The organism is Mycolicibacterium sp. MU0053, assembly GCF_963378095.1.
Taxonomy (GTDB): domain Bacteria; phylum Actinomycetota; class Actinomycetes; order Mycobacteriales; family Mycobacteriaceae; genus Mycobacterium; species Mycobacterium burgundiense.
On record NZ_OY726397.1, the window covers coordinates 5289942 to 5347612 of the forward strand.

Annotated in this window: 50 protein-coding genes and 5 pseudogenes (2 of these 55 cut by a window edge); 22 read left to right on the forward strand and 33 right to left on the reverse strand. The window is 66.8% G+C overall.

Annotation, left to right across the window (positions count from 1 at the left end):
- On the reverse strand, window positions 1-427 hold the 5' portion of the coding sequence (locus RCP80_RS25145) for a TetR/AcrR family transcriptional regulator (protein ID WP_308480280.1). 119 nt of this gene lie to the left of the window's left edge; 427 of the gene's 546 nt are visible here — the first part of the coding sequence; its start codon is at window positions 425-427; its stop codon lies beyond the left edge, outside the window.
- A gap of 114 nt (window positions 428-541) precedes the next feature.
- On the opposite strand from RCP80_RS25145, the gene RCP80_RS25150 reads away from it, so the two are divergent.
- The gene (locus RCP80_RS25150) at window positions 542-1288 is read left to right on the forward strand and encodes an SDR family oxidoreductase (protein ID WP_308480281.1); all 747 of its coding nucleotides are present in this window, start codon (window positions 542-544) and stop codon (window positions 1286-1288) included.
- Between the two features lie 193 nt (window positions 1289-1481).
- On the opposite strand, the gene RCP80_RS25155 is transcribed toward RCP80_RS25150, so the two are convergent.
- Window positions 1482-3110 (reverse strand): hypothetical protein, encoded by a 1629-nt coding sequence (locus RCP80_RS25155; protein WP_308480282.1) that lies wholly within the window; start codon window positions 3108-3110, stop codon window positions 1482-1484.
- A gap of 440 nt (window positions 3111-3550) precedes the next feature.
- Here RCP80_RS25155 and RCP80_RS25160 point away from each other — a divergent pair, with 440 nt between their 5' ends.
- The 4 genes from RCP80_RS25160 to RCP80_RS25175 all read left to right on the forward strand — a co-directional run bounded on the left by RCP80_RS25160 (window position 3551) and on the right by RCP80_RS25175 (window position 9353).
- On the forward strand, window positions 3551-3685 hold the full coding sequence (locus RCP80_RS25160; protein ID WP_308480283.1) for a hypothetical protein: 135 nt from the start codon (window positions 3551-3553) through the stop codon (window positions 3683-3685).
- A 10-nt stretch (window positions 3686-3695) separates the two neighbouring features.
- Window positions 3696-5042, forward strand: coding sequence for an adenylate/guanylate cyclase domain-containing protein (locus RCP80_RS25165; protein ID WP_308480284.1), 1347 nt, complete (start codon window positions 3696-3698; stop codon window positions 5040-5042).
- A 118-nt stretch (window positions 5043-5160) separates the two neighbouring features.
- Window positions 5161-7194, forward strand: a complete 2034-nt coding sequence (locus tag RCP80_RS25170; protein WP_308480285.1) for a toprim domain-containing protein — start codon at window positions 5161-5163, stop codon at window positions 7192-7194.
- 17 nt (window positions 7195-7211) lie between these two features.
- Window positions 7212-9353 carry a DNA gyrase subunit A gene (locus RCP80_RS25175; protein ID WP_308480286.1) on the forward strand — a complete coding sequence of 714 codons (2142 nt, stop codon included), beginning with the start codon at window positions 7212-7214 and terminating at the stop codon, window positions 9351-9353.
- 87 nt (window positions 9354-9440) lie between these two features.
- Here the strand turns inward: RCP80_RS25175 and RCP80_RS25180 are convergent, their stop codons facing one another.
- The 4 genes from RCP80_RS25180 to RCP80_RS25195 all read right to left on the reverse strand — a co-directional run bounded on the left by RCP80_RS25180 (window position 9441) and on the right by RCP80_RS25195 (window position 12665).
- Window positions 9441-11042, reverse strand: coding sequence for an FMN-binding glutamate synthase family protein (locus RCP80_RS25180; RefSeq protein WP_308480287.1), 1602 nt, complete (start codon window positions 11040-11042; stop codon window positions 9441-9443).
- An 84-nt stretch (window positions 11043-11126) separates the two neighbouring features.
- On the reverse strand, window positions 11127-11312 hold the full coding sequence (locus RCP80_RS25185; RefSeq protein ID WP_308480288.1) for a hypothetical protein: 186 nt from the start codon (window positions 11310-11312) through the stop codon (window positions 11127-11129).
- Window positions 11313-11505: 193 nt separating this feature from the next.
- Window positions 11506-12042, reverse strand: coding sequence for a hypothetical protein (locus RCP80_RS25190; RefSeq protein WP_308480289.1), 537 nt, complete (start codon window positions 12040-12042; stop codon window positions 11506-11508).
- A 215-nt stretch (window positions 12043-12257) separates the two neighbouring features.
- On the reverse strand, window positions 12258-12665 hold the full coding sequence (locus RCP80_RS25195) for a hypothetical protein (protein WP_308480290.1): 408 nt from the start codon (window positions 12663-12665) through the stop codon (window positions 12258-12260).
- A 16-nt stretch (window positions 12666-12681) separates the two neighbouring features.
- On the opposite strand from RCP80_RS25195, the gene RCP80_RS25200 reads away from it, so the two are divergent.
- Both RCP80_RS25200 and RCP80_RS25205 read left to right on the forward strand, forming a co-directional pair.
- Complete coding sequence (locus tag RCP80_RS25200; protein WP_308480291.1) at window positions 12682-12900, forward strand: hypothetical protein; 219 nt, start codon at window positions 12682-12684, stop codon at window positions 12898-12900.
- A gap of 264 nt (window positions 12901-13164) precedes the next feature.
- The gene (locus RCP80_RS25205; protein ID WP_308480292.1) at window positions 13165-14427 is read left to right on the forward strand and encodes an HNH endonuclease signature motif containing protein; all 1263 of its coding nucleotides are present in this window, start codon (window positions 13165-13167) and stop codon (window positions 14425-14427) included.
- Window positions 14428-14465: 38 nt separating this feature from the next.
- On the opposite strand, the gene RCP80_RS25210 is transcribed toward RCP80_RS25205, so the two are convergent.
- Window positions 14466-14903, reverse strand: coding sequence for a hypothetical protein (locus RCP80_RS25210; RefSeq protein ID WP_308480293.1), 438 nt, complete (start codon window positions 14901-14903; stop codon window positions 14466-14468).
- A gap of 146 nt (window positions 14904-15049) precedes the next feature.
- Between RCP80_RS25210 and RCP80_RS25215 the strand changes: the two genes are divergently transcribed.
- Complete coding sequence (locus RCP80_RS25215; protein ID WP_308480294.1) at window positions 15050-15820, forward strand: DUF1906 domain-containing protein; 771 nt, start codon at window positions 15050-15052, stop codon at window positions 15818-15820.
- A 39-nt stretch (window positions 15821-15859) separates the two neighbouring features.
- Here the strand turns inward: RCP80_RS25215 and RCP80_RS25220 are convergent, their stop codons facing one another.
- Together RCP80_RS25220 and RCP80_RS25225 are read right to left on the reverse strand one after the other, a co-directional pair.
- Window positions 15860-17086 (reverse strand): acetyl-CoA acetyltransferase, encoded by a 1227-nt coding sequence (locus tag RCP80_RS25220; RefSeq protein ID WP_308480295.1) that lies wholly within the window; start codon window positions 17084-17086, stop codon window positions 15860-15862.
- A 114-nt stretch (window positions 17087-17200) separates the two neighbouring features.
- Window positions 17201-17473 carry a hypothetical protein gene (locus RCP80_RS25225; RefSeq protein WP_308483051.1) on the reverse strand — a complete coding sequence of 91 codons (273 nt, stop codon included), beginning with the start codon at window positions 17471-17473 and terminating at the stop codon, window positions 17201-17203.
- On the opposite strand from RCP80_RS25225, the pseudogene RCP80_RS25230 reads away from it, so the two are divergent.
- Together RCP80_RS25230 and RCP80_RS25235 are read left to right on the forward strand one after the other, a co-directional pair.
- Window positions 17360-18729: pseudogene (locus tag RCP80_RS25230) on the forward strand (carotenoid oxygenase family protein). The gene RCP80_RS25225 and the pseudogene RCP80_RS25230 sit on opposite strands and share 114 nt — an antisense overlap.
- Window positions 18726-19739 carry a winged helix-turn-helix transcriptional regulator gene (locus RCP80_RS25235; protein WP_373693410.1) on the forward strand — a complete coding sequence of 338 codons (1014 nt, stop codon included), beginning with the start codon at window positions 18726-18728 and terminating at the stop codon, window positions 19737-19739. The pseudogene RCP80_RS25230 and the gene RCP80_RS25235 overlap by 4 nt, the downstream one beginning before the upstream one ends.
- Before the next feature lie 39 nt (window positions 19740-19778).
- Here RCP80_RS25235 and RCP80_RS25240 read toward each other — a convergent pair whose 3' ends face one another.
- Both RCP80_RS25240 and RCP80_RS25245 read right to left on the reverse strand, forming a co-directional pair.
- A complete protein-coding gene (locus RCP80_RS25240; RefSeq protein WP_308480296.1) occupies window positions 19779-21203 on the reverse strand; it encodes an aldehyde dehydrogenase family protein in 1425 nt (474 codons plus the stop codon).
- A 61-nt stretch (window positions 21204-21264) separates the two neighbouring features.
- A complete protein-coding gene (locus tag RCP80_RS25245; protein ID WP_308480297.1) occupies window positions 21265-21873 on the reverse strand; it encodes a TetR/AcrR family transcriptional regulator in 609 nt (202 codons plus the stop codon).
- 131 nt (window positions 21874-22004) lie between these two features.
- On the opposite strand from RCP80_RS25245, the gene RCP80_RS25250 reads away from it, so the two are divergent.
- Entirely contained in the window at window positions 22005-22859 is an 855-nt protein-coding gene (locus RCP80_RS25250) for an SDR family NAD(P)-dependent oxidoreductase (protein WP_308480298.1), read from the forward strand.
- Between the two features lie 25 nt (window positions 22860-22884).
- On the opposite strand, the gene RCP80_RS25255 is transcribed toward RCP80_RS25250, so the two are convergent.
- Together RCP80_RS25255 and RCP80_RS25260 are read right to left on the reverse strand one after the other, a co-directional pair.
- Window positions 22885-24105, reverse strand: a complete 1221-nt coding sequence (locus RCP80_RS25255; RefSeq protein WP_308480299.1) for an oxygenase MpaB family protein — start codon at window positions 24103-24105, stop codon at window positions 22885-22887.
- A 129-nt stretch (window positions 24106-24234) separates the two neighbouring features.
- A complete protein-coding gene (locus RCP80_RS25260) occupies window positions 24235-25326 on the reverse strand; it encodes a VldE C-terminal domain-containing protein (protein ID WP_308483014.1) in 1092 nt (363 codons plus the stop codon).
- Between the two features lie 160 nt (window positions 25327-25486).
- On the opposite strand from RCP80_RS25260, the gene RCP80_RS25265 reads away from it, so the two are divergent.
- Window positions 25487-26908 carry a serine hydrolase domain-containing protein gene (locus RCP80_RS25265; protein WP_308480300.1) on the forward strand — a complete coding sequence of 474 codons (1422 nt, stop codon included), beginning with the start codon at window positions 25487-25489 and terminating at the stop codon, window positions 26906-26908.
- A 243-nt stretch (window positions 26909-27151) separates the two neighbouring features.
- Window positions 27152-27913: a cutinase family protein gene (locus tag RCP80_RS25270; protein ID WP_308480301.1), complete on the forward strand. Its 762-nt coding sequence runs from the start codon at window positions 27152-27154 to the stop codon at window positions 27911-27913.
- Window positions 27914-27972: 59 nt separating this feature from the next.
- Here RCP80_RS25270 and RCP80_RS25275 read toward each other — a convergent pair whose 3' ends face one another.
- Entirely contained in the window at window positions 27973-30501 is a 2529-nt protein-coding gene (locus RCP80_RS25275) for an excinuclease ABC subunit UvrA (protein ID WP_373693411.1), read from the reverse strand.
- Between the two features lie 122 nt (window positions 30502-30623).
- On the opposite strand from RCP80_RS25275, the gene RCP80_RS25280 reads away from it, so the two are divergent.
- A complete protein-coding gene (locus RCP80_RS25280) occupies window positions 30624-31544 on the forward strand; it encodes a serine hydrolase (protein WP_308480302.1) in 921 nt (306 codons plus the stop codon).
- A gap of 21 nt (window positions 31545-31565) precedes the next feature.
- Here the strand turns inward: RCP80_RS25280 and RCP80_RS25285 are convergent, their stop codons facing one another.
- Window positions 31566-32954: an oxygenase MpaB family protein gene (locus RCP80_RS25285; protein ID WP_308480303.1), complete on the reverse strand. Its 1389-nt coding sequence runs from the start codon at window positions 32952-32954 to the stop codon at window positions 31566-31568.
- 224 nt (window positions 32955-33178) lie between these two features.
- On the opposite strand from RCP80_RS25285, the gene RCP80_RS25290 reads away from it, so the two are divergent.
- The gene (locus tag RCP80_RS25290; protein WP_308480304.1) at window positions 33179-34000 is read left to right on the forward strand and encodes a nitroreductase family protein; all 822 of its coding nucleotides are present in this window, start codon (window positions 33179-33181) and stop codon (window positions 33998-34000) included.
- Between the two features lie 52 nt (window positions 34001-34052).
- On the opposite strand, the gene RCP80_RS25295 is transcribed toward RCP80_RS25290, so the two are convergent.
- The 6 genes from RCP80_RS25295 to RCP80_RS25320 are packed head-to-tail and all read right to left on the reverse strand — an operon-like array spanning window position 34053 to window position 39137.
- Window positions 34053-34541: an SRPBCC family protein gene (locus RCP80_RS25295; protein WP_308480305.1), complete on the reverse strand. Its 489-nt coding sequence runs from the start codon at window positions 34539-34541 to the stop codon at window positions 34053-34055.
- Window positions 34542-34543: 2 nt separating this feature from the next.
- Window positions 34544-34870, reverse strand: coding sequence for an ArsR/SmtB family transcription factor (locus tag RCP80_RS25300; protein ID WP_308480306.1), 327 nt, complete (start codon window positions 34868-34870; stop codon window positions 34544-34546).
- A 59-nt stretch (window positions 34871-34929) separates the two neighbouring features.
- Window positions 34930-36489 carry an alpha/beta hydrolase gene (locus RCP80_RS25305; RefSeq protein ID WP_308480307.1) on the reverse strand — a complete coding sequence of 520 codons (1560 nt, stop codon included), beginning with the start codon at window positions 36487-36489 and terminating at the stop codon, window positions 34930-34932.
- Window positions 36490-36528: 39 nt separating this feature from the next.
- A complete protein-coding gene (locus RCP80_RS25310; protein ID WP_308480308.1) occupies window positions 36529-37272 on the reverse strand; it encodes an SDR family NAD(P)-dependent oxidoreductase in 744 nt (247 codons plus the stop codon).
- Window positions 37253-38488 (reverse strand): amino acid ABC transporter substrate-binding protein, encoded by a 1236-nt coding sequence (locus RCP80_RS25315; RefSeq protein WP_308480309.1) that lies wholly within the window; start codon window positions 38486-38488, stop codon window positions 37253-37255. Before RCP80_RS25315 ends, RCP80_RS25310 begins: the two co-directional genes overlap by 20 nt.
- A 1-nt stretch (window position 38489) precedes the next feature.
- The gene (locus RCP80_RS25320) at window positions 38490-39137 is read right to left on the reverse strand and encodes a hydrolase (protein WP_308480310.1); all 648 of its coding nucleotides are present in this window, start codon (window positions 39135-39137) and stop codon (window positions 38490-38492) included.
- Between the two features lie 153 nt (window positions 39138-39290).
- Between RCP80_RS25320 and RCP80_RS25325 the strand changes: the two genes are divergently transcribed.
- Window positions 39291-39869 (forward strand): TetR/AcrR family transcriptional regulator, encoded by a 579-nt coding sequence (locus RCP80_RS25325; protein ID WP_308480311.1) that lies wholly within the window; start codon window positions 39291-39293, stop codon window positions 39867-39869.
- Here RCP80_RS25325 and RCP80_RS25330 read toward each other — a convergent pair.
- The 6 genes and pseudogenes from RCP80_RS25330 to RCP80_RS25355 form a co-directional block, all read right to left on the reverse strand.
- A pseudogene (locus RCP80_RS25330) lies at window positions 39781-39999 on the reverse strand (hypothetical protein); the annotation flags it as partial. The gene RCP80_RS25325 and the pseudogene RCP80_RS25330 overlap by 89 nt on opposite strands.
- Window positions 40000-40016: 17 nt before the next feature.
- A complete protein-coding gene (locus RCP80_RS25335) occupies window positions 40017-40616 on the reverse strand; it encodes a thiamine pyrophosphate-dependent enzyme (protein WP_308480312.1) in 600 nt (199 codons plus the stop codon).
- A gap of 79 nt (window positions 40617-40695) precedes the next feature.
- The gene (locus tag RCP80_RS25340) at window positions 40696-42327 is read right to left on the reverse strand and encodes a glutamate synthase-related protein (protein ID WP_308480313.1); all 1632 of its coding nucleotides are present in this window, start codon (window positions 42325-42327) and stop codon (window positions 40696-40698) included.
- 32 nt (window positions 42328-42359) lie between these two features.
- Window positions 42360-43226: an alpha/beta fold hydrolase gene (locus RCP80_RS25345; RefSeq protein ID WP_308480314.1), complete on the reverse strand. Its 867-nt coding sequence runs from the start codon at window positions 43224-43226 to the stop codon at window positions 42360-42362.
- A gap of 27 nt (window positions 43227-43253) precedes the next feature.
- The gene (locus RCP80_RS25350) at window positions 43254-43877 is read right to left on the reverse strand and encodes a sigma-70 family RNA polymerase sigma factor (protein ID WP_308480315.1); all 624 of its coding nucleotides are present in this window, start codon (window positions 43875-43877) and stop codon (window positions 43254-43256) included.
- 11 nt (window positions 43878-43888) lie between these two features.
- Entirely contained in the window at window positions 43889-44218 is a 330-nt protein-coding gene (locus tag RCP80_RS25355; protein ID WP_308480316.1) for a pirin-like C-terminal cupin domain-containing protein, read from the reverse strand.
- 742 nt (window positions 44219-44960) lie between these two features.
- On the opposite strand from RCP80_RS25355, the pseudogene RCP80_RS25360 reads away from it, so the two are divergent.
- From RCP80_RS25360 to RCP80_RS25370, 3 genes and pseudogenes are all read left to right on the forward strand, one after another.
- Window positions 44961-45550: pseudogene (locus RCP80_RS25360) on the forward strand (SAM-dependent methyltransferase).
- 71 nt (window positions 45551-45621) lie between these two features.
- Window positions 45622-46110 carry a hypothetical protein gene (locus tag RCP80_RS25365; RefSeq protein WP_308480317.1) on the forward strand — a complete coding sequence of 163 codons (489 nt, stop codon included), beginning with the start codon at window positions 45622-45624 and terminating at the stop codon, window positions 46108-46110.
- The gene (locus tag RCP80_RS25370; protein WP_308480318.1) at window positions 46107-46274 is read left to right on the forward strand and encodes an alpha/beta fold hydrolase; all 168 of its coding nucleotides are present in this window, start codon (window positions 46107-46109) and stop codon (window positions 46272-46274) included. Before RCP80_RS25365 ends, RCP80_RS25370 begins: the two co-directional genes overlap by 4 nt.
- Before the next feature lie 51 nt (window positions 46275-46325).
- Here RCP80_RS25370 and RCP80_RS25375 read toward each other — a convergent pair whose 3' ends face one another.
- Window positions 46326-47336, reverse strand: a complete 1011-nt coding sequence (locus RCP80_RS25375) for an oxygenase MpaB family protein (protein ID WP_308480319.1) — start codon at window positions 47334-47336, stop codon at window positions 46326-46328.
- Between the two features lie 249 nt (window positions 47337-47585).
- Here RCP80_RS25375 and poxB point away from each other — a divergent pair, with 249 nt between their 5' ends.
- The 3 genes and pseudogenes from poxB (at window position 47586) to RCP80_RS25395 (ending at window position 51878) form a co-directional block, all read left to right on the forward strand.
- Window positions 47586-49310: a ubiquinone-dependent pyruvate dehydrogenase gene (poxB, locus tag RCP80_RS25380; RefSeq protein ID WP_308480320.1), complete on the forward strand. Its 1725-nt coding sequence runs from the start codon at window positions 47586-47588 to the stop codon at window positions 49308-49310.
- A 238-nt stretch (window positions 49311-49548) separates the two neighbouring features.
- Window positions 49549-50576 (forward strand): annotated as a pseudogene (locus RCP80_RS25385) (IS3 family transposase); the annotation flags it as partial.
- A gap of 223 nt (window positions 50577-50799) precedes the next feature.
- Window positions 50800-51878: pseudogene (locus RCP80_RS25395) on the forward strand (IS110 family RNA-guided transposase).
- 49 nt (window positions 51879-51927) lie between these two features.
- Here the strand turns inward: RCP80_RS25395 and RCP80_RS25400 are convergent.
- From RCP80_RS25400 to RCP80_RS25420, 5 genes are all read right to left on the reverse strand, one after another.
- Window positions 51928-53153, reverse strand: a protein-coding gene (locus RCP80_RS25400; protein ID WP_308483016.1) for an IS3 family transposase whose coding sequence is annotated in 2 segments (ribosomal slippage) — window positions 51928-52922 and window positions 52922-53153 — 1227 coding nt in all. Because the reading frame shifts where the segments join, the coding sequence is not laid out codon by codon here.
- Between the two features lie 257 nt (window positions 53154-53410).
- Window positions 53411-54859, reverse strand: a complete 1449-nt coding sequence (locus RCP80_RS25405; protein WP_308480323.1) for an MCE family protein — start codon at window positions 54857-54859, stop codon at window positions 53411-53413.
- Window positions 54860-55963, reverse strand: coding sequence for an MCE family protein (locus tag RCP80_RS25410; RefSeq protein ID WP_308480324.1), 1104 nt, complete (start codon window positions 55961-55963; stop codon window positions 54860-54862). It abuts the gene before it with no gap.
- 32 nt (window positions 55964-55995) lie between these two features.
- On the reverse strand, window positions 55996-57309 hold the full coding sequence (locus tag RCP80_RS25415) for a virulence factor Mce family protein (RefSeq protein WP_308483017.1): 1314 nt from the start codon (window positions 57307-57309) through the stop codon (window positions 55996-55998).
- A 2-nt stretch (window positions 57310-57311) separates the two neighbouring features.
- On the reverse strand, window positions 57312-57671 hold the 3' end of the coding sequence (locus tag RCP80_RS25420; protein ID WP_308483018.1) for an MCE family protein. The gene runs 954 nt beyond the window's last position; 360 of the gene's 1314 nt are visible here — the last part of the coding sequence; its start codon lies off the right edge, out of view — the gene reads right to left on this strand; it ends in the stop codon at window positions 57312-57314.

The window sequence follows — 57671 nt, forward strand, 5'->3', positions numbered from 1 at the left end:
ACAGGGTGTCCACGCCCGACAACTCGCCGTCGGCCGCCGCAGTGTCGAACCGTTCGGCGAGTCGCTGCACCGTCGTCTCGCGAAGCTCGGCCAGGCCGGGGGCCGCACCGACGGTCAGGCAACCGTGGATGTCGCCGCTGACCGTGTCGGCCGCGCCGTGCACCATCGCCTCCGCGACATCGCGCGCCGTCGGCCGGGTCAGGGCGTCGTCCAGATAGGCACTCGGTCCGGCGAGGTAGCGCCGCAGGGCCCGAGCGAACAGCTTCTCCTTGGACTCGAACTCGGCGTAGATGCTGCGCCGATTCACCCCGGTCGCGGCGGTCACGTCGGAGATCGACACCGCGTCGAAGCCGCGCTCCCAGAACAGCCTCATCGCCGCGTCTTCGACCTGCTCGGGGTCGAACTCCCGGGGCCGACCCACCGCCATCGCGCATCCCTTCCTGTGATCCCGGTCACACTGGGAATGCTCTGCCGCGTGATCGGTCTTGACCAGAGCGTACTAAGTAACACATCGGTTCGTAACTGCGAGGAGACCTTCGACATGAGCACCACACCCCTGCAAGGACGGCGAGCACTGGTCACCGGCGGTTCGCGCGGCATCGGCGCGGAGATCGTCCGTCGACTGAGCGCAGACGGCGCCGCGGTCGCGTTCACCTACTCGGCCTCGGGGACCCACGCCGAGAAACTCGTCGCCGAACTGACCGCCGGCGGCGCCACCGTGGTGGCCATTCAGGCCGACGCCGCGGATCCGGCCCAGAACGCGGCCGCGGTCGAGCAGGCCGTCGTCGACCTCGGTGGCCTGGACATCGTGGTGAACAACGCGGCCGTCGCACACCTCGCGCCGATCGACGACTTCCCGGCCGAGGAGTTCGACCGCCTGGTGGCCATCAACATCGGTGGGCCGTACTGGACCACCCGCACCGCGATCAAGCATCTCGGCGAAGGCGCACGGATCATCAACATCGGCAGCATCAACGCCGACCGCATCCCGGGGCCCGGGCTGGCGGTGTACGGCATGACCAAGGGCGCGGTGTCCTCGTTCACTCGTGGGCTGGCCCGCGATCTCGGCACCCGCGGCATCACCGTCAACAACGTGCAACCCGGGCCCATCGACACCGACGCGAATCCCGACGGCAGCGACTTCGCCGCAAGCCTCAAGCAGGTCACCACGCAAGGCCGCTACGGACAGACCGGCGACGTCGCCGCCCTGGTGAGCTTCCTGGCCGGCCCGGAGTCCGGCTACGTCACCGGCGCGAACCTGAACGTCGACGGCGGCTTCACCGTCTGACGGTCCCGGGTTCGCGTCCCCCGGGTGTCCGCGCGCAGTGCGTCGCGCCGCGCACCACCGGGATGCCATCCATCCACAGGTCGCCGAGGCCCAGAACAGGCCCGACGGCGAATTACACACATGTTATTCACAGCGTCCGCGACGAGTGGAAGACAGCGGATCACTACCGGCTGTGATGGCTCAGGTGACGCGTCTAGGGCCGGAAAAGGATCCCGTCCGCCGAGGCCGCCGCCATCAACTCCGGAATCGTCATATCCCCGTAGCCGGTGTGCACGGGCCCCCGCTTCGTGCCGAGGAACGGCACCACGCCGGGGTCCGACGTGACGTCGAGATGGTAGGCCTGCACACCGGGCAGGTGGTACTGGAAGAAGTTCATCAGATAGTCCACCAGGAAGATCGCGCTGCCCACCGGGCTCCTGCCCCACAGCGCCGCGGCGTTGTACAGCGGCGTCATGGCGGCGGGATCGCCCACCATCACGATGGGGCCGTAGTGCGGTTTGCTGCCGCCGCCGGGCACATACGGCGGCATGAACGGTTGCAGTCCAGGCAGATCGGTGGACATGTACGGCGCGGAACTTCCGTAGGTGCCGATGTTGACGAACATCGACTCGGCGCCGTTGCCGTCGACGACGGTGTTGATGCCGGGCGCCTCGAACCCGATGCCCGAAAGGCCGGTCTGCTGCGCGACGTACTGGGCCTCCCAGCCGCCGAGCGAGTGACCCGTGACGAAGAGGTCGTCCTCGCCGAAGCCCTGCAGCGCCGCCTCGGCCTGCACCTGCTCGGCGAAGTCGAGGGCGTCGTGAAACGCCCACGGCGTGGTCCCGGTGAACACGATCTGCAGGTCGGCGATGACCTGCGGGATCACGATGAGCGGGTTGAACAACAGATGCGTCCCGCCCGTCGTGCCCTGATAGGCGATGATCACCTGCCCCTCGGGGGTCACCCAGGCCTTGCCCACCATGCCCGTGAGGATGTTGGTTCTCGACATCTGGCGGCCGTTCACGACGAACGGCTTCAGGTCCCCGGGAGTCGAGCCGAGCACGTACGCGGCCGTCGACGCGTTGAGGAACTGCGCCACCGTGGGAGTCGGCCTGTCGGTCGGCCCGTCGTAGGTCAGTGTCGGGACCGCGGGTTGCGGAGGCGGGGGCTGCTGGAGGCCCAGCAGGCGCTCCACTTCACGGAAGGCGCCGAAGATCAGGTCGTTGATCGGGGTGAGGCTGACCGGAAGCGTAGGGCTGTTGGCCGAGGAGGTGAAGTCCAGCGCCTCCAGCACCGCGTTGACAATGCGGCCGGGCAGTTCCAGCAGCTTGGCGCCCGGCGACAGCGGTTGTGGCGCAACGGGAGTCGTCGTCTCGACCGTGGTTGGGTCGACGACGGCGGCGAGCGGCGCCGGCAGGTCGATCTGACCTGCCGCCGACGGTTGGACTTGCGCCGGCTTTGGCTGCGCAGCCAGGGCGGCGGGGAGTTCGGGTGGGGCAGTCGGCGTCACCACCGCCGCGCTGAGTTCCGGCGCCGCCGCGTTGCCGAATGTCGTCAGGGTCCGCTTGAGCGTGACCCTGTCACGAACCCGCAGGACATCCGCCGGGGCGGTGGTGCCGACCGGATTGACTTCCACGACAACCGGTTCGGGAACGACGGGCGTTTCCGGGGTCGTGTCCACGGACGGCACCTGCCCGACGGTCTCGACCGCCGGCGGGTCAGCGATCTGAGCCGAGGGAACCGCTGAAATTTGGCGGGGCTTGGTGGTGTCAGCGCCCCGATCCAGCCCGTGGGCCTTCACCCGGGCCAGTGCGTCCTTCACCCGGGCCGGGATGTCGGTCACCCGGGCGTCTTTCGTGGCCTTTCGGTTGGCGAACGGCCTGTCCCCGCCCGATGCCTCGCCGCCTGCCTGGCCGGCGCGGGTCGGCCTACCCGGCGCGGCCCCAGGTCCACGTGTGGAATCGGTGCGCCCCGGTGTCCCCGCGTCGGCCGACCCTGCGCTGGCGGTCGATGACGATCCGGAGTCGTCTGCGTCCGCCCAGGCGATGCCCGGTGCGGGTGCGTAAAGGACCCCGACCGACACGACCGCTGCGATCCCGTAGCGGAACATCCTGCGCTTCGGTCGAACTTCCGCCTTCTCGACATCGTTCACTGCGGACGCTCTCCCTCGGATCGGCGTGGGTCAAAATGTGACAACACACAATGTCACATGTAGGTGGGCCTTGGCCGCTGTTTCGCCGGAACTTTGCCTCCTGACCTGCGCTGCGCTCGTAGGCTGAGGCGATGAGCGCCTCCGCCACGACCGCACTGCCCTGGCTCTGGCTTCGCCACGGCCTGCGGTTCATCGCGGTCGGCCGGCAGGCATCCGCGGCCGAGTGCCCGATGACCGCAACCGGACCATCCCCGGCGCGCAGCTAGGCATCCCTGGATGGTCAACGTTCCCGAGACCAGATACGCGCGAGACGGTGACGTCCACCTCGCGTATCAGGTCGTCGGTGACAGTGGGCCCGACCTGCTGTTCGTGCCCACCGCGACCTTTCCCATCGATCTGCTCTGGGACGACCCCACCGTCGCGGGCCTGCTGCGCAGGCTGGCGTCCTTCGGTCGCCTGATCCTGTCCGACCTGCTGGGGGTCGGCAGTTCCGACGCGGTGCCGATCAACCGGCGCGCGGCGATGCAGTCCTGGACCGACGGGCTGACCGCCGTGTTGGATGACGTCGGCAGCGATTGCGTGGCGATCGTGGCGATGTCCGAATCCGCGCTGCCCGCCATGCTGTTGAGCGCGACGCATCCGCAGCGCGTGCGGGCATTGGTGTTGTGGAGCCCCTATGCCCGCTACGTTCGCGGCCCCGACCGCACGTTCGGGATGCCCGAACCGGTGCTCACCAAGTACCTGCAGGGTTATCGAGACACCGTCGGCAGGGGAGCCGTCGTCGACCACCTCGCACCGAGTTGGACCGGCGACCCCGCCAAACGACGGTGGTGGGCCCGCAATGAGCGGCTGTCCGGCGGACCCGGGTACTTCGAGAAGATCTTGGACGTCTTCCTGCGCACCGATGTCGGCCCCGCGCTCGCGAGCATCCAGGCCCCGACGCTGGTGCTGCACCGCCGCGGGGACCGGCACGTGATCGGCGCGCACGCCCGCGAGGTCGCAGCGCGGATCCCGCGTGCGCGCCTGGTCCAACTGGACGGCGAGGACAACGCGCTGTTCGCCGGCGACGCCGACCGGGCGCTCGACGAGATCGAGTCATTCGTCACCGGCACCCGCCGCAGCGGCCCGACCAGCCGAGTGCTCTCGACCGTGCTGTTCACCGACATCGTCGGGTCGACCGAGCGCGCCGTCGAGTTGGGCGACGAGGCCTGGTCGTCCATCCTCGATGCGCACGACCGGACCGTGGCGCAGCGTGTGAGCGCCGCGCGCGGCGTCGTCGTCAAGTTCACCGGCGACGGTGCCATGGCCACCTTCGATGGTCCGGCGCGCGCCATCGACTGCGCGTGCGCGATCCGCGACGCCGTGGATGACCTCGGGCTGAAGGTCCGCGCCGGCCTGCACACCGGCGAGGTGGAGGTGGTCGACGGCGACGTTCATGGCATCGCGGTGCACATCGCGGCGCGGATCATGGCGCTCGCGGCCCCCGGTGAGGTGCTCGTATCGGGTGGCATCCCGCCCCTGGTGCTCGGGTCGAGGATCACGTTCGAGGGCCGGGGCAGCCATCACCTCAGGGGCGTCCCGCACCGCTGGCCCGTGCACGCGGTCGTCGCGGGCCAAGGCTGAACCTAATCTGACGTTGCGATGACCGCAGCGCCACCGCGCCTGCGGGTTACGTGAGGTCGTCGGTCCCGGCGTCTACGATTCCTGCGGCCCCCTCTCGGCATCGACAAAAGGACCCGCAGTGAGTTACACCGCCGCCGACATCACCGAACTCGATGATGTCCAGCACACACGCCTGCGGCCGGCGGTCAACCTGGGCCTCGACGTGCTCAACACCGCGTTGCGTGAGCTGATCGACAACGCCATCGAGGAAGTGGCCGACCCCACCCACGGCGGCTCCTGCGTGACGATCACCTTGCACGCCGACGGATCGGTCAGCGTCGCCGACGACGGCCGCGGCCTGCCCGTCGACTCCGACCCGGTGAACGGCAAGAACGGCATCGTCAAGACACTGGGGACCGCGCGGGCCGGCGGCAAGTTCTCCGCGCATACCGATGCCGCCAGCACGGGTGCCGGTTTGAACGGAATCGGGGCCGCCGCCGCGGTGTTCATTTCGGCGCGCACCGACGTCACGGTGCGCCGGGCCGGCAAGACCTACGTGCAGAGCTTCGGCCGCGGCTATCCCGGCGTGTTCGAGGGTAAGGATTTCGACCCGGACGCCCCATTCACTCGCGCCGACAACCAGAAGCTGCGCGGCGCCGGCAACCGAAAGCCGGACGCCCACGGCACGACGGTGCGGATCCTGTTCGACCCGGAGGTGGTCCCGGATACCAGCGTCGACGTCGGTGAGGTGCTGCTGCGCGCCCACGCCGCGGCCCGGATGTCGCCCGGCGTGCACCTGGTCGTCGTCGACGAAGGCTGGCCCGGCGAGGAGGTCCCGCCGGCGTTGCTCGAACCCTTCGACGGACCGTGGGGCACGGACACGCTGCTGGACCTGATGTGCACCGCGGCCGACACTCCCGCCCCTGGCATCCGCGCCGTCGTCGAGGGTCGCGGTGAGTACACCACCGGCCGCGGCCCGACCCCGTTCCGCTGGTCGCTCACCGCGGGCCCGGCCGAGCCGGCCACGGTGGCCGCATTCTGCAACACCGTTCGCACCCCCGGCGGGGGATCCCACCTGACGGCCGCCATCAAGGGCTTGTCGGAGGCGCTGGCCGACCGGGCCTCGCGCATCCGCGACCTGGGCCTGGCCAAGGGCGAAGAAGGCCCGGAGCCACAGGATTTCGCGGCGGTCACCGCGCTCGCCGTGGATACCCGCGCGCCTGATGTCGCGTGGGACTCCCAGGCAAAGACCGCGGTGTCGTCGCGGTCGTTGAACGTGGCGATGGCCCCGGATGTCGCGCGCAGCGTCACCATCTGGGCGGCGAACCCCGCCAACGGGGACGCGGTGTCGTTGTGGACCAAGCTGGCGCTGGAGTCCGCCCGGGCCCGGCGCAGCGCGGAAGGGGCGAAGGCGCGGGCCCGCGCGGCGTCCAAAGCCAAGGGGCTGGGCACGAATCTGTCGCTGCCACCCAAGCTGCTGCCCAGCCGGGAGAGCGGGCGCGGGTCGGGTGCCGAGTTGTTCCTGTGCGAAGGCGATTCCGCGCTGGGCACCATCAAGGCCGCGCGGGACGCCACCTTTCAGGCGGCCTTCCCTCTGAAAGGTAAGCCCCCCAACGTCTACGGGTTCACGCTCAACAAGGCGCGGGCCAAGGACGAGTTCGATTCGATCGAACGCATCCTCGGTTGCGGCGTGCGGGAGACCTGTGACCCCGAGCTGTGCCGCTACGACCGGATCCTGTTCGCCTCCGACGCCGACCCCGACGGCGGCAACATCAACTCCAGCCTGATCTCGATGTTCCTCGACTTCTACCGCCCGCTCGTCGAAGCCGGGATGGTGTACGTGACGCTGCCGCCGCTGTTCGTGGTCAAGGACGGCACTCAGCGGATCTATTGCCAGGACGAGTCCGAGCGCGACGCGGCCGTGGCCAAGATGAAGGCCACCTCGAAGCGCAAGGTCGAGGTGCAGCGCAACAAGGGCCTCGGCGAGATGGACGCCGACGACTTCTGGAACACCGTGCTGGATCCGCAGCGCCGCACCGTCATTCGGGTGCATCCCGACGACGATGAGAAGAAGTTGCGGCACACGTTGTTCGGCGGACCGCCCGAGGGCCGGCGCACCTGGATGGCCGATATCGCCTCCCGCGTCGACACCGCTTCCCTCGATCTCGACTAGGAACGTAGGTAATCACTGTGACCGCCACCCTGGATGTTCCCGAGCAGAATCCCGACCTGGTGCTCGAACAGAGCGCCGACGACTACTGGAACCACTATCAGCTGACCTTTGCGCTCTACAGCGTCAGCGACCGCGCCATCCCGTCGGCGTTCGACGGGCTCAAGCCGGGCCAGCGGCGTCTGCTCTACCAGATGCACGACTCGAAACTGCTGCCCGGCAACAAGCCGCAGAAGTCCTCGAAGGTCTGTTCAGCCGTCACCGGCAACCTGCACCCGCACGGCGGCGCGTCGATGTACGGCGCGGCGGCGCTGATGGCCGCCGAGTTCCAGCGCGTCAAAGTCATTGACGGACAGGGCGCTTTCCCGCGCATCCAGGGCGACATACCGGCCGCCGACCGCTACACCGAGATGCGGCTGTCCGCGCCCGGTGCCGCGCTGACCGCCGAACTCGACAGTCACGCGGTACCGATGGTGGCGACCTTCGACGGCGAGTGGATCGAGCCCACGGTGCTGCCGGCCCAGTGGCCGGTGCTGTTGTGCAACGGTGCGATGGGCATCGCCGAGGGGTGGGCCACCAAGGTCCCGGCGCACAATCCGCGCGAGATCATGGCCGCCTGTCGGGCGCTGTTGAAGACCCCGAACATGACCGACGACCGCCTGGTCAAGCTCATTCCCGGGCCGGACTGGGGCTGCGGCGCGACGGTGGTCGGCACCGCCGGGCTGCGCGAATACATCACCACCGGTCGCGGCCAGTTCACGGTGCGCGGCACGGTGACCGTCGACGGAAAGAACTGCATTGTCACCGAGCTGCCGCCCGGTGTCGCGAGTAACACTGTGCAGGAACGGATCCGGGCGCTTGTCGAGTCCGGCGAAATGCCCGGTGTCGCGGACATGTCGGATCTGACCGATCGCCGCAACGGGTTACGGATCGTCGTCACCGCCAAGCGCGGACACAACGCCGAGCAGATCCGTGAACAGCTGCTGGCCCTGACACCGCTGGAGTCGACCTTCGCCGCCAGCCTCGTCGCTCTCGACGAGAACCGGGTGCCGCGCTGGTGGTCGGTGCGGGAGCTGATCGCCGCGTTCCTGTCGCTGCGCGACTCGGTGGTGCTGCACCGCAGCGAGTACCGGTTGGAGAAGGTCGCCGCGCGCCGCCATCTGGTGGCCGGCCTGATGACCATCCACCTCGACATCGACGCCGCGGTGGCGGTGATCCGGGGATCCGACACCGTCGACGAGGCCCGCCAGGGTCTGCAGGACCGGTTCGCGATCGACGCCGTGCAGGCCGACTATGTGCTGGCGTTGCAACTGCGCCGCCTGACCAAACTCGACGTCATCGAACTGCGGGCCGAGGCCGAGAAGCTGGACGCCGAGTTCGCCGAACTCACCGAGTTGGTGGCCAATCCAGATGCCCGCCGAGTGGTGATCGACAAGGAACTGGTGGAGACGGCGAAGCTGTTCAAGGGTTCGGAGTTCGATCGCCGCACCGTGCTGGACTTCGACGCCGCTCCCGTCACCGCGGGAGCCGCGGACGACGGCCCGCGCGAGCGCAAGGTCAACGCGGCCTGGCGACTCGACGATCGAGGGGTGTTCTCCGACAGCCACGGCGAGTTGCTCACCTCCGGCCTGGGATGGGCGGTGTGGACCGACGGTCGGGTGAAGTTCACCACCGGCGGCGGTCTGCCGTACAAGATCCGCGACATCCCGGTCGCCCCCGACATCACCGGGTTGCTGGGTTCGGGGGTGCTGCCCGAGGGTTTCCACCTGGCGCTGGTGACCCGACGCGGAAAGATCTTGCGCCTCGACCCGGCAGCGGTGAATCCGCAGGGCGCGGCCGGCAATGGCGTGGCCGGGGTCAAGCTGACCGGCGACGGCGACGAGGTGATCGCCGCGCTACCGGTGTCCTGCGCCAACGGCGAAGCCATGCTGTCGTTGTCCGAAAAGAGTTGGAAGGTCACCGAAGTCGCCGACATTCCGGTGAAGGGCCGCGGCGGCGCCGGGGTCGGGTTCCATCCGTTCGTCAAGGGCGAGGACGCCCTGCTGGCGGCGACGATCTCGGTGACCGGGTACGTGCGCGGCAAGCGCAAGGTGCGGGCCGAGAATCGGGCGAAGGCGTCGATCAAGGGGTCCGGTGTGGACGTGACGCCGGCCGGCCCCTAAGGCATCAGCAACCTTCGGACGTCGCCGCCGCGGCGGCGCCAGCGGCGTCCGGGTCGTGATCCGGCGGCCACACCGGGCCGAGGCTGTCTATTCCGTCGCCTGGTTTGGCTCGGTTGTCACATCCAGCGGTTTGTGCTCGACGACTTCGTCCGTCCCGGGCCGGTCGTCGTACCGCGACATGTACGCGTCGATCTCGTCGGCGATCTCCGGTCCGGGGATGCCCCACCCCGGCTGATAGCCGTACACATCTGCGAGGGTTCGGTGCCCGCGGTCCCCGTCGAGGATCTCGACGTCGTCGGGGCCCAGCAGAGCGGGGTGACGAACCCCGGCCGCCTCTGAGACCTTCACGAGATCGCGGCGCAACGTCAGGATGTAGTTGGCCAGCCGATGCGACTTCTGCTCCGGATCCAGCCCCCGCGCCAGCCACGCGTTCTGCGTCGCGACACCGGTCGGACAGCGATCGGTGTGGCACTTCTGCGCCTGAATACAGCCGATCGCCAGCATCGCCTCCCGCGCCACCGTGATGACGTCGACGCCCAGGGCAAACGCCACAATCGCGTTGGCGGGCAGTCCGAGTTTGCCCGACCCGATCCAGGTGACCCGGTCGGTCAAGCCCGCCTGCGCGAACAGTCCGTACACCCGCGCGAAGCCGAGCCGGAACGGGAACGACACATGATCGGCGAAGACCAGCGGGGCGGCGCCGGTGCCGCCCTCGCCGCCGTCGATCGTGATGAAATCCACGCCGCGCTGACCGTCGGCCATCCGGTCGGCCAGTTCGTGCCAGAAGCCCAATTCCCCCACCGCCGACTTGATGCCGACGGGCAACCCCGTGGCATCGGCGACCCGCTCGATGACGTCGAGCATCTCGTCGACATTGCGAAACGCGGTGTGCCGGGAGGGGCTCGCGACGTCTTTCCCTTGCTCGACGCCCCGGATCCTGGCGATCTCCGCGTTCACCTTCGCGCCCGGCAGATGACCGCCCAGACCCGGTTTTGCGCCCTGGCTCAGCTTGAATTCGATTGCGCGTACCGGCCCGGACGCGACGACGTCGACGAGCCGATCCAGGTCGAAGTCGCCGCTCTCGTCGCGGCAACCGAAATACCCGGTGCCGATCTGGAACACCAGGTCACCACCCTGGCGATGGTGCTCCGACAGACCGCCCTCGCCGGTGTTGTGCCAACAATCGGCGATCTTGGCACCCTTGTTGATCGCCTGGACCGCTTGCGGGCTGAGCGAACCGAAGGACATTCCCGACACGTTGACCGCAGACGGCGGCCGGAAGGCATGCCGACGTCCGCGGGGGCCGCCGAGCAACTTCGCACCGGGCACCTCGATGTCGCGCCCGTGGATTGGCGAGGCGGGCACGACGTCGGAGAACGTGGCCTGCTTGATGATCGGGTAGGCGGCGTTCTCGGTGTCGTTGTCCGTGCCGAACGCGAAGTAGTTGTTCTCCTTCTTCGCCGAGGTGTACACCCAGCGCCGCTGGTCGCGACTGAACGGCCGCTCGGCATCGTTGCTGGTGATGATGTACTGGCGCAACTCCGGGCCGACCGATTCCAGTAGGTACCTCGCCCGGGCGATGATCGGGAAGTTGCGACGCAGGGTCTGCTCCTTTTGGACCAGGTCCTGCACGGCGATGCCGACGAGGGCGGCGACGGGAGCCAGTGCCGCGAGCGTCCGCTTCTTCATGCCGTTCAGCCTGCCATTCATCAGCGGCACATGCCAGGAAACCCCCGTCGCCGAAACCAGCTGTGATCGGAGGCGCGACCCCAGCTACCGCTCCCCGTCGATGACCGCGTCGACGCTTGCCCCGCCCAGTGCGATCACTGTGGCCGGTCCGACGGGTACGAACGGAACCTCCTCGGCGCCAGGACTTTTGCCCGTCAGCGCCGCCAGGCCGAAGATAGCTTCGTCGGGAACCGCACGGATCTGGCGAGTACGGTGCCCGGCAAGCATCATCAAGCTGATCGCCTGCCATCCCAGTTCAGTTCTGCCCGTACGTTGTCTCCAGGTCGGGGTCCTGGCCTCGGCGCGCGCCCGGCCAGGTAACCGATCGTCATCGCGACCACCAGCGCCGCGACGATCCCTAGCCGACGCCCGTGACCGCTTCCTCTCCGGGGGGACCCGGAGCCTGACTTCACCTACCGCGAACTCACGGTCGACCCCGACGTCGCCGATGCTGCGCTGGAGAAGATCGACGTAGATTCCGTCGAGGACACCACGCTCGCTCCTTCATGTATCCGCCGAGCGTCGCCGCTGTCGACATGTCGACCAATTGATCCAGTTCGGCGTACAGCTGATACACGCGCTTGCCCGACTCGACGTGGACCAGGTAGTGGGGAACCTCGCGGCTGTTCAGCCAATCGAGGTAGGTCCTGTTGAGGCGTGTGGGAATAACGTCGGGGATGGTTTTGCCCATGGCGGGTTTGATGACCCCGGGCGGATGGGATTCCCAGTCCTCGCGCGCATCATGGGTTTCGATGAACGTGAAGTCGCTGAGGGCCGCATCGGAGAGTGCCCAATGACTACCCGCCGCATGCAGTCCTCCCGTGGCTGTGCTTTTGCATAGCTCCACCAACTCATGCAACGAGTTGGGATAGGCCGTGCGCGGCGCCGGGTTGACGTATGGGATTCCCTTCTTGTCGTGGTGGCGGCTCCACGGTTGGTTTGGAACAGTCTCCACTGCCATGAGCGCTCCCCCTCCGACGCGCCGCGCCGCAACAAACAGGCGTGGTCACACTTTAGTTCGCGCTGAGCCTTCGTAGTCTGACTTTGGCAGGTCGGGTCTGCTGCACGAGTAGCGCTGCCGACCAGGACCTCGGCAACTTTGCGATGCAGTGCTCGTCGCACAGTGGGCGGTGCCAACTCGTCGACGACCTCCCGTAGCAGTTCATGCCGGAACCGTCAGACGTCAGGGCCCGCCGGCACCAGCACGCCGGCCTCGTTGAGCCGATCGAGCACATCGTCGACTTGGCTTTCGTCGAGATCGACCATCGCCGTCAGTATCGATTTGTCGACCTCACGACCGATCGCCGCCGCCTCTACCACCGGCAGCATGTTGCTTCCAGCCCGCAATGGAGCGATCAACGGTTCGTACAGCGTGTCAGGGACACGCCGCTGCCCCAGGGTAGCCATGCGCATGTCGGCCACGATCTGCTCAACGTAGAACGGCACACCGTCGCAGCGAACTCGCACATCGTCACGCTCGGCGGACTCCAGCGTCGGGTCCAGCGCGTCGGTAAGCTCGTCTGTCTGCTGCGCAGTCAGCGGTTCGATGGCACAGGCCGTGACCGGCCAGTGGTCGGGCACCACGGTTCGGTCCCGGCTGGTGAGCACCCATCAGCAGTCCGCCATCGCCCGCCGCCATGGTGGCGCCAAGCACCGATTTCGTCGGTTCGTCGAACCACTGCAGATCCTCGGCGACAAGCAATCCCGGGACCTGGAGAGCGTCCCCTACGGCGAGGTGCGCACGCTGGTGTCGACCTTCGGCACCTTCACCCGCGGCACAATCCAATGCCGCCACGGGTTGTTGCTGTCGCCGCGGTAAACGCCCGCACCCCGGTCACGCAGGCTGCTTTCCGGGTCGTCGTAAGCCTGGGCTGTACCGGAAAACCCGATCAGTCCGGCCGACACCATGCCGACAACCAGTCCCGCCGATCCGAACCTTTTCATTCGTCTCGCCCCTTCTCTGTGCGGTTCCCTTGGCAGCTCATCCCAATAGAGGGTGCAACCGGCGCGGCGGCGATTTGATTCCAAAGCGGCGACTTCGTCAGGTACAGAACTTGTCACACCCCCCTGCAAATATCAGGTCATGCCCACCGCCGCAGCCACTTTCGCCGAGGAGGTGACACCTGTGCAGCGGTTGGAGGTGTTGTTCGACGAATTGGCGGAGCTGACCGGTCAGCGCAACGCGATCGACGGTCGCATCGTGGACATCGTGGCCGAGTTGGACCGTGACGACCTGTGTGGGATGACCGGCGCGCGTTCGATCGCGGCATTGATGGCCTGGAAAGCCGGGGTCACACCCCGCAACGCGGAGACCATGGTCGCGGTCGCACGTCGGATCGACAAGTTCCCTTGCTGCGCAGAGGGATTGCGCGAGGGCCGGCTGTCACTCGACAGGGTCGGGGTCATCGCCGAACGCGCCGCCGACGGATCCGACGCGCACTACGCGGAGTTGGCTGCCGTGGCCACGGTCAACCAACTGCGTACCGCGGTCAAACTCGAACCGCGGCCCGACCCCGAACCCCGGCCGCCATCGCAGCGCTCGATCGACAAGCTTGTCGAGGACGAGCACACCACCTGGCGGATCCGGTTGCCGCGGGTGGAGGCGGCCAAATTCGAGGCGGCCCTGCAGTCTCATCGTGACGCGCAGATCGGCGAGTGGAAACGCGACCACGAACCCCGCGGCGGGCAGGTGCTCGATCAAGCGCCTCCGTTTCCCGATGGCGTCGACGCTTTCATGAGCCTCATCGAGGCCGGCTGGGACGCCGAAGCGGCGCGCCGTCCGCACGGCCAACACACCGCCGTCGTCGTGCACGTCGATGTCGAGCAACGCGTGGGCGCCCTGCATCTGGGCCCGCTACTCACCGACGATGAACGTTGCTACCTGCTATGCGACGCCACCTGCGAGGTCTGGTTCGAGCGGAACGGCCAGCCGATCGGGGCAGGCAGGGGCACCCGCCAGATCAGCCGTCGGCTACGCCGCGCACTCCAAAGGCGAGACCGCTGCTGTGTGGTGCCCGGCTGCGGGGGCACCCGTGGCCTGCACGCCCATCACATCGTGCACTGGGAGGACGGCGGACTCACCGATCTGAGCAACCTCGTGCTGGTCTGCCCCTACCACCATCGGGCGCACCACCGCGGTGTCATCACCATCACCGGTCCCGCCGATCAACTCGTCGTCACCGACGCTGCCGGGCGCCCCCTGACAAACAGCGCACTCGCACGACCACCAACCCGACCCCTACCCGATGTACCACCGTGTCCCGGCCCGACCGGCGAACGCGCCGACTGGTGGTGGTACACCCCCTTCGAACCACAGCCGCCTCCACCGAACTATCCCTCGGCGTAGGCAATTCGGGCCGCCGACGCTCGCCAGACGCGGCTACCTCAGGTGGTGACGCGCATTTCAGAGCCCGGGTGGGAACTGAGTGTGACGACCACTGTGCCGGAGCCAGTTTCGAAGACGGTGTTGGCGTACCCGATGAATCCGTAGTGCCCGTCGATGGTGGACACGGCGGTGAGGGCCCTGCTTCCGGTTGCGCCGGTGTCCAGGTTCGCCCAAGTCACGGTCACGGTGAGCGCGCAGGATCCGTCGTAGACCCCGGCGTCGTAGCGGATTGCCACCCGGACACCGTCTTCGACTCGATCCTCGATCTGTATCGGCGTCACCTGAGCCTCGGCGCTGACGACACCGTCGCACGTCGGGGACGCCACCACCGGGACGGCCTCGAGGTGCGCCACGCGATCGGCGCGCGCCGTGGCCACCGACAACCAGGCCGTAGCCAGCACAACTGCGAGCCCGCCCACAGCACGCACAGCAGTCATGCCCGATCTATCGACAGCCGCGGGAGCGGCGTTAGCCATGGCACCGCGGGCCCAGATGCCGCCCCGCCCGCAACGAATCGAACACGAACCGACACCCCGACCGCCGTCACAGTGTTGACAGCGACCACTTTGGTAACGTTCGCGCCGTGCAGGTTTCCAGGCGTGACGTACTGCGGTACGCCGCCGCGGCGTCGGCGCTGGCCGGGCTTGGAGCGGTATCAGCCGGTAAGCACGCGCCGGTGGCCGAGGCCGCCGCTCCCACCCTCATCGACTTCGCGATGCGTCAGATTCCGGCGCAGGACATCCGGGCCGCCGGCCACGCCGGCGTGATCAACTATGTGTCGACCTCCCGGCCGGGCTCATCGTTCGGCGCCAAGCCGATCACGCTGCCCTACGCCCGGTCCCTGACCGCCGCGGGTTTGGTGATCGTCAGCAACTACCAGTACGGAAAACCCGGCGGGACCGCGCCATCGGACTTCACCCGCGGGTACCCCGGCGGCGTCGCGGACGCCCGCACCGGCTGGCAGCTACACACGGCGGCCGGTGGCGGCCAGAGCGCGCCGATCTACTTCAGCGTCGACGACGACATCGACCGCCATACCTGGGACAACCTCGCACTGCCGTGGTTTCGCGGCATCAACTCGGTGCTCGGGGCGCAGCGCACCGGCATCTACGGAGGCATCAAGGCCTGCCAGTGGGCTGCCGCCGACGGTGTCATCGGTAGGTCGCGGGCACCCGGCAAGGTGTGGGCCTGGCAGACCCGGTCCTGGTCCCAGGGCCAGATTTTCCCCGCCGCGGTCCTGTACCAGCGCATCATCGACACTGCCTCGAATCCGGGACCGCTGGTGGGCGGCTCCCGTGTCGATGTCAACGATGTGCTGGCCCAGGATTGCGGCCAGTGGAATCTGCACCTCTGAGGGGCGACAGCCGGTAGCCCGAATCGGGCGCTGGTGGTTTCAGCGTGCGGGTGGGGCCGCGACGACGAAGCTCAAGGTGCTCGCGGTGCTCCCCCCGATGTTGAGGGTGCCGAATCGGCGGGCGCCGGCGATCTGGTAGTCGCCCGCGGTGCCGCTGACCTGCTTGGCCGCATCCACGAGCATCCGGACACCCGTGGCACCGACGGGGTGGCCGCCGCCGATCAGGCCCCCGCTGGGGTTGATCGGAAGGCGTCCGCCAATGGCGATGTCGCCGCTCTCGATTGCCTGCCAGGACTGCCCGGGTCCGGTGAGGCCCAAGTGGTCGATCGCCAGATACTCGCTCGGGGTGAAGCAGTCATGGACTTCGAAGCCGTCGACGTCGTCGAGTTCCACCTGGGCTCGACCGAATGCCTCCTGGATGGCCTCGCGCACATGGGGCATCACATAAGGGGATTCCGGGTCGCGGTGCAGTTTCTGCTGCAGACCCAGCCCGACGGTGCGCTGTCCCCAGCCCTCGATGCGGGCCAGCGGACGGGTCCGCGGATGGTCGCGCAGGTATTGGTCGTTGACCACCACCAGGCCGGCGCCTCCGTCGGTGAGCTGGCTGCAGTCCGACCGTCGTAGCCGGCCCTCGACGACCGGATTGACCAGGTCGTTGTCGGCGTTGGCGACGAGATCGGGCAGCGCCCAGGATCTGGTCTGGGCGTTGGGGTTTCGCTTGGCGTTGGCCAAGTTCTGGGCGGCGATGGCATGCAGGTGAGCATGGTCGAGACCGTAGCGGCGGTCGTACTCGTCGGCGACCTTCGAGAAGGCCCAGGCCCACATGTTGCCGGTGTCGGTGCCCTCATGTCCGACCCACGCGGCCGCACTCATGTGGGCCGCGCCGACATCGCCGGGCACGGTCTTTTCCAGCTCCAGTCCGACGATCAGCGCCACGTCGTGAAAGTCCGCGCACAGATCGGCGATCGCCCCTCGGGCCGCCACGCTTCCGGAAGCGCAGGCGGCCTCGTGCCGGGACGCCGGGGTCCCCCACAACGCCGGGTTGACGGTCGCCGGCATCGCGCCCAGATGCCCCTGGGCGGCGAACATCTCGCCGAAGGCGTTGCCGACGTGCACGACGTCGACGTCTCGTCCGTCCATGGCGGCCGAAGCGAGGGTGGCATCGACCACTTCCTCGGCGAGCGCGGCAAAGTCGCGGCTCTCCCGGGACAGGTTGCGGCTGAAATCACTCTGGTAGGCCCCGACAATCCACACCCCGTGTCCCATTGCTGCCTCCGTTCGGTGGATCGGTAGCTGTCGGCGCACTCACCCGACACAGTGATGATGCAGTTGACAGAGTTACTCTGTCAAAATTACCTTGAGGTCGCGGCGTGCGGCGGGTCACCGCCCGCACGGTCGAGCCAATCCAGTGGAGGCATCGTGGAATCCGAACTGTTGACGACGTTCATCTCGACACTGCCGGCCGATGACGTCCATCCGTACCGCACCGGCCCGTGGCGCCCGCAGCGCAATGAGTGGCGAGCCGATGACCTCGAGGCCGTGACGGGGCGCGTACCCGAGGACCTCGACGGGGTCTACCTGCGCCTGACCGAGAATCCGCTGCACCCGGCCATCCAGAACTATCACCCCTTCGACGGCGACGGGATGCTCCACAGCGTCGAGTTCACCAACGGCACGGCCAACTACCGCAATCGGTTCGTGCGCACCGATGGTTTCCTGGCCGACAACGAGGCAGGCCAGTCGTTGTGGGCGGGGTTCATCGAGAACCCGTCCGACGCCCTCCGCACCGACGGGTGGGGCGCCCGCGGCCGGATGAAGGACGCGTCGAGCACCGATGTGACCGTGCACCGCGGCAAGGCACTGACCAGCTTCTTCCTGTGCGGCGATCTCTACCAGCTGGACCCCTACACCGCCGAGACACTGGGCAAGGAGACCTGGGGCGGCAACTTCCCCGAGTGGGGCGTCTCGGCCCACCCGAAGGTCGACCCCGTCACCGGTGAACTGCTGTTCTTCAGCTATAGCAAGGAGGCGCCCTACCTGCGCCACGGGACGGTCGACAAAGACGGCAACCTGCTGCACCTGAGCGACCTCGAACTGCCGGGCCCCGGATGCCCCACGACATGGCCTTCACCGAGAACTACGTCATCTTCAACGACTTCCCGTTGTTCTGGGATCCGGAGCTGCTCAAACACGATGTGCACCTGCCGCGGTTCTGCCGCGACCTGCCCTCGCGCTTCGCGGTGGTACCACGGCGCGGCGATCAGTCGAAGGTCCTGTGGTTCGAGACCGATCCCACCTACGTCCTGCACTTCACCAACGCCTACGAAGACGGCGACGGGATCGTGTTGGACGGGTTCTTCCAGGGCAACCCCTCACCGTCGACCAAGGGCGCGCGCTCGCTGGAGGAGGCCGCGTTTCGGTGGCTGGCCCTCGACGGATTCGAGTCCCGGTTGCATCGCTGGCGTTTCAACCTCTCGACCGGCAAGGCCACCGAGGAACAACTCAGTGAAAGCTTCACCGAGTTCGGGATGATCAACCCCACCCGGCAGACCCGCGATTACCGCTACATCTACGCGGCGACGGGCGAACCCGGCAAGTTCTTGTTCAACGGCTTGGTCAAGCACGACCTCCAGACCGGATCGCAGGAGCGAATCACGTTCGGCGACGGCGTATTCGCCAGCGAGACACCGATGGCGCCCCGGGTCGGATCCACCGGTGAGGACGACGGTTACCTCGTCACCTTCACCATGGACCTGAACGACGATGCGTCCTACTGTGTCGTGCTCGACGCCGCACGCCCCGGCGACGGGCCGGTCTGCAAGCTGCGACTGCCCGAACGGATCTGCAGCGGAACTCACTCGACCTGGGTGGACGGCGCGGAACTGCGGCAGTGGCACGGCCCGCGATGAACGGACGCCCGCTCCCGGGCGAGCCCCCCGGCGGCGGACTCGACCCGCCCGCCCCGGCCTTCGAACTGGAAGCCGGGACCACCAATGCCATCGGACGCATGCTCGCGTTGCTCGGCGATGAATGGTCACTGCTGCTGGTACGCGAATCACTGCTGGGTGCAACGAAGTTCAGCGACTTCACCCACCTGCCGATCTCCAATGCGGTCCTCACGGCCCGACTGCAGTCGCTCGTCCGCGATGGGCTGTTGTACCGGCAGATCTACCAGCAGCAGCCACTTCGGGCCGCTTACCTGCCGACCGCCGAATGCCGGCAACTATGGACCGTCCTGATCTCGATCTGGCAGTGGGAACGGACCTGGGTCCACGACCGCTCCGACGAACTGCCCCTGATGCGCCATCGCACCTGCGGTCAGGACTTCGCGCCCATCCTGATCTGTGCGCACTGCCGGGCGCCGACCGAGGCACTCGACATCGACGCGAGGTGGGGTCCCAGCGGCGGTTGGCCGCGGTCGGTACCCCGGGCCACCACCCGCAAGCGCCTACGCGCCACCGACAACGACCAACCCGGGATGTTCCCGCAGACCATGGCGATCTTCGGCAACCGATGGTCGGCGGCAATCATCGGCGCGGCCTTCCTGGGTACCCGGCGGTTCAGCGATTTCCAGACCCGGTTGAAGGCCCCTCCGACGCTCATCGCCGGCCGTCTGAAGGTGTTCTGCGACATCGGGATCCTGCAAGCAGCCGCTCACCCCAAGCGCGCCGACTGGTCCGAATACCACCTGACCCCCAAGGGCCTGGCGTTCTACCCCGTCGTCGCCTTCGCCATCCACTGGGCCCTTACCCACTACCGCGGCGGCGAGGGGCCGGCCCTGCTCCAAACACATCGACCCTGCGACCACAGCTTCGGCCCACTACTGATCTGCGACCAATGCACGCAGCCCTTGGCGGGCAGCAGCATTCAGGTGGAGCCTCGCCGAGGCGAGGTGACCGGGCTGGCGGCCGATACCTGAGCAACGGAGCCGGCCCGGGTGCCCCCACCCGCCCGTGCCCTACTGCGGCGCGTATCCCACCGCGGCTTTGGTCTCCAGGAACTCGTCGAAGGCGAAGGGTCCCCACTCGCGGCCGTTGCCGCTGCGCTTGTACCCGCCGAACGGTGCGCTGATGTCGAAGTTGTGGTTGATCGACACCGAACCCGCGCGGATTCTGCGCACCACCGCGCGGGCGGTCTCCAGATCCGCACCCGACACGTAACCGGCGAGCCCGTACTCGGTGTCGTTGGCGATCTCGACGGCCTGGTCCAGATCGTCGTAGCCGAGGATGCACAGCACCGGCCCGAAGATCTCCTCCTGCGCAATCGTCATGTCGTTGCGGACGTTGGCGAACACGGTGGGTTTGACGTAATAACCGGTCTCGAGTCCGTCGGGCCGACCGACGCCGCCGACGACCACGGTGGCGCCCTCATCGGCACCCTGCTGCAGCAGACCCTGAATCTTGTCGAACTGCACCTTCGAGGCCACCGGTCCGATCGCGGACTTGTCGGAAGGGTCGCCGACCTTGACCGCGGCCGCGGTCTCGCGGGCGATCGCGGCGGCCTCGTCCATGCGGGAGTTCGGCACCAGCATTCGGGACGGCGCGTTGCAGCTCTGCCCGCTGTTCACCATCATCACCGACACCCCGGCGGCCACGCTCTTGGCGAAGTCGGCGTCATCGAGCACGATGTTGGGGCTCTTGCCGCCGAGTTCCTGGGTGACCCGCTTGACCGTCGGGGCCGCGTTCCTGGCCACCTCGATGCCGGCACGGGTGGACCCGGTGAAGGACACCATGTCGATGTCGGGATGACTGGCCAGCGCGGTTCCCACGCCGGGTCCGTCGCCGTACACGAGGTTGTACACGCCGGCAGGGACCCCGGCGGCGTCGATGATCTCGGTGAAGATCTGCGCGGAGTAGGGCGCCACCTCGGAGGGTTTGAGCACCATGGTGTTGCCGGTCGCCAATGCGGGGAACACCTTGCAGGCGATCTGGTTGATCGGCCAGTTCCACGGCGTGATCATGCCGCAGACCCCGATCGGTTCCTTGACCACCAGGGTGCTGCCGTGCTGCTCCTCGAACTCGAACTTCTTCAGCGCCTCGATCGCGGTGGCCAGATGCCCCATGCCCATCTGGACCTGGGGACCGGCCGCCAGGGACGCCGGCGCACCCATCTCCTCATTGACCGCGTCGGCCAGGTCGGCGGAACGGTTCTGGTACTCGGCCAGGATCGCTGCCAGCAGGGCCAGGCGTTCGTCCCGAGTCGTCAGCGACCAGGTGGTGAACGCCTTGCGGGCGGCTTCGACCGCGGCGTCGACGTCCGCCGCGCCGCCGAGAGCGATACGCCCGGAGATTTGTTCGGTGGTGGGGTTGTCGACGTCGAGGCTCTTCGGCTCGATCGGATCTACCCACTGGCCGTCGATGTAGAACTTCAGATATTCGCGCATGGCTCCACTCTTCCAGACACTTCCCGCCTCGGGCCGGCTGTGGACGGATCCGCGCCGGCCCTCAGCCGGTTCGGGTGTCCCGGCCGTGCGGTGCCCGCAAGCCGAGAGTGCGACGCCCGGCCGCGATCAGCGCATCACGCAATGCCGCCTCGTCGACGTCACCGAAGTCGGCTCCAGCGGCCGACGCGATCCCCGCCATCACCAGCCCGGCCTTCACCTGTCCGCCCAGCCCGGGTTCGACCTCGGCGAATAGTGCCATCTGGCGTTCGACGACGGCGCCCCACTCGGCGCGGGTACGCAGCAGCGCGACCACGCCGGGGTCGCCGGTGAGCAGTGGCAGCAACTCACGCTGCGATGCGGCCAGCGCGGCGTATCCGACGAGCATGTGGTCGGCGCGGGCGCGGGCGCCGCGGTGCGACTCGGCGGCGTCGACGAGCGCCGTCACCTCGGCGATCAGCGGTTCCATCACCGCGGTCAGGAGCTCTTCACGGGTGCGGAAGTGGTGGTAGATCGCGGACTTGGTCAGTCCGAGCTCCTCGGAGATCATCTGCAACGAGGTGCCGGCGACGCTGTGCCGTTTGAACAGCTCGATCGCGACGTCGATGAGGCGCTGCCGGGTGGGTCCGTTGGATTCGGTCGAGTGTCCGCTCACACGTTGCCTTTCTGGCATTGCTGACATCACACATTCATGGTGACCGATCGTACAGGAAACTACTGTACGTTTGGTCAGGCACAGCTTTACGTTTGGTCAGCAGTTCGGGCAGTGCACCCCAGACGTCGAACCACTGAAAGAGGACCGCCATGTCGATCGACTTCGACCAGAAGGAACGGACCGCGTTCGACCTGTCCAACAAGGTCGTCGTCGTGGTGGGCGCCGGCCAGAGCCCCGGCCCCGGCCTGGGCAACGGGCGGGCCATCTCGATGCTGGCCGCCCGCCACGGCGCCGAGGTGGTCGCGGTGGACCTGAACCCGACGGCCGTGAAGGAGACGGTCGAGCTGATCATCGCCGAGGGCGGCAGCGCCTACGCCGTGGAGGCGGACGTCGCCGACAAGGACGACTGCCAACGCATCTTCGACACGGCGATGGCGACCAGCGGACGGGTGGACGGCATGGTCTACAGCGTCGCGACGAATCCGCCGTTCGACTTCGAAACGAACTCGATGACCCTGGAGAACTTCAACCGTGGCATCACCGTCAACATGCTGGGCTGCTATCACTGCAATCTCTTTGCCGCGCAATGCATGGAGCAGAACCCCGGTGACACCACCGGGAGCATTGTCAACATCTCCTCGATCGCGAGCATGAAGAACGAGATCGGCATGAACGTCGGCATCATGCCCTACGCGCTGGGCAAGTGCGGGCTGAACCAGATCACCGAGATCGCCGCCGTGCAATACGCCGGAGCGGGCATCCGCGTCAACACGTTGATGCTGGGTCCGATCGACTCCGTGCTGGCCAACCGCGACTCGCAATCATTGTTCGGCGTCGACGCCGACGAAGCGACCGAGCGACACAACGAGGTCGTCAAGCTCAAGATGGGCCGGGGCAGCGTCTGGGAATCCGCTTATGCCGCAATGTATCTGCTCGCCGACGAGTCACGGTTCATGACCGGGCAGCAACTCCGTCTCGATGGCGGCGCCACCCTGGTGCGATGACCCACCACGCGGCCCCCGTCGGAGGTCAGGCGACCTGGCTGACCTGCACGGCGGACTCGCCGATGGTGGCCGCGTCGGTACCGATCATGGTGCGCAACAACTTCCGGTGCTCGCGGCGACCACGGTGGTCGGCACGCTCCATGCCGCCCGGCACGGCGAGGGCGGCCACGCTGCGCGCGAGGTTCAGCGGCAGCCGCAGCAGCGGATACCACGGCAGCGAGTGGGATGGCAGGCCCAGGGACTGCACGGCGCGCCGGCCCAGGAATGCACTGGTGATCGAAAGGTGCTGGGCGCGCGCGAGCCTGCGCCGCAGCCCCGGCAGGGTGTCGTAGTGCCAGGCCAGCGGGTCCTCGACCATAGGGACAGCCAACTGTCGGCTTGATTCGTCGGGCGCGGCCAGCGCCGACAGCGTGTGGGCCAGCACGCGGACGCTATCGCGGAAATCCCTTGGCAGCCATTGGTCTTCGACGCCGATCAACCACCCGACGTAGCGGGTGAGGTGGGCGACCGCACTGTACTCGGAGGGCGACAGGATGACTCCCATTCCGACGGCCCCCACGGCGGGCGCGACGAGCGCACCGACCAGCGTCGCGGCCATGTCGGTCTGGTTGACCGGCAGCCCCCACTCGTCGGCGCGCCAGTCGGGCATGGCCGACACGTGCCGACGGACGAAGGAATGGATCAGCCGCACCCGGAGGGTGGATCGGTAGCCGGCGCCGAGGGGTTCGAGCCCGTCTTCGGAGATGACGTCCATGGCCCACTGCATCGTTTCGGCGAACCGCTTGTTGGAACCCTTCTCCAGCGCGCCGGTGCGAATCAGTGTCTTGTTGAACCCCGAGAACTGATAGCCGCCGAGCAGGGACACATCGCGGGCGACATACATGCCGTCGGCACCGCCGCGCCGCAGCGCGCGCTGTCCCTTGCGCACCATGTCGGCGTCCACCCAGTCCGGCGGCGCCTCATATGTGTGAAAGAAGTCGCGCAAGGGTTGCGGGGCGTCCGGAATGCCGGCGATGCCGTCGTGGAGGGCGCGCTCGAACAACGGCCGCGTCTGCTCCATCCCGGTGGCGGCCATCCACTCGACGAGTCGGTCCATCGGCCCGTCACCGACGGTGAGCCGTTCACCGAGGACCTGCCACTGCTGCTCCGTTGGCTTCCTGATCGCCAGGGCCGTCGCGATGGCACGCACGCCCGCCGGAATGGGCCGCGGACGGTCGGGGTGGCGCGTCGGAATGGGCACGTTCATGGCAGGCGTTCTCCCGATCCCTGTTTGACAACGGGTGTAGTCATAACGCTAGACCGGGCGGCGCGGCACTGTCAACGAAGGAATGCGGCGACCACTGCCGGCCGTGCGGTGACACTCAGTGCCGCGCGGTCAGCGGCGCGGCAGCGTGGTGATGTGCACGTGGTCGAAGTGGCCGTAACCGCTGGCCTGCGGACCGGCCGGCGTGTAGTACGTGCCCCGCCAGATCACATCTTGGAGCCCCAGGCGGCCCGCATTCGCCATCGCGAACTCGAGAATCTGGTCGCCGAGCGCGATGCCCTCGGGGCTGCTGTGGTTGGGAATCATGATGTCGATCGCGAGGCCGCGGGGATGCCACGGCTTGGAGTCCGGCCGGACCCCGTCGATGTGGTTGACCTGGGGAAACCGTGCGCTGACGGCGCGGGCGGCCAGGACGGTGTTGGCCTGCAGGCCGGCCTCGTTCGCGACGCCGACCGGCAGCGCCTCCGGGATGTCGATGCGGGCGGCCGCCAGGGACGGCTCGGGCATCGCGACAATTGCCGGGTCTTCGGGCGCGGGCTCATTCGGCGGCGGTGGCGGTGGCAGCGCGCTGTCGATCACCGCCTGCTGTTCGGGGGTCAGCGCCGCGTACTGCGCCTCCGCGGCGGCGATCTGGCGCAGCAGTTCCTGCCACTTGGCCTGCAGGTCCGCCCGTACCGCGGTGGCCTGTTCGGCGGCGGCGCGGGCCTCGGCGGCCGAGCGCTCCGAGGCCTGGGCGGCGGCGCCCGCCTGCTCGCGTCCCGCCCGGTAGCCCTTCATCTGCTCCGCGGTGGTTCTCTCGATCACGCGCTGCAGCGCCAGCCGGTCGATCAACCGTTGGGGCGAGGATGCGGTCAACACCGCCGCCATCTGGCCGTCGCGGCCACTCATGTAGGTCATCGCCGCCACCCGGTCGACCGCCGCCTGATAGGGCGCCAGCTGGGCGTTCGCGGCCGCAAGGGCCTCGAGGTCGGCGCGGTGGCGGTCCTCGGCCGCGGTCTGGGCGGCCAGTCGGGCGTCGGCATCGTGTTGAGCGGCCGTGACGGCCTCGCGGGTCTGCACGGCTTGACTGGACAGTTCGGTGAGCCTGGACAGCGCATCGTCCGCCGGGTCGGCATGCACGTCGGCCATCAACAGCGCCGCCGCCAGCACCGCGGCCGCGGAAGCGCACACCGCTCGCCGAAGTGAGTGGCGCACCCCGGTCATACGGATAGTCACGATCCTTCGCTGCAAGGACCGCTTCAGGCCCAGCTTGTCTACGTCCCCGGACAGGTTACGAACTGGCCATGACGATGTCCACCCACACCTTGGTTCGGTCGCGGCTGAACTCGGTGCGCCGACGCCGCGCGGGGCTACCCTCGATTCGGTGACGGTGTCACGATTTCGCCTGACCCGGCTCTGGGCCGTCGGCACCGTCGTGTTCGCTATCACCGCCGCCCCGGCTTGCGGGCATTCCGCGGCCCCGCCCCCGGCCACCGGTACGCCGACGACGACTGTCGCGACGACCGCGTCGCCGACCCCCGTCGTCGCCGAGGTGATCCCGAGCGGTGACTTCTCCCCCGTGTCCCGGCTCGTCGAGAAGGCGGTGGCCGCGCAGCGGCTGCCCGGCGCCGTGGTCCAGGTCGGACACGCCGGCAACGTCGTGTTCCGCCAGGCCTTCGGCTCGCGCAAGCTGGCCGGCGAACCAGGGTTGGACGGCGCACCTGCCCCCGCGGAGCCGATGACCGAGGACACCATCTTCGACGTGGCCTCGTTGACCAAGAGCCTGGCGACCGCGACCGCCGTCCTGCAGCTGTACGAGCAAGGCCAGGTCCGGATCGATGAGCCGGTGCAGACGTATCTGCCCGCCTTCAACCCGGCCGACGATCCGCGCCGTGCGCGGGTGACCCTGCGCATGTTGCTCACCCACACCTCGGGCATTGCCGGAGACTTGAGTCTGGACGGTCCGTGGGGACTGGACGAGGCCGACAAGGCCCAGGGGATCCGCCGTGCCCTCGCCGCGTGGGTGGTGTTCGATCCCGGAGAGCTCTTCCACTACTCCGACATCAACTTCATCATCCTCGGTGCGGTGCTCGAGCAGCTCACGGGCGAAACCGAAGATGTCTACGTGCACGAGAACGTGCTTGTCCCACTGGACATGTGGGACACGCGTTATCTGCCTGCGACCAAAGCCTGTGGCCCGCACCGAATCCGGGGGACTGCGATCGTCCCCGATCCGAATGGAGCTCAGGTGAACGGCTGCCCGGCTGGCACGTGGAGCACCGACCTGCTGCCGCGCATCGCGCCGACCGCGCTCGATGAGGACACTCCAGGGCTCAACCCCCACTACGGGCATCCGCTGCGCGGGACCGTGCACGATCCGACGGCACGCCGCATGGGTGGCGTGGCCGGCAGTGCCGGAGTATTCACGACCGTGCACGACATGGGCCGGTTCGCGCAGGCGCTACTCGACCGGCTGGCCGGCCGTCCCAGCCCCTTCCCGCTGGCGCGATCGACCGTGGAATTGATGACGACTCCGCAGCAGCCCGCACCGGCGAAACCCGACCTGCGTGGTTTCGGCTGGGACATCGATACCGCGCACTCCGGTCCGCGCGGCAGCGTCTTCCCTGTCGGCAGCTTCGGCCACACCGGGTTCACCGGGGTGACGTTGTGGATGGATCCGGGGTCGAACACCTACGTGGTTGTCCTGGCGAACGTGATCCATCAGCGCGGCGGTCCCCCCGTCACAGCGCTGAGTGGCGAAGTGGCGACCGAAACCGCACGCGCCCTGCATCTGTACGACAACTGACATCCAAGGCGGGACGTTGAGCGCTTTCCTCGACGAGGGCGGGGTAGTGCGTGAGGTCGTGGAGCGCAATTCGCCGGCTTGGAATCCGACCATGGCGCTGGCTCCCGACGACCGCCGCTCCCGAGTCGTCGCTGTCACCGAAATGGGTAGGCAGGCTCGCGGGTGGAATATTCCGTGCGCTGTCGCGATTGAACATCGGATGGAGCCACCACCGAGACCGCAGCCCGAGAGGTATTCCCCGCCATGAACATTCACCTGTTCACCCGCCGCGTGCCCGCCTCGTCATCCGTCCGCAGCCGACGCGTACGAATCCTGTTGCAAGCCTTCGCCGTTAGCGCGGTCGGGGCAGCGGCCCTGCTAGGCGGATCCGGCTCGGCCGCGGCGGCACCGACCGGCATCGCCAGTACCGGCTGCACCGACGTAGAAGTGGTCTTCGCCCGCGGCACGTTCGAGGGACCAGGCATCGGCAAGGTCGGCGCCCCGTTCGTCGAGGCCCTCCGGAATCGGCTGCCCGGCCAGAGTGTCGGGGTCTACGCGGTCGACTACCCCGCCTCGACGGACTTTGCCCGCGCCGCCGACGGCGTAGCCGATGTCAGCAATCACCTCAGCGAGCTGGCCACCCGCTGCCCCAGCACCGATATCGTGCTCGGCGGCTACTCCCAAGGTGCCGCGGTCAGCGCCTACGCCACCAGCGACAGCGTCCCCGCCGGCTACGCGTTGCCCGCCGGCCTGTCCGGGCCGCTAGCACCGGCCGTGGCCAACAACGTTGCCGCCGTGGCGTTGTTCGGCAAGCCGTCCGCCGGCGTCGTGAACCTCCTGCAGCAAGGTGCGCCACCCATCACGATCGGGTCCGCCTTCGCGAGCAGGACCATCGATCTGTGCGCGCCTGGGGATCCGGTCTGCCAGGTGGGCAGCCTCGATCGCAAAGCGCACAGCGCCTACGTCAGCAACGGGATGGCCGATCAAGCTGCCGACTTCGTTGCCCGGCAGATCGCCAGCCGCTGACGCGGCGGCACCACATCCGGCCCGGACAAGAACGCCCATGCTCACCGCAGACCTCGCCGTCACGCCGGGCCGAGTTGCGCGGCCAGGTACGGCGCCGTGCGGCTGAGTTTGTCGGCGGCCACCACCGCCGGTGTGCCGGCTACCACGACGGTGCCGCCGTCGTCACCGCCGCCGGGTCCGAGGTCGATGACGTGGTCGGCTCCCGCCACCACCGACATGTCATGCTCGGCCACCACGACGGTGTTGTCGGCGTCGACGAGGCGGTGCAGCTGCGTGTGCAGCAACTCGACGTCGGCCGGGTGCAGGCCTGTGGTGGGTTCGTCGAGCACGTAGAGGGTGTGGCCGCGTTTGACCCGCTGCAACTCCGTGGCCAGCTTGATGCGTTGCGCCTCACCGCCGGACAGCTCGGTCGCCGGTTGTCCCAGCCGCAGGTATCCGAGCCCGACTTCCCGCAGGGTCACCAAACTCCTTGCCGCGCCGGGCAAGTCGCTCAGAAATTCGGCTGCCTCGTCGACGGTCTGCGCCAGCACGTCGGCGATCGTGTGACCCCGATAGGTGATCTCCAGGGTCTCCGCGGAGTAGCGCGCGCCACCACAGGTCGGGCAGGTGGCGTAGGTGCCCGGCAGAAACAACAACTCGACCGCCACGAACCCCTCGCCCTGGCAGGTGGCGCAGCGCCCCGCGGCGACGTTGAACGAGAAGCGGCCGGCGCTCCAGCCCCGCCGCCGCGCTTCGGCGGTGTCGGCGAATCGTTTACGGACGGCGTCGAAGAGCCCGGTGTAGGTCGCCAGGTTCGAGCGTGGGGTGCGTCCGATCGGTCGCTGGTCCACCGTGATGAGACGGTCGATCAGCTCGGCGCCGTCCACGCTCACCCCGACGCTGGAGTCGACGTCGATGTCGAGGAGTTCGGCATCGCCGTCGGCGGCGTCCTCCGCGAGTTCGACGGATCCACCGAGCCGGCGGGCCATCACGTCGCCGAGCACCTTGCAGACCAGCGTCGACTTGCCCGACCCCGACACCCCGGTGACGGCCACGAACGAGCCCAGCGGGATGTCGACGTCGACGTCGCGCAGGTTGTGGAAGGTGATGCCGCGCAACCGCATAACGCCGCTCGGCGGGCGGGCGGTGCGTCGGGCAGCGGGCCCCTCGGCGAACAGGTAGCGCCGGGTGACCGACGCTTCGATGTCGGCCAGGCCGGCCACGGCCCCGCTGTAGAGCACGTCCCCGCCGAGCTCACCGGCACCGGGGCCGACATCGACGATCCACTCGGCGCGGCGCACCACGTCCATGTCGTGCTCGACCACGAACAACGAGTTCCCGGCCCGCCGCAGCCGATCCAGCACCTCCAGCAACGGTTCGGCGTCGGCCGGATGCAGTCCGGCCGACGGCTCGTCCAGGACGTAGAGGACGCCGAAGAGCCCGGCCCGCAGCTGCGTCGCCAGCCGCAGCCGCTGCAACTCACCCGGCGAGACCGTGGGCGTGCGGCGGTGCAGGCTCAGGTAGCCGAGCCCCAGATCGACCAGCACGGCTATCCGGGCCACCAGGTCGGCGGCGATCATGGTCGCCACCTCGGTGAACTCACCGGACTCGGTGGATTCGTAGGCCGCGGCGAACTCCGTCCTGGCCGCGGCCGGGGCCAGGACATCGGCGAGCGCCGTCAACGGCAGCGACACCAGGTCCGCGATGGTGCGCCCGGCGAAGGTCACCGCGAGCGCTTCGGGCCGCAGCCCGGCGCCACCGCAGACGGCGCAGTCGGCGCTGTGCACGAACTGCAGCACCCGACGCCGCATCGTCGCGCTCTGCGAGTTGGCCAGCGTGTGGCGGACGTGGCGCTCGGCGCTGGAGAAGGTGCCGTTGTAGTAATAGTCAGCGGTGACCGGATGCCGGCTCGGATCGATCTCGACGGTGGGCTGATCGTCGGTGAACAGGATCCAATCCCGGTGCCGCTTGGGCAGTTTGCGCCACGGCTTGTCGATGTCGTAACCAAGCGTGATGAGGATGTCTCGCAGGTTCTGCCCCTGCCAGGCGCCCGGCCAGGCGGCCACCGCGCCGTCGCGGATGGTCAGCGACGGATCGGGTACCAGCGTCTGCTCGGTGACCTCGTGGATGCGGCCGAGGCCGTGACACTCCGGGCAGGCGCCGATCGTGGTGTTCGGCGAGAACGCATCGGAGTCCAGCCGCTCGGTGGCGCCGGGCGGGTAGGTTCCGGCACGCGAGAACAACATGCGCAGCAGGTTGGACAAGGTGGTGACGGTGCCGACCGTCGACCGCGACGTCGCGGTGCCGCGGCGCTGCTGCAGCGCGACCGCCGGCGGCAGGCCGGTGATGTCGTCGACCTTCGGGGCGTCCTGGGGCAGCAGTAACCGCCGCGCATACGGGGCCACCGATTCGAAGTACCGGCGCTGGGCCTCGGCGTAGACGGTGCCGAACGCCAGCGAAGACTTGCCGGATCCGGACACCCCGGTGAACACCACGAAGGAATCGCGCGGTGCCGCGACATCCACGGCGTTCAGGTTGTGCACGCGGGAGGCGTAGACGCGGATGAACGGGTCCGGGCCCTGCCCGCCCACACCGCTACCGTCGTCCACCTGAGCCATTGTGTACGACCGCCCTGCCGCCGCGCCCGAACCGTAATGAATAAATTGCCTAGGGTGGGGTAACCGGTGGGCGCAGCGTTGCCCCGCTCCCAGGATCTGTTTGGAGGACACTCATGCGCCGGCGGTTTATCAATCGGGCGATGACGACGACGGCGATCGCCGCCGTCTTGATGCTGATACCCGGCTGTGGGGCGCAGGTCTGGGGTATGCCTGCGGCCGGCGAGAATGCACCGCACGCCCCCGTCGTCGTCCCGCAGGCCCCGCCTCCGGGACAGCCCCAGGTGCCACCGGCACCGACGGCGGAGGGTCTCGACATCCGGGTCCGTCAGGCCGGCGCCGACGCGGCCGCCTCCGGGGCCGATGTCGAGATCGTCGTGCTGGACCGCAGCACCGGCCAGCGCTTCGCCAGCGGGTCCAACAAGCCCTTCCCCATCGCGTCCGTGGTGAAGCTGTTCATCGCCGACGACCTGCTCCTGCAGGAGTCGGAGGGCAAGACTGAGCTCTCCGCCGCAGACCGCAAGTCGCTCGAGATCATGCTGCGCTCCTCCGACGACAGCGCGGCGCAGCTGTTCTGGGACCGCAGCGGCGGAAACGCGATCATCGGACGCATTGTGGCGCGCTACGGGTTGGCGGGCACGACGGCGCCGTACAACGGACACTGGGACGTGACACAGAGCACCGCTAGCGATCTCGTGCGCTATTACGACATGTTGCTGAACGGCGCCGGCGGGCTGCCACCCGAGCAGGCCGAGGTCATCATCGGCAACCTGGCGCGCTTCACCCCGACGGGCAATGACGGGTACCCGCAGCGGTTCGGTATCCCCGACGGTCTCTACGCCGAGTCGGTGGCGGTCAAGCAGGGCTGGTTCTGCTGCTGGAACGGCGGCAACCAGCTGCACATGTCGACCGGGATCATCGGACCCGACCGCCGCTACGTGATGGCCGTCGGCTCCCTGGACCCCACCGATGAGGCCACCGCCCGTGCCAACATCACGCAGGCCGTCAAGACGATGTTCCCCGGCGGCAAGGTTTGACGTCGCCGGCATGAACCGCGCTCAGCCGGTGAAACCCTCCCCCGTGCTCGACCGGTCGTGGTGGCTGTAGGTCAGCGGGATCTGTCGGCCGCGGGCGATCTTGTTCAGCATGCCGATCCGCGCGCGGGCCGCCGCACCGGACTTCTTCTTGCGCTCCCGAATGGGGTTGGAGAACGGCAGCCTGTCGGTGACCATCGCGATTCCGACGTTGAGCCGGGTGAAGTTCGTGAACATCCGCACCCGGCGCTCGAAGTTGTAGCCCAGCGGCTCGAAGAGCGTCCCCGCGACCATCGCCTCGATCTGCCGATACCCGAACACGACTCCAGCCGGGGCCAGCGCGATGGTCGCCGTGAGCTGGTTGGCGTAGCGAGCCACCAACTTCTTGACCAAGTCGGGCTGGGTTTCGGTCAGGGTTTCGATGTGGGCGGGACCGGCGATGGCGTCGACGAGTTCGGCCCGCCACGGCGACGGGTTGCCACCCCTGGCCAGGACGTAGTTCAGTGACTTGATGAGCTCCACCCCGTCGGCGGAGTGCAGTCGCTCGGGCGCACCCCACAGGCGCCCGGAGTATGTCGAGTACTCAGCCAGGTCGTCGAGTTGTTGGCGGGTCAGTTTGCGCCCGAACGCGTGATCGACGAGTCGTCCGAGCAGCATCCCGCTGCCGAAGCCGAGCAGCGAGGTCACCGGAATAGGCTCACCGAACTTGAGGTAGACCTGGTCGCCCCACTTGCGCCGCAGCCCGCGGCTGACGATTGCGTGCATCAACCGCACTCGCACCACGTCCTGGAAGGCTTCCGAGTGCCGGTCGAAGATGTCGGGCAGGGTGAACTGCGCGAACACCCGCGCCGTCTCGATGAAGCGGCGCGGGCCATCGTCGGCGAACCGCCCGGTGGCTCCGGTGGATGCGGAGATGTCACCGGTCATCGCAGTCTCGTAGAACGCCCAGCCCTGGATGATCGTGGTGGCGGCCAGCGTGCTCGACATCGCCAGCATCCGGCCTCGTTCGGCCGCGACGAGATCGAACTGGTCGGCCAGGGTGTCGAGGTGCTCGAAGAGTTCGACGAACTCCGGCGGCGGATTCTCCAGCGTGTCGATACCCTGCGTCAAAGCCTGCTCGAACAGCGCCCGGCCCTTTTCTGGACCGAGGCGCTCGAACGCGTCCGCCGCACCGATCATGTGTTCGTCGGCCTGCCAGAAATAGTCATCACGCATGCGGGTGATGTCGTTCGGTTCAACCTCTTTGTCGATATCGATCCACTCGCCGAACATGAACTCCCGCATGTGCCGCCACTGGGCGGCGAAATGGTCACGTCCGGGCGGGATGGGTCGCAGCGGCTTATCGGGGTGGTCGCGTCGATTGAACTCGACGTCCTCGAGCAGGATCGCTGGACGCGTACCGGTCACGGTCATCAATCGGGTCCAATCGCAGAAGTACAGGGCACTGATTGCGACGCTATCGCAGATAGGCGGTTATGTGAACCGTCATTCCGCACCTGATACGGAATCCGTGCAGGTGACGCGGGGTGCTTCGGTTGCGCTCGGTGGGCAGCCGAGCAATGCGATCGCGGATCGACCCGCTGCTCTTAGACTGACGCCGTACCCCGAGTCACTGGCATCTGGTGGAGGTGAGAAGTGTGGCCGCTGCCTTCCCCGACGCCGCCGAGCTGGAGCGCGTACTGGACCTCGCGGCGCGCGCCCCTTCGGCCGGCAACACCCAGCCCTGGCGCTGGCACGTCGACAACCGGGGCGTGCAGTTGTTCGCCGACTGGCCCCGCCGCCGCGGTGACACCGACTCCGATCGGCGCGACGTCTTCCTGAGCTGCGGCGCCGTGCTGCACCACTGCGCGGTCGCGTTCGCCGCCGCCGGCTGGTCGAGCCGGGTCCATCGCTTCCCCGCGGACGACGTGCTGGCGTCATTCGAGTTGGACCCGCAACCCGCCGGTGATGGCAGTCGCGAGTTGGCTGACGCGATTGCGCTCCGTCGGGCCGATCGGCGGCCCTATAGCGGCTCGCTGCCTGCCGGCACGGTCGAACTACTTGTCATGCGTGCGCAACGCTTTGGGGTGCAGCTGTCCGTGGTGCCGACCAGTCGATGGACCAGGATCGGCGCGACCGAATTTGCGCTGCGCTACGCAGCTGGTGCCGACCAGCACGACGACGACCAGGCCGCGATGCTCGTGTTGGCGACCGACACCGACAGCGACCTGATGCGGCTGCGCGCCGGCGAGGCACTGAGCCACCTGACGCTCTCGGCCGCGGCCCTCGGACTCGCCACCTGCCCCTTGACGGAGCCGCTGCGGGATCCGCGCAACAGCCTGACACTCGCGTGCGAGATCTTCGACGGCGACGCCTACCCGCAGGCATTGATCCGGCTCGGGCAGCAGTCGGACGGCGATCCGCTGCCGCCGCTGGAACGGCGGTCCGTCGCGGAGACAACCACCTTCGCGCTCCAGTAGGGCGATGCCGGAACCCCCTATTTTCCAAGGAGTTCCGGCACCGCCGCCGGCGTCAGCTTGCCAGGAATGCGTCGATCTGGTTGATCGCCTGCGTCGAACCCTCTTCGACGCCCATCTCGAGCACCTGCTGCAGGCCTTCGGCCGTCTCGTACCTGCTGACGTAGGTGACCCGGGTGCCGCCGTCGCCGACCGCCTCGAAGGTGTAGACGCTGTGCGCGACCGGCATGTCGCCGGCCGGCTTCAGCTCGTCGTCGGCGAACCCGTCTTCGAAACTGAAGCTGCGCGGCTCGTCGACGGCGGTGACGCTCCAATAGCCGCCGTACTTCTCGCCTTCGGGTCCGGTCATGAAGTACGTGACGGTGCCGCCCGGCGTGAGCGCATGCTCGACCACGGTGGCCGGGTACTCGGGCGGACCCCAGATTCTCTCCAGCTGCCGCGGGTCGGCGTAGATCTGCCAGACCCGCTCGACGGGCGCCGCGAACTCCGCGGTGATCGTCAGGGTGAGGTCGTCGATGTTTTTGCTGATGTTGGTGACAGGCATGGTTATTCCTTGCTGAGTAGGTCGTCAATGCGAGCGATGCGGCCGCGCCAGACGTCTTCGAGCTCGGTGAGCATCGAGGCGACTGATCGCACGGCCTCCACATCGCCACTCGCCAGCTGCTCTCGCCCCTGGCGACGCTTGGAGATCAGGCCTGCCTTCTCCAGCACGGCGACGTGTTTCTGCACCGCGGCGAAGCTCATGTCGTAGTTCGCCGCCAGCGCGGTGACCGAGTGTTCCCCGGCCAGCACCCGACGCAGGATGTCCCGCCGAGTCCGGTCGGCCAGGGCGTGGAAGAACGCGTCCGCGCTGTCCTCGTCCCGATCGGTCACAGCACTAATGTACAACCAATCAGTTGTATGTTGTCAACCCCGATTTTAGGCCGGGCCCGTCACAGTTCGCAGGACGCATCCTCGTCCGGCAACTCGAGATCGATCAGGTAGTCGGCGGCGATCTCGTTGACGCACTGGTTGGTTCCGGCCAGCACGATGGTGTGGCCCTCCCCTTTCACGGTGAGCAAGGCACCGCCGAGCGTCTCTGCCAGCTTGACGCCGCCGGCGTGCGGCGTGGTGGGGTCACCGGTGATCGACACAACCAGTGTGGGCGGTAGGCCCACGACGTCGGCTGCGTACGGGATGCCCAGCGTCGGCTCGGTAGGCCACTGCTCACACCCGTCGCGGGCGCCGGTGAGCGCCACTCCGGGATCCATGAACGGGGCAGCGTCAAAGATGCTGGCGCGCAAGGCATCACCCTGCTCTACGGTGAGGCGTTCCTCGTCCATGCAGTTGATCGCGTAGAGCGCCTCGGCGAGGTTGGGCCAGCGGCCCTCGGCGTCGCGGAGCGAGAAGTCGTAGTTGAGTTGGAGCAGTTCATCGCCGCGCCCCCGCTGCAACTGCGCCATGCCGGTGATGATTCGGGGCCAGGCCGCTTCGGTGTAGAGGCCCGCGATGACGCCGCCGATCGCTTCGTCAAAGCCCAGGTCGGAGTCCAGCGCCGGCACCGGTTGCCCGTAGAGCGGCCGCACGATCCGGTGGAACTCCTCGGTCGCCCGGGCCGGGTCGTCGCCCAGCGGACAGTCCTGCTGCTCGGCGCAGAACTCGGCCATCTGGCCGAACGAGCGCTGGAACCCGGCATACGCCGCGACCCGGCGCTCGAAGGTGCCCTGGTTCGGGTCGATGGCGCCGTCGAGCAGCATCGCGCGCACGTTCTGCGGGAACTGTTCGGCGTAGACGGCACCGAGTCGCGTCCCGTAACTCTGCCCCAGGAAGGTGAGCTGCTCATCGCCGAGGACCGCCCGCAGTACGTCGATGTCACGCGCCGAATCGCGGGTGCCCACGCTGGCCAACACGTCGAGGCCGCCCGAGCGCTCGGCACACCGATCGAGGATCTCTCTGGTGTCCTGTTCGGTCCATTGCACCGCCGTGCCCTGCGTGCTCAACAGGAACTCGCCACGGTCGGCCTCGGCGTCGGTGAAACAATCGACGGCCGGGTCCGTGCTGCCCACGCCGCGCGGGTCGAACCCGACCAGGTCGAAGCTGTCGGTCAGCCGGGCCTCCGGCAGGGACATCGCCGTCGCCGCGGTGGCGAACAAACCGGAACCGCCGGGCCCGCCGGGGTTGATCACCAACGAGCCGATGGGCTGACCGCGGGCGGGCACTCGGGCGACGGCCAGGCGCGCGGTCTTTCCTTCCGGATCTTGATAATCCAGCGGCACTTCCACACGTCCGCACTCCATGGTCGGCGCCTGGGCAAAGACCGCGCGCTCGATCGCGGTATTGGCATAGCCCTCACAGGACTCCCAGGCAATCTCTTGCGAGTAGAACCGATCCAGGCCAGATGACGGTGTCGGTGAAGTGCAAGACGTCATCGCGATGGTCAAGGCCAGGATCAGGAAGGCGAGGGACGAGCCCCGGCGCTTCTGGTGTACGGACGTGAAAAGCCTTGCCAGCATTGGATAATCCGTTCGGTGGTCGGTCGGTTTTCCGCGGGATCAGAACTGGCTGCCGCCGCCGTCGACGTAGATCTCTGAGCCGGTCATGAAGGTGCTGCCGTCGGAGGCCAAGAACGCGACCACGCTACCGACCTCCGCCGGCCGGGCGAGGCGCTTCATGGGCATCGAGGCGGCCAACGCTGCGAGGCCGTCGTCGGCGCCGGTGAAGAGTTCCTTCAATCCCGGCGTCTCCGTGAGTCCTGGGGCGACGACGTTGACGCGAACGTTGCGGTCGACGAGTTCTTCGGCCCAGCTGCGAGCCAGGGATCGGATCGCGGTCTTGGAAGCCGCGTAGACGCTCGTGCCGGGATTCGCCTTCACATCGCCACTGGACCCGCACAGAATCACCGAGGCGCCCTCGTTGAGCAGCGGAAGCGCGGCCTGCACGGTGAAGATGATGCCGCCCACGTTGGTGTTGAACGTGTGGGTGTAGTGCTCCCAGGTGATATCCCCCAGGGGCGCGACCTCGGCGATGCCCGCGTTGGCGAACACGATGTCGAGTCCGTGGCCCGCGGCTTCGATGGTGGAGGCGACGCGGTCGAGATCGGACTGCTGTGTCACGTCGGCGCGGATGAAGCCGGCCTGCCCGGAGCCGATGCCGGCGACGGCTTCCTTAAGGGCCTCTTCGCGACGACCCACCAGAAAGACGTAGGCGCCGTCCTCGGCGAGCGCACGCGCAGCCGCAAGGCCGATTCCTGATGTTGCTCCCGTGACGAGTGCAGTCTTACCTGTCAGAGACGGCATGTGATCCTCCATTTCTTGTACCGCTCGATTGCGGTCGTGCATTGGCGTAGGGGGAGATGAGTTCGCCGGAGACGAAGCTCGGCGGTGAGACCACGACTTGGCCGCCGGCGCTGCGGAATTGGTCGACATCGTGGCCGGACACACCCTGGAACTGGACCTGCAAGACGCGTGGGCGTCGCCACTCCCCGTTGACCCCGAACTCGACATCGCCCATCACCGTGGGAAACGTCGCGCTCCGGGCGTACTCGGAGAGACTGGCGTCCTCGAGACCACCCGTCGCCTCGACGGCCTGGGCGACGACCTGCAGCTGGGCATAGGCCAACGGCGCCATGTAGTGGCCCAGGAGATCGACACCTGCAGCTGCGGCCCGGCTCTGGTAGGTGGCAAGCAGCTCTCGGACGCCGGGGAACATCATGGTCGGTACGGGCGCCCAGTATTCGTAGTTCACGAAGCCGTTGAGCAGGGGTCCGAGTGCCGTCCGCACCGCGGTGTTCTGCGGTCCGATCATAGCTCCGCCCACCAGCCTCGGGCGGAACCGGTGTGCGCTGATCGTGCGCACCAGGGCGACCGAGTCGTCGAGATAGGAACACAGAAACAGCACATCGCACCCGCTGTCGGCGACAGCGTCGACGACGGGCCCGAAGTCCTCGGTGCCCAGCGGATAGGTCGCTTCGTGCACGATCTCGATGCCGTACTTCGCCGCGTTGGCCTTGGCGCCGAGAACGGGATTGCGGGAGAACTCGGCGTCCGCGGACAGCAGCGCCGCAGTGGTCGACCGCGGTTGTTGCTCGGCGGCGAGCGCGAAGAACCCCTCTGTGAGTGCGGCATTGGGATCGGGTCCGGTGGGAATCATCGCGAAGTAGTTCGGATAGCCGAGTTCGTTGTTGGCGCCGAGCGCCATCAGCCCGACGAAGAAGCGCTGCCGTTGTGCGATCAACGGCAGCGCCGGCAGCACCGTGTTGGTGCCGTACCCACCGACGACCAGATCCACCTTGTCCTGGTCCAGTAGCCGGCGGTAGAGACCGGGAACCCGGGCCGCATCCGCATGATCGTCGTAGTACACCAGCTCCACGGGCCGGCCCAGAAGACCGCCGCGGCCGTTGATGTCCTCGCACCAGATGTCGTGGGCAAGTCGTGCCGACCCGGTGTTGCCTGCTACCGGGCCGGTCAACGACATGCAGTACCCGATGCGGATGGGTACCGAGGTAACGGCCACTTCAGACTCCCGCGCCGACCCGGCCGTTGAGCAGTTGCATCTCCCACGCGAACGCGATCCCGCTGCCGCCGGCATGCTCGAGGATGACCTCGGTGAAGCCGGCCGCAGTTTCTTCACGCGCCCAATCACGTTGCCACTCGGACAACACCGCCAGCCAGGTGATCGGCACCGCGCCGGCGGCGACCATGCGACGCACCGCCATCTCGTGCGCTTCGGCCGAGACGCCGCCGGAGGCGTCGGTGACGATGAAGACGTCGTACCCCTCGGCTAGGGCCTGGATCGTCGGCATCGCCAGGCACACCTCGGTCCACAGCGCTGCCAGGACGAGTTGCTTGCGGCCGGTGGCTTTCACCACGTCGACGACGTTCTGGTCCTCCCAGGTGTTGATGAACGTTCGGTCGATCGGCTTTTGATCGGGAAAGACATCCTGCAGCGCCTTGATCAGGTAGCCGCCGCGTTCCTCGAGCACCGTGGTCAGAATCGTGGGCACGCCAAAGGCTTTCGCACCTTTCGCCAGACCCACGACGTTGTTGGCGATCAGGGCGGGTTCGTGACTGTTCAGGTTGGCGAACTGAAACGGCTGGTGGTCGATCAGCACGACGACGCTGTCCTCCGCGCGCAGCAATCCATCGAGACCGGTTTTGGGCATGGGAGTTCTCCTTCGGGTGAGCAACACACCAGGTACTGAGGGTCAACCACCGCCGCTGGGGGCGATGACAATGACGGTACGGCCCGGCTCGTCTCGTGTCAATACGGACCGTCTCGTGTTGTCTTAGGCCGTGTCCCTCGCTAGTGTGCTGACATGTCCGCGAACCCTCCCGATCCCGGCCGGCGCAACGAACAGTCGCGGCAGGCCATCCTGGACGCGTCTATCGCCCTGATCAGCGAGCGCGGGTACGACAACGTTTCGATCGAGGCGATCGCCAGACGGGCGGGTTGCGGCAAGCAGACCATCTACCGATGGTGGCCGTCGAAGGGTGCGGTGGTACTCGAAGCTGCCACCCGGTCCCTGAATCCCGTCGTGGTGTTCCCCGACACCGGTGACATCGTCGCCGACCTGCGGACCCAGTTGCTCGGCATCTTGGAGTTGGTCACGACCACGGGTTTCGGAGCCGCATATCGCGGTGTGATCACGGCGGGTCAATCCGATCCCGGCCTGTTGGACGCCGTCTACGAGCAAGTCGTCGAACCCAACATCACAGGGTTCAGCGCGCGCGCTGGCCTGGCTCAGGAACGCGGCGAGATACGCGCCGACGCCGACGTGCACACGCTGCGTGACGTCCTCTACGGGGTCATCGAATACCGAATGTTGCACGCAATGCCACTCGAACCCCAACACGTCGACGCGCTGTTGAAGCTCGCGTTCGAGGGAGTGCGGTGAGGGGCGTTCGCCCGATGACCTCGAGGACAACGACTGTCGCGAATCCGTGCACCAGTGACCATGCGGCCAATTCTGCACCGGTTGGGTCGGCCACGGCGTGCGGATCGGCGAGGGTGGCCAACCTACGGGAACGAAATCTAGTCTGTCTCAGCTGGACCGCGCGTCGGTGAGGATTTCGACTAGCGCCGGCCCGGGGTGGCTGAGCGCCGTTGCGATAGCCGAATTCAGATCGGCAGCGCGGCTGACTTGTTTGCCGTAGGCGCCGCAGTCTCGCGCATACGCGGCGAAGTCTGGATTGTGCAGCGAGGTCTGCGACACCTCGTACTCGGAACTGCGCTGTTCTTGGGTGATCTTGCCGAGTTCACCGTTGTTGAGCAGGATGTGGGTGATGTTCATGTCGTACTTGACCGCGGTGGTGAAGTCGGCGAGGTACTGGCCGAAGCCACCGTCGCCGGTGACGGCGATGATGGGGCGGTCGGGGGCGGCGGCCCAGGCCCCCATCGCCGCCGGGAAGCCGAAGCCGATGGACCCGAGGTAGCCCGACATCAGCACGGACTGTTGGTCTTTGGTCTCGAAGTAGCGCCCGAAGGAGTAGGCATGGTTGCCCACGTCCACGGTGAGCACGGCGTTGGCCGGGATGAGGTGGCTGAGTTCGGCGAAGACCGTCGCTGCAGCGATCCGGCCGTCGGGGTGCTTGGCGGCGCGGCGGGCTTTTTCGGTACCACCGTCTTGAGCCCGGCCGGGCACGCTGCGACCTGGCCCTCGTCAAGTTCGCCCGGGTCGGCGGCTTTGTGCCAGTCGAGTTCGTGGTCGTTGTCGGCGATGCTCACAGCGGCGTCACTCCTGCGTAGGGGACCCCGCTGAGGTAGGCGAAGTCGCGGTCGAACGTCGTCAGGTCCTCGAGGGTGAAATCGGCGAGGCGCCGGTGTCCGCAGGCCCGCGCGAGCACCACCATCAGGTCCACCGCCGAACGCAGGTACCGGTCCAACCGTTCTGCGGCCTGTCGCACCGGCAGGCGAGCGCGGAGGCGCGGATCTTGGGTGGCGATGCCGACCGGGCAGGTGTTGGTGTGGCAAGCCCGCATGCCGACGCAGCCGATGGCCTGAATCGCGCTGTTGGCGATGCCGATCGCGTCGGCCCCCAGCCCCAGCGCTTTGACCATGTCCGCCGGTGTGCGGAGGCCACCGGTGATGGCCAGCGTGATCCGGCTTTGACTGCGGTCCAGGTGCCGGCGGGCCCGGGCCAACGCCGGGATGGTGGGTACCGAGATGTTGTCGCGGAAAATCGTGGGCGCGGAACCGGTTCCGCCGCCGCGGCCATCGAGGATGATGTAGTCGACGCCGATCTCGAGGGCGGCGTCGAGGTCGCGCTCGATGTGTTGGGCACTGAGTTTGTAGCCGACCGGGATCCCGCCCGAGATGTCGCGGACCTGCGCGGCGAAGTCCTTGTACTCCGACAGGGAGGTCCAGTCCGGGAACCGGGCCGGCGAGATCGCCGCCGTGCCCGCGGCCAAACCCCGCACTTCGGCGATCTTTCCCACCACCTTGGTGCCGGGAAGATGTCCGCCGGTACCCGTTTTGGCGCCCTGGCCCCCTTTGAAATGAAACGCCTGGACCTTGTTCAGATGCTCAACGCTCCACCCGAACCGGCCGGAGGCAAGTTCGTAGAAGTACCTCGAATTCTGCTGCTGTTCTTCGGGAAGCATGCCGCCCTCCCCGGAACAGATCCCCGTCCCGGCGAGTTCGGCCCCGGCCGCCAGCGCAGTCTTGGCCTCCTCGGACAACGCACCGAAGCTCATATCGCTGACGAACACCGGAATGTCGAGCACCAGCGGGCGTCTGGCACCCGGTCCGATCACTGTCTCGGTGCTGACCGGTTCCTCATCGAGCAGCGGTAGCCGCGCCAGCTGCGCGGTGACCAGCTGGATCGAATCCCAGGACGGCAGCTCGGTGCGCGGCACGCCCATCGCCGCTGCGGGACCGTGCTTTCCGACCTTGCTCAGTCCGTGCGCGGCAAGCTCATGAATTCCGGTGTTGAACGGTTCTTCCGCGGTATCGGCGGGCCTGGCCCACCGGCCCTGGTAACCGTCGTCATCGTGGGATTGCCCATTGGCCCGGGCGAACTCGACTATCGCGGATTGGTCGACATAGACGGCCCCGTCCCGGACCCAGGCCGCAAACGTCGCCAACGCCACCGCGGGGTTGACCGGTGAGACGCCGGTCTCGACGTCGTAACGCCAGCCATGCACGTCACAGAAGACCACGTCGCCGTCGACGTGCCCATCCGCGAGCAGCGCACCACGGTGTGCACAACGGCCATACAACGCCGAGACATCCGCACCACGCCGGACGAGCACAAGGTCCACACCCGCGGTGTTGACCGCGAACGGAGCGTTATCGGGCAGCTCGGACAGGGCCACCACCCGCACGCCGGTTCGCGATTCTGGCGCCGTGGTCATTGACTGCTCCTCGGGGTTGGTCAGGGGTTGAGTCAGCCGAGCACTCGGCCGAGGAAACCGCGCACATGGCCCGCAACGACGTCGAGGTGACTCTCCAGTAGGAAGTGCCCGCCATCGATCAGGTGCACCTCCGCGTCTGTGGCGTCGCGGGCGAAGGCTTGCGCACCCGCTGGCGCGAAGATTTCGTCGTTGCGGCCCCACACCGCGAGTACCGGAACCTCATTGGTGCGCAGGAATTCATGCAGCAGCGGGTAGAGCGGGCGGTTGTTGCGGTAGTCGCGGAACAAGGCCAATTGCACTTCGTCATTGCCCTCTCGGGAGACGAGAGCGAAGTCGTGCTCCCAGGTGTCCGGGCTGACTGTGCTCGGGTCGGATACGCCGTGCACGTACTGCCAGCGGATGGCGTCAAGGCTCAGCGCGACCCGGACGGCGGGTTCGGTGTCGGGGCCGGGATTCGCGCCGTATGCCCAGATTCCTTCCCAGAACGATTCGACGAAACCGTCCTCGTAGCCGTTGCCGTTCTGTGTGACAACGGCGGTGATCCGTTCGGGGTGTTCGAGCGCGAGCCGCCACCCTATGGGCGCGCCGTAGTCGTGGACATACAGGGCATAGCGCTCCAGGCCAAGGTGATCGAGCAGCCCGGATGTGAGCCGGGCGAGGGCCTCGAAGGTGTAGTCGAACTCTCCCACGCGCGGAGCATCGGAGCGGCCGAACCCGAGGTGGTCGGGTGCGATTACGTGGTAGTCCCCGGCCAGCAAAGGGATGAGTTCACGGAACATGAACGAGCTGGTCGGGTAGCCGTGCAGCAGGACGATCGCGGGAGCATCCGCTGGTCCGGCTTCGCGATAGAAGATCTCGTAGCCGTCGACAGTGACGGCCCGGTGATGTACCACGCTCATTCGTAACCCCTTTGGTGGTTTTGTGTGTTAGGTACCAACAGATGTTGGTCGCCGCGAGTGACTTACGGGGGAGGTGCCCGCGGTCGCGGCGAGGTCGGCCAACAACATGCGCAGCTGGGATCGGCCGCGCTGGATTCGTGACACGACGGTGCCCAGCGGCGTGCCCATGATGTCGCGAATCTCCTTGTAGGCAAGCCCTTCGACGTCGGCGTAGTACACCGCCATCCGAAGCTCCTCAGGCAATGCGTCCAGGGCGTTTCTGATGTCGGTGTCAGGCAGCGACTCCAGGACCTCTACTTCCGCGGAGCGCAGTGCTCTCGCTGAATGTTCGGCGTTGGCGGCGAGCTGCCAGTCATGGACCGTGCCGCTGATGGTCTCCGTGGGCCTGCGCATCCGCTTGCAGCAGCTGCTGATGTGCGCGTCGGCCTGGATGCGAAAGAGCCACCCGATGAGATTTGTTCCGTGCTGGAAGCTCCGAAATCCGGCATATGCCTTGACCATGGTCTCTTGCACCAGGTCTTCGGCATCGGCGCGATGCAGGGTCATTCGCATGGCCCCGGCAAAGAGGTTGTCCAGAAGAGGGATCACGTCACGCTCGAAACGAGCGGCCAACTCGTCGTCGGTCTCGTCGCAATCCTCAGACGCGATCATGTCAAAGTCTCCTAGACATCGTGTTCGGCCGGGATGGCGCCGAATCGTCCGGCCTGGTAGTCGTCGTAGGCTCGGACGACCTCCTCACGGGTGTTCATCACAAAGGGCCCGGACTGAACGACTGGTTCTCGGATCGGGCGGCCACCGAGTAGCAGGACCTCCAGGTTCGGCTCCGCGGCGAGTTGGCTCTGCTGGGCGGCAAGCGTTATTGCGTCCCCGGCGCCGTATACGGCGAGTTGACCTTTTCGGATGGGTTGCGCGGCCGTACCAACAGTGCCAGTCCCGGCGAGCACGTAAGCCAGCGAGTTGAATTCGGCCGGTGCGGTGGTGACCGATCGCACCGGCCGTGGGATGCCCGTGGTTGGGTTCGGTACGGGGACGCGGGGCAAAGTGAGCGTGTCTGCAGTGACGGCCGGCATGCTTATTCCTCTCAGTTGTCTGGCAGGCGTACGGATTACACGGCGCGACGAGTCAGGAGTGCCCACGACTGGCGTAGGGACCAGCCCGACAGACGTCAGGATTTCGAGCGGCGCGAGTGGCTTGAGCAGTCGGGCGGTCATGGTGTGCTGGCGCACCGCTCACTACCCACGTGCTCAGGCGTCTCCGTCGGCTCGTGCGTTGAGAAGCTGCGTCTCCCAGGTCGATGAGCACCACGGTCTTGGGCATTTGGGGACTCTCCTTGCTAGGCGAACCGGATATTCAGGGAACGAGCAGTTGCGTTGAAGGACCCGCGTGATTCCGAACGTGATAGTGAGTGAGAATACGGACCGGCCCGTCTCGTGTCAAGACGGACCGGTTCGTCTTAATGGTATGTAGGGGTCCTCCCTGCGGTGCTGGCTGCCGCGTGCCGTCGGTGCCACAGGGCAGTTTCCAGCGGGCGCAGCGGGACGCACCGCCGCCGCTGTCGCTCCCGCCGTCGCGAACAGGACGAACGTGGTGGCTCCAAACGCGTCGATCGAACTTCCGGCAAGGGCTGCGCCCATGGCCTGGCCGGACCCAATCATGAAGAAAGACAACCCAACTCCGAGGGATGTCGTCGTCGAGTCTGCGGCCTGCGAGCAGATCGTGGTGCTGCCGGCGGGTATGGACGCTCGCGCCTACCGACTGGGTTTCCAGTCAAGAACCACCCTGTACGAGGTGCCCACCCAGAGGTGCTCGGCCTCAAGGCATCTCTGCTCGCGGATGTGGGCGCCGACAGCGCGGTGCCGAGCTGTGCACTTCGCCCGGTGTGCGCGGACCTGACGCACGACTTGCCGAGCGCCCTGCAGGATGTCGGCTTGAACCCGAGCCGGCCGATCTGCTGGCTGATCGAGGGGCTCACCGCATACCTCACCGCCGCCGAGGTCGACCTGCTGCTGGACCGGATCACTGCTTTTCAGCGCCGGGAAGCCACCTGTTCATCGACTTCCTCGGCCAATCCCTGCTGGATCACCCCGCTCTACAGCCCATGCTTCGAAAGCTTCGCCGAGCATGGCATGGCCTGGATCTTCGGCACCGAAGAGCCCGAAGAACTGCTCACCGAGGGGGGCTGGCAAGCGCAGGTCACCAGCGTCGGCGCAATAGGCACCGAGCTGGGCCGCTGGCCGTTCCCGATGCTCCCCGCGGAACCCCGGGGGTGCCGCAGGATTACTTTGTCCGCGCGTGGCGGTGATCTGACGCCCCACCTCGGCTGAAACCACGCCCGGCGGTCCCCGTCGGTAGCATCGGCGCTGCCCATGTCGATCCCGCCCGGAGGAGTTGCGCCATGTCGGCCGAACCCGCTGAACTCGACATCGCCGAAGGCGCACTGGCACACGGCCTGCCGTATCTCGCACTCGGTTCTGGGCGGCCACTGGTCTTCTTGCGCTGGTTCACCGCCGATCACAAGAATCCCAGCGGTCCGCTGCGCACATCGGAGATCAAGACATTGGCTCCGCTGGCCCACCATTTCCGGGTGTACGCGGTGAATCGAGCGCCCGGGATGTCCGAGCGCACCACCATGGCCGATATCGCCACCCAACACGCGGAGGCGCTGCGCGCCGAGTTCGGCGGTCCGGTTCGCCGCAGCCTGCACCTGATGGCGCCACTAATGGTGCGAAATCCACTGTCGGCCAAAGCTTCTGGCGTCGCGATGTGGCTGTTGACCCGCTGTTCCACCCCGCAGACCACAACGACACGCTTGCTTTCATCCGTGCCGAGGATTCCTTCGACCTCGGTGGCCGCCTCGGTGATATCGTCGCACCGACCCTGGTGATCGGCGGCGAGCACGACATCGCTTACGAAACCGACAACTTCCGCCACACCGCCGAGGGCTTCGCCGATTCGAAGTTAATCATCTACCCCCGCACGACCCACCTCGGCGCCGTCAAGCACCCGCGGTTCGCTCCCGACATCGTCGACTTCCTATCCGCCGCCTGACCAGCGACCGGCGGGATTCCCGTCGCCAACTATCCACGCGCGGCGCGGTTCTCAGACCTTCGGGCAGTAGAACTGGGGCTGGCCGCGGTATTCCTCGGGCGGCAGGTTCCGCGCCGGCGTTTGCACCAGCGGCGAATCGGCCGGCAGCCGGCCCTGGCTCCGATCCAGCGCGGAGCGTTTGCGCGGGTGCATCAGCCGCCGCTTGGGTCCGTACTTCGCGACCAGCGTGATCACATCACACAGCCGGTCGTGCGCCCACTGCTGTCGGGGCGACCACGTGTAACCCATCAGCTCCCGCACCGACGGGTCGTAGAGTGCGACGGTCATGAACGTCAGGAAGCGCTGCATGACCTTCAGGTTCAGCGCCCACAACGGATCCGGAATCCACTGCAGCGACGGATGCTTGGGCATGGTGGACAGATCCATCACTTCGCGGGCGGCCCAGTTGTTCTCCAGCACATTGCTGCACATGTGGTCCCAGTACTCCTGGAATTCCTCCCAGGACTTCGGCACCGGCCGCATGCTCATCCCGTACATCCGGTACCAGGTGACGTGCTCGTCGAACAGCTGCCGCTTGTCGGCCTCACTGATCCCGCCGCCGAACTTCTCGGCCGCCAACAGGGTCGACTTGAAGAACGTGGCGTGGGCCCAGTAGAAGACATCCGGGTTCAGCGCACTGTATTGGCGCCCGCGCTCGTCGACGCCCTTGATACCGATGTGGTAGTCCCGGACCTCGGCACCGGTCTGCGGTGCGCGGTCGCCGTCGAAGACCACACCGCCGATCGGATAGATGGACCGCAGCAGTCGGGGTATGCGCTCCATGAAGAAGATGGAGTGCTCCTGCACCGCCGCGCCCAACTGCGGGTGCATGTTCTGCATCGAACCCGCCCAGGTGCCCTGGAACAGGCCGGTCCACTGGCCGAAGTACTTCCAGGTCAACGAATCGGGGCCCAGCGGCACCGGCGGCGCATCGTAGCCGCCGGTGGTTACCGGACAGCCCGCCGGCACCGTCGAGGCCTCAGCCTCGGCAACCGGGCAGGTCTCGGACGCATCTTGAGTCACTGGCCAATCTTTCCCTCGGAGTCAGTCACCATTCTGACTACGCTCGTTGTCATTGTCCAGTCTAGACAATCCGGGCGCGGTGTGTTCGGGTGGCCGGCACTTCCCGACCGACATCCCCGCCATTTCGCTCAAGGGAGCGCTCGGCGGCTCGACTCCGCGCAAGACTGTCACCTGGACACTCGCTGTTGAGCGATCTGCCCAATCGCCCGCGAGCTTGCCGGCGACCAACCAGAGATGAAGGAGATCCGCATGGCCACGGTGGCGGAACAGATGGTGGCGACGCTGAAGGCGAGTGGCGTGCGTCGCGTCTACGGCATCCCGGGCGACTCCCTCAACGGGTTCACCGATGCGCTCCGCAAGGACGGCAGCATCCAGTGGGTGCTGGTGCGCCACGAGGAGGCGGCGGCCTTCGCCGCTGCAGCGGACGCTGCGACGACGGGTGAACTCGCGGTGGCCGCCGGCAGTTGCGGCCCGGGCAACCTGCACCTCATCAATGGCCTGTACGACGCGAACCGGTCGCGGGTACCGGTCCTGGCGATCGCAGCGCACATCCCGACCGCGGAAATCGGGACCGGCTACTTCCAGGAGACCCACCCGCAAGACCTCTTCCGCGAAGCCTCCGTATACACCGAGTACGTCGCCCACCCCAGCCAGATGCCCCACGTGCTGGAGATCGCGATGCGCACCGCGGTCGAGAAGCAGGGCGTCGCGGTCGTGGTGATCCCGGGCGACGTGGCGCTCTCCGAAGCCGTCACCGACCGGGCCACCGCTATCCGCGCGAGCACCTCGGTCGTGATGCCCACGGCAGACGAACTCGCGCGCGCCGCAACACTACTCAACAACGACCAACGGGTGACCATCCTGGCCGGTGCGGGCTGCGCCGGCGCGCACGACGAGGTGCTGGCCGTCGCGGAGGCGCTGGGCGCCCCCGTCGTGCACGCACTGCGCGGCAAGGAGTTCATCGAGTACGACAACCCCTACGACGTCGGCATGACCGGATTGCTCGGGTTCGCCTCCGGCTACCGGGCGATGGAAAACGCCGACACGGTCCTGATGCTGGGCACCGACTTTCCCTACCGGCAGTTCTATCCCGAGCACGCCACCACCATCCAGGTCGACATCCGCGGCGAACAGCTCGGCCGGCGGCATCCATTGGAGCTCGGGCTGGTCGGGACGGTCAAAGACACGGCCACGGCCCTACTTCCACTGCTGGAGCGCAAGACCGACCGCAGTCACCTCGAGGACTCCCGCGACCACTACCGTCGAACGCGCGCCAAACTCGACGAACTGGCAACCCCGTCGAAGCGGGGCGCACCCATCCACCCGCAATACCTCGCGCGGCTCGTCGACCAACACGCCGCGGCGGACGCGGTCTTCATCCCCGATGTCGGTTCACCGGTCGTCTGGGCCGCGCGCTACCTGACGATGAACGGCCGCCGGCGGCTGATCGGATCCTTCACCCACGGGTCGATGGCCAACGCGCTGCCCCATGCCGTCGGCGTGCAGGCCGCCCACCCGGAACGCCAGGTGGTGGCCCTGGCCGGCGACGGCGGACTGGGGATGTTGCTCGGCGAGCTGATCACCCTCACCCAAAACAAGCTCCCGGTGAAGCTCGTGGTGTTCAACAACTCGTCGCTGAACTTCGTCGAGCTCGAGATGAAAGCTGCCGGTTTCGTCACCTACGGCACCGAGCTGATCAACCCCAATTTCGCCGAGGTCGCCCGCGCCATGGACATCCACAGCCGGCGGGTGGAGCACTCCGAGGATCTCCCCGACGCGGTCCGCGACATCCTGAGCCACGACGGACCGGCGCTCCTCGACGTGATCACCGAACGTCACGAACTGTCGATGCCGCCCGCGATCACCGCCGAGCAGGTGAAGGGCTTCACGCTTTACGCGATCCGGACCGTCATGTCCGGCCGCGGCGACGAGCTGATCGATCTGGCGAAAGCCAATCTGCGACAGCTCTTTTGACGGACGGTGGCGCATGCACTGGCCAAGACAGCGGATACAGCCCGGCGCGTGGATGACATCGACACCGCAGCGCTGGCGGGATACGCCGTGACGATGGGCCAAGGGCTCGCGGTGCACGCCGCCGCAGGAGTGACGCAAGCAAGGCTCGACGCGATAGTCGACGTTGCATTGGCGGGACTCACTGTGAATCGCCCCGGGTTTGATGCACACCTTCTTTCGAGGGAAGGTTGTTCACATCATGCCGAGGAAGTACGACGATGAGTTCAAGGCCTGGGCGGTGCGGTTGGTCGCCGACCATGCCGAGGAGTACGACACCCGCATGGCCCGCATCACCGCGGTGGCCAAGCGGTTGGGGGTGTCCTATGAATCGCTGCGCCGGTGGGTCAATCAGACCGAGGTCGACACCGGCCAGCGTGACGGAGTGTCCACTGACGTCGCACGCGAGAACAGATAGCTCAAACGTAAGAACCGTGAGCTTGAGGAAACCATCGGAATCCTCAAAGCTGCAACAGGTTTCTTCGTGCGGGAGAGCGACCCGCGACACCGCTGATCTGTTCGTTCATTGCCGAGCATCGCGCTCGGTTCGGGGTCGCTCCGATCTGCCGCGTACTCACCGAGCACGGCTGCCAGATCGCCCCGAGAACCTTCTACGCCTGGCTGGCCCGCCCGCCGTCGGCGCGGGAGCTGTGGGACACCGTCATCACCGAGGTGTTGGCCGGCTTCTACGAGCCCGACGAACACGGTCGGCGCAAACCGGAGTCACTGTACGGGGCCACCAAGATGTGGGCTCACCTGCAACGACAGGGCATCATGGTGGCCCGTTGCACCGTGGAGCGCCTCATGCGTGCCAACGGCTGGCGTGGGGTCACTCGGCGCAGGCGGGTCCGCACGACGATCGTTGATCCGGCCGCGGCGCGGGCTGCTGATCTGGTCAAGCGGCAGTTCCGGGTCCCCGCTCCCAACGTGCTGGCGGACTTCACCTACGTGCGCCTGTTCAACGGGACGTTCGTTTACACCGCGTTCGCCATCGACGCCTACGCGGGCCGGGTCGTGGGGTGGACCTGCTCGGCCAGCAAGGAGGGCCGGTTCGTGCGCCACGCGATACGCCACGCCGCGCAACTCCGGGATGATGAGGGGAATCCATTGTTGGGCAACACTATTCACCACGGCGATGCGGGATCGCAGTACACGTCTGTGCGGTTTGGGGAAACCCTCGCACTATCTGGTCTGGTGGCCTCGATTGGCACTGTGGGCGACTGCTTCGACTGTGAGAATGGTCGTGGCTGCCTGGTGGCCTGACTCTTGCTTTCGACTGACCCCGAGGTTTGGGTGTCGGTCCTGGCTGTTGATCTGTCGTCCGCCAGGTGGCCGCACCACATGGTGCTGGCCGGACGGGCAGTGACCTCATAGGAGCCTGACCTCACCAGGTCCCATCACAGTCCCGTCCACCCGACCGGCCAGCGTCACAACCCACGTTGGAAGGGTCGCAATGACAGGCATGAACCACCATCGGCGCCGCGGTCGAGTCGTGATCGGCGTCGACACCCACAAACACATCCACGTCGCGGTCGCCCTCGATGACTTCGGAGGCGTCCTGGGCAAGGAGAAGTTCACCGCAGACACCGCTGGGTACGGCCAGTTGATCGACTGGTCGATGGCCCTCGGTCATCTGCTGACGTTCGCCATCGAGGGCACCGGTTCCTACGGCGCCGGCCTGACCGCCGCGGTCCGGCGCCGCGACATCGGTGTCGTTGAAGTCATGCGCACCGACCGTCGTGACCGACGCTTACGGGGCAAGTCTGACTTCCTCGACGCGAGAACGCAGCCCGTGCCGTGCTGGCCGGCCACGCCGACGCCGTCCCCAAAACCGCCGACGGTGTGGTGGAGATGATCCGCACCATCAAAGTCGCCAAAGATGTTGCGGTAAAGGCACGCACATCGGCGATGATCTCCCTCAAGGCAGTCCTGGTCAACGCTCCTGCGGCACTGCGTGAACAACTGCAGCCACTGTCGAAGATGGCACTGATTCACCGCTGCACAGGACTACGGCCCGGTTCGATGACCACGGTAGAGGCGGCCACCAAACACACGCTGCGTTCCACCGCACGGCGCTGGGAACAACTCAACGACGAGATCACCGCGCACGAAAAGCTGCTCGCCGAACTCACCACCGCACTCGCACCGCAACTTTCGGCTGCCTTCGGCATCGGTGCCGACATGGCCGCCGAGACGCTCATTGTTGCCGGCGACAACCCCGAGCGGGTCCGCTCAGAGCCAGCCTGGGCCCGGCTCTGCGGCGTCGCACCCATCCCCGCGTCTTCTGGCATGACCACACGACACCGGCTCAACCGCGGCGGTCACCGCCAGGCCAACGCCGCGCTCTACCGCACCGTTATCGTGCGAATGCAGCATCACGAACCAACCAAGGCTTACGTGGTTCGCCGCACCGCCGAAGGCAAGACCAAAGCCGAGATCATCCGCTGCCTCAAACGGCTCCTCGCCCGCGAAATCTGGTCCCTGATACGCCCTCTGCGGATCAGTCCACAGACCATAGGATCCGCCTCTTGACGGATATAGGAGCATCAACTGATCCGCCCCGGCATGTCGGGAGGTTCTCTTATCTGAGTGCCTCCTCGGCATGAGGGTGCCGTTGGCGATGGTAGTAGAGCGCTTCGGCCCGATCGGGGGTTAGGTCCTGGCAGTAGCCGTTGGGTCGCTGACGGTTGTAGAAGGCCACCCATTCGGCGGTCCCCAGCGCCAGTTCGGTGGCACCGGGATAGAGCGGCTGGCGGTCGATGAGTTCGGTCTTGTAGCTGCTGTTCACCGATTCGGCCAGAGCATTATCGAAACTATCTCCGACGGATCCGACTGAAGGCAGGATCCCCTCAGCGGCCAGACGTTCGGTGAACGCGACCGCCGTATACTGAGCTTCCGCATCGCTGTGGTGAATAAGTGATTCCAAAGATGTTGCACCCGAACGCTTTCTGGTGTCGATAGCATGGTCGATCGCATCGGTGACCAGTTTCTGGGTCATCTCGGTGGCCACTTTCCAGCCTACGATCTTGCGGGCATAGACATCGGTGACGAATGCCGTGTAGGCCCAGCCGGCACGAGTCCGGCAGTAGGTGAAATCGGCCACCCACAATCGGTCAGGCGCACCGGCGACGAAATTACGCCGGACCCGATCCGGGGCTCGCGTCGCTGCCGGATCGGCGACGGTGGTGCGCACCCGCCGGCGCTTGCACGCACCCCGCCAACCCATCTCCCGCATGACCCGTTCCACGACACAGCGCGACACGTCGATACCGTTGGTGCGCAATACAATCCATGTCTTACGAGCGCCCAGGACTCGGTACAGACTCTGCGATTGGCGAAGCTGCCAGATCGCATCGATCACCTGCGCATCGGCCCAGTCGGCTTTCGAGGGGGCCTGACGGGCGCGGTGGGCGTAATACGTCGACGGGGCGATCGTGACGCCGTACTCGGAAAGCACAGCGCACATCGACTCGACACCCCACTTGAGACCATCAACGCCCACCCGCATGTGCTGGTGGGCGCTGATGAACTCCACGACTACTGAGAGGGCCGGTCGAGCTCGGCGGCGAAGAAAACCGAGGCCGCCTTCAAGATCGCGTTGGCCCGCTTGAGTTCGGCATTCTCCCGGCGCAGCTTGCGCAGGACCTCGGATTCCTCGCTGGTCTGCCCCGCCCGAGAGCCGGCGTCGATCTCAGCCTGGCGGACCCATTTGCGCACCGTTTCGGCAGTACCGACGCCCAGCAGGTCAGCGACCCGGCCCATCGCCTCCCACTCCGAAACTGTCTCGCTGCGCAGATCGGCCACCATCTGCACCGCCCGCACCTTCAGCTCGTCTGGATACCGCCTCGATGACTTCGATCCCACGTGCCCATCCTTCCCAACGGAAGAACTCTCCAGACACGCCGGGGTGGATCAATGACCCAACTCGGGCCAGACGCACCAGACCCACCGGTGTCTTCATCCGGGGACGGTTAGGACTCAGGCGTTGCGCGCGTCTTGTCCTTCGCAGAGGGGATCTCTGAGCGCGCCAGGTCAATTCCGTGTCGTGTCGGGCGCCCGTGTCTTCAGCGTCCCGGTGGGAGCAACATTGTTTGCCACGTCTTCTCCTTCAGTGCACCTTGGGCCAAGTCGGACTGCGTGTATTGATGCCCGTCGGGTCCGGTGTAGACGCCGGTGGTCGGGTCGTACTCAGCGGCGGCTATCGGGGCAGTCGGCCCGGGCGGCCCCGCCGCCGTTGTCGAAACCGGTGGCAACTGCGGGATGTCTTGGCCTGACGCGGTGGCGTTGGGGTCGCCCTTCCAATTGTGGCCGTCGTTGAGAGGCACGAATTGCTCGTCGCTTTCGCACAGCTTCACGGTGGCTGCCCGCTTTCCGGGCACGGTTTCACATGGGATGTTTCGGGCGCCGCGCACGTTGAGTGGTGAGTCCTGCGGGACTCTGCAGTATAAGTGGCCGGCCGGGAGATCCGGAGCATCCTCGAAGGTGGGCGCGCGTTTCTGTTGGGTGGGCAGATACCCAGTGGTGCATGGCGGCGGCTGATTGAGATTGAGGTTGAGGTTGATGAAGAATCCCTTGTAGGCCTGTTTGGTGTTGACATTCGCCGCGATGGCGGCCTGGTGATTGGCGACGAGTTGAGGCACCAGCACCAGGATTTGTTCGATGCCGTTTTGGTACGTAAGAGCGACCTGTCCAACGCTTACCAGGTTGGCCAGCAGAATCGGCAAGGTGGGCTGCAGCCGATCGACTAGCTGGCGTGCCTGTTCCAGGGCGGGGCCGGCATTGTCCATCACCCCGGCGACGGCGGCATCGCGGGCCTGGAGTTCGCTTGTTACGGTCGCAACGTGGGTCGCCCACGCCTTGATCTCGTCGGTAGTAGCGGTTTGCGAGTCGAGGACCGGCTGAGATTGGTCGATCAGTGCGACGAGAGGATCGAGGTTCTTGCGCGTCCCAATGGCAAGGTCTGCGGAATTCTTGACTATGCGTGAGAGTTCCGGGCCTAGTCCGCCGACGGCTGTGTAGGACTCGTCGACAACCGTCTTCAGGCTGTCGTGAGGCAGTGCCTGCAGCGCCGTGTTGGTCGCGGCGAGTAGGGCGTTAATGTCAGGCGGAACGGAGGTGTCGGTCGCTGCGATTACGTCGCCGTCTTTCAGTGGCGATGCTGTGCCGTTGCGTGGCAGCAACTCGATGTACTGTTCGCCGATGGCCGTTTGGCTGTGTACCTCGGCGGTGAGATCCGATGGGATGGCGATGTCGGAGTTCAGCGATAACACCGCTTTGACGCCGGTGTCGGTCAAGACGACGGACTGCACTTTGCCCACCTCGGTACCGCGGTATGTGACGTTCGCCCTGACGTAAAGCCCGGCTGCTCTTGGCAGTTCGACGTTCACGGTGTAGGAACCTATGCCGAACAACAGTGCCGGTAGTTTCATGAAGGTTAAGGCCGTGTACGTCCCGGCGACCAGCGTGAGCGTAGCGAGGATGGCCAACTGGGTCTTGATCCGTCTGTGCAACATTTACCGCCCCTGATCCGTGTGGTATGGCACCGTGAGCGGATTGCCTGCGGTGTACGGACTAGGGAACTGCCCAATGGTGCGGCCCCATTGCAGCTCCAACTCGGTGAGTGAGCCCTCGAACCGGGTGCCGGTGAGCAATCCACTGTCGATGCGGCTAAGGGTGAGGTCGACGATCATTGTCAGGTTGGCGGAGTCGCCGCGTTGGACATTTTCGAGCGGTTCGTTCGCGTAGGGGAATGTGGTCATGAAACTGAGCCAGCGCGTCATGCTGGGTCCGGCGTTGGCGAACGACTCCAGTACCGGCCCGATTCCCTCGAGGATTCGGACCAGGTTTTGTTTCGTTTGGTCGACCGTGTCAACTGTCAAGGCACTGAATTGGCCCAGCCGGTCGGCCGCCTCTACGAGGTTGTCTCGTTCTCCGTTCAGCACGGCGAGTGCTTCAGGGAGGGTCTTGATCGCGCGATCGAGGACGGGTTGCTGCGCTGCGAATTTGCCGACCAGCCGGTTTAGGCTATCGGAGGCCGCGATGATGTCGTCGCTTTGCTCGTTGAGGTGGCCCGTGAATGTGTCCAGCTGACCGATAAGGCTCCGAACGTCTTGCTCACGTCCGCCAAACGCCGTGCTAAAAGCCTCGGTGATGTCTTGTATCTGACCGATCCCGCCCCCGTTGAGCACTGTTGACAACGCCGCCAACGTCTGCTCTGTACTCGGGTAGGCGCCGGCACTCGACAATGGGATCAACGAACCGGCGCTTAGCTGGCCACGCGCTGCGGCATCCTGGGGTGGCGCGAGCTCGATATGCAACGAACCCAGCAAACTGGTCTGGCCGAGTTTGGCGGTCGCATTGGCAGGCAGATGAACATCACCGTTCAGACGCATAGTCACCAGTGCGTGCCAGCCTTGCTGTTCGATGTTCGTGACTGTGCCGACGGTGACGTCCCCGACCCGCACCCGCGAGTTCGATTGGAGGTTGTCGACGTCGGGCAATTGCACCTGAATCGTGAAGGAGCCCGGGCCGCGCCCCTCTGTCCCGGGCAGGGGCAGGGAATTTAGCCCGCGCCAGCTGCAGCCTGAGACTCCAGCTGCTACGACGATCGCGATCAAACTCGCTCCCGCAGCTCTCCAGCTGCTGAGTCTCACGAGCCAGCTCCTAAGGGTACCATCATGCCTGGTAGACCTGCCTCAGGGTTGGTGTAGATCGGCACGGCCGCCAGCGGGTCCGTGGGGGCCGGGTCGGCCGTGAGAGCCTCGGCTGCCAGCGGCGCATCAGTCGGCGGCACATAGTCGGGTCGCAGCCGGTCCTCGCTGTAGGTGACCTCGTTGGGCCTCGCCTGTGCCCCGACCGACAAGTTCACGCCCAGTGGAGGAAAGTTGTACTGACGGTTCTTCACAATCGGCGCCAAATATTGCACACACAACTTCGACGATTGCTCGCCTCCCAAGCGGGAGGCGGCCTGCACGGCCCCGCAGAGGAACGCAACTGGATCGGCAAAGTTGTTGACGGCCAGGACTCCGCTTAGACCACCCATGGCTGGCTTGAAGATGTTGACGAAGTTCGACAGGCCCGTGGGGGTGATGTGTAGCGTCTGTTTGATGTCGTCAAGGCTTTCATTGAGCGCGGTAGTAATCGACGCCAGTTTGTCTGACGCTGTGCCTAGCGGTTCGCGGTTCTCGGCCGCGAAGCTCTGAACGTCAGCGATGACCGCGTTGAGGTCCTCGATAGTCTGACCCACCTTCGCCGGATTATCGGCCAGTAGTGCTGACACCGCAGCCAGGTTTTGATTCAATTCTCGGAGCAAGTCTGTGCTGCCGTGCAGCGCTGATACGAGTGCTGCCAGGTTTCGCAGTGTGGCAAAGATGTCTTCGCTGTGATCGCCCAGCGCGGACAACGTCTGCGACAGGTTGATGATCGTCTCGCGGATCGTCGAGCCTTGGCCGCGAAGGTTGTCCGCGGTGGTATTGATGAGCGAACCCAGCGTGCTTACACCACCCGGCTCCGTGGGTCGCAACAACTCGGTTAGGCGTTCCAGCTGAACCCGCAGGTCATCCCATTCGACTGGCACGACGGTCCGGCCCTGCGGAATGATCGCACCGTTCTGCATCGTGGGGCCGCCGGCGTAAGGCGGCGTCAGCTGGATGAATCGCCCCGTTACAAGCTGCGGTGACAGTATCGCGGCAGTTGCGTTGGCGGGGACACTGTATTTGCGTTCGAAGGAGAATGTGATCTTGGCCCGCTGGGGCTGCGGTTCAATCTTGTCGATGGTTCCGACTGGCACGCCGCGGATGCGCACATCGTCGCCCGGAAAGATTCCGGTGCTGTTGTCGAAGTAGGCGACCACCGTTGTTCGATCAGCCCGAGTAATGGCGCCTGTGGCGACGAACAGTCCGGCAACGAGAATCAGCACCAGGCAGGTCGCGAGGACCATCCGCGGGCGCCTAAACTTCCTCATTCTCACGGTTGGCCTCCCGGCTGACTCGGCGGCGCCTCCCCTGGGGCCGGCACGTAGACCTGAGCGGGTGTCGGCTCGGGGATGGACTGCAGTCCCGGCGGCGAGAAGCCGGGCGGCCCCGGTGGCGGACCGCCGGCAGGCGGTGCTGGCGGCGGCTCCTTGTAGGGGTAGCGCGGATCGCCTGGTTTGCCGGTGATCGCATCGGGCAGGTTTAGCGCTGGCTCTCCTCCCTGACCGGTCCGCGGATAGGGTACCGGCAACGCTGGGGTTCCGGGCTGACCGGTCTGTGGGTCGGACAACTGGGACGGCAGCAGCGTAGCGGGGTCCAGCCCCAAGTCGGAGAACGCGGCATCGACGAACGG

Bases quoted from the DNA above. Each gene is read 5' to 3' on its own strand.
- RCP80_RS25325 (WP_308480311.1), top strand. From the start codon at position 39,291: ATGTCCGCGAACCCTCCCGATCCCGGCCGGCGCAACGAACAGTCGCGG.
- RCP80_RS25255 (WP_308480299.1), bottom strand. From the start codon at position 24,105: ATGAACGTGCCCATTCCGACGCGCCACCCCGACCGTCCGCGGCCCATT.
- RCP80_RS25280 (WP_308480302.1), top strand. From the start codon at position 30,624: ATGCGCCGGCGGTTTATCAATCGGGCGATGACGACGACGGCGATCGCC.
- RCP80_RS25165 (WP_308480284.1), top strand. From the start codon at position 3,696: ATGGTCAACGTTCCCGAGACCAGATACGCGCGAGACGGTGACGTCCAC.
- RCP80_RS25190 (WP_308480289.1), bottom strand. From the start codon at position 12,042: ATGGCAGTGGAGACTGTTCCAAACCAACCGTGGAGCCGCCACCACGAC.
- RCP80_RS25350 (WP_308480315.1), bottom strand. From the start codon at position 43,877: ATGATCGCGTCTGAGGATTGCGACGAGACCGACGACGAGTTGGCCGCT.
- RCP80_RS25295 (WP_308480305.1), bottom strand. From the start codon at position 34,541: ATGCCTGTCACCAACATCAGCAAAAACATCGACGACCTCACCCTGACG.
- RCP80_RS25180 (WP_308480287.1), bottom strand. From the start codon at position 11,042: ATGAAGAAGCGGACGCTCGCGGCACTGGCTCCCGTCGCCGCCCTCGTC.
- RCP80_RS25160 (WP_308480283.1), top strand. From the start codon at position 3,551: ATGAGCGCCTCCGCCACGACCGCACTGCCCTGGCTCTGGCTTCGCCAC.
- RCP80_RS25305 (WP_308480307.1), bottom strand. From the start codon at position 36,489: ATGCTGGCAAGGCTTTTCACGTCCGTACACCAGAAGCGCCGGGGCTCG.
- RCP80_RS25340 (WP_308480313.1), bottom strand. From the start codon at position 42,327: ATGACCACGGCGCCAGAATCGCGAACCGGCGTGCGGGTGGTGGCCCTG.
- RCP80_RS25250 (WP_308480298.1), top strand. From the start codon at position 22,005: ATGTCGATCGACTTCGACCAGAAGGAACGGACCGCGTTCGACCTGTCC.
- RCP80_RS25310 (WP_308480308.1), bottom strand. From the start codon at position 37,272: ATGCCGTCTCTGACAGGTAAGACTGCACTCGTCACGGGAGCAACATCA.
- RCP80_RS25320 (WP_308480310.1), bottom strand. From the start codon at position 39,137: ATGCCCAAAACCGGTCTCGATGGATTGCTGCGCGCGGAGGACAGCGTC.
- RCP80_RS25185 (WP_308480288.1), bottom strand. From the start codon at position 11,312: ATGATGCTTGCCGGGCACCGTACTCGCCAGATCCGTGCGGTTCCCGAC.
- RCP80_RS25205 (WP_308480292.1), top strand. From the start codon at position 13,165: ATGCCCACCGCCGCAGCCACTTTCGCCGAGGAGGTGACACCTGTGCAG.
- RCP80_RS25240 (WP_308480296.1), bottom strand. From the start codon at position 21,203: ATGCGCGAATATCTGAAGTTCTACATCGACGGCCAGTGGGTAGATCCG.
- RCP80_RS25415 (WP_308483017.1), bottom strand. From the start codon at position 57,309: ATGAGGAAGTTTAGGCGCCCGCGGATGGTCCTCGCGACCTGCCTGGTG.
- RCP80_RS25365 (WP_308480317.1), top strand. From the start codon at position 45,622: ATGTCGGCCGAACCCGCTGAACTCGACATCGCCGAAGGCGCACTGGCA.
- RCP80_RS25260 (WP_308483014.1), bottom strand. From the start codon at position 25,326: ATGACCGGGGTGCGCCACTCACTTCGGCGAGCGGTGTGCGCTTCCGCG.
- RCP80_RS25405 (WP_308480323.1), bottom strand. From the start codon at position 54,859: ATGTTGCACAGACGGATCAAGACCCAGTTGGCCATCCTCGCTACGCTC.
- RCP80_RS25245 (WP_308480297.1), bottom strand. From the start codon at position 21,873: ATGCCAGAAAGGCAACGTGTGAGCGGACACTCGACCGAATCCAACGGA.
- poxB (WP_308480320.1), top strand. From the start codon at position 47,586: ATGGCCACGGTGGCGGAACAGATGGTGGCGACGCTGAAGGCGAGTGGC.
- RCP80_RS25285 (WP_308480303.1), bottom strand. From the start codon at position 32,954: ATGACCGTGACCGGTACGCGTCCAGCGATCCTGCTCGAGGACGTCGAG.
- RCP80_RS25270 (WP_308480301.1), top strand. From the start codon at position 27,152: ATGAACATTCACCTGTTCACCCGCCGCGTGCCCGCCTCGTCATCCGTC.
- RCP80_RS25220 (WP_308480295.1), bottom strand. From the start codon at position 17,086: ATGGGACACGGGGTGTGGATTGTCGGGGCCTACCAGAGTGATTTCAGC.
- RCP80_RS25235 (WP_373693410.1), top strand. From the start codon at position 18,726: ATGAACGGACGCCCGCTCCCGGGCGAGCCCCCCGGCGGCGGACTCGAC.
- RCP80_RS25210 (WP_308480293.1), bottom strand. From the start codon at position 14,903: ATGACTGCTGTGCGTGCTGTGGGCGGGCTCGCAGTTGTGCTGGCTACG.
- RCP80_RS25150 (WP_308480281.1), top strand. From the start codon at position 542: ATGAGCACCACACCCCTGCAAGGACGGCGAGCACTGGTCACCGGCGGT.
- RCP80_RS25345 (WP_308480314.1), bottom strand. From the start codon at position 43,226: ATGAGCGTGGTACATCACCGGGCCGTCACTGTCGACGGCTACGAGATC.